Source organism: Foetidibacter luteolus (assembly GCF_009650435.1).
In the GTDB taxonomy this organism is placed as follows: domain Bacteria; phylum Bacteroidota; class Bacteroidia; order Chitinophagales; family Chitinophagaceae; genus Foetidibacter; species Foetidibacter luteolus.
This window is the reverse complement of sequence record NZ_VVIP01000079.1, coordinates 1-57,671: the sequence shown is the minus strand read 5'-3', so window position 1 is coordinate 57,671 and position 57,671 is coordinate 1. Positions and strand designations below refer to the sequence as shown.

Genomic DNA, 57,671 nt, shown 5'->3' with positions numbered 1-57,671 from the left:
CCTTTTCAAGAAAATGCCAGCCGTAATTGGTATGTGTAAAAGCATTATCGGGGTCTATGGAAAGTGCTTCTTTGATGGTTTCATAAGCTTCGTCGCTGCTTTTAAGGCGGAACAAAGCCTGGGACCGGGCATTAAGGCAGGTGAGTTCTTCGGGGTCAACATTTAGGCCTTCATTGGCCTTTTCAAGGGCGGCTTTATAATTGTGCTGCTCCATGTAAATGTAAGCGTACAATCCAAAATAACCGGCATGGTAAGGGTTCAACTGAATGGCAATATCCAGTTGCTTAGTTGCCTCTTTAAGGTTATCTTTTTGATAATGGGCAAAACCCAAAAGATAATAAGGCCTGTCGCTGTGCGGGTCAAGAAGAATGGCCTGCTGCAACAGGGAAATGCCCGCATCGTAGTCTTTTGCATCTATTTTACACTCAGCCAGCAGCAGCATAGCTTCATGGTCGTTAGGGTCTTGCTGCAAAGCATAGCCCACTTCTTTTTCCGCATCTTTAAGCCTGCCCTGGCCCAGCAGCAGACGGGCCCTTGCTATGTGCCGGTTTTCGCCAATCATTACTTCTTAATTTTCAGGTATTTCAGTATTTCATCGTACAGGCCTGATTCATTGGCGTACAAAGCATAATTCCTGGCCGTGTTAAACCATTCGGTAGTGGTAGGCCGGTGCTGTTTAACGGCTTTTTGCAAGTCTTTGGAAGTTATTTTTTCCACGGAGCCTTTGGTAAAAGATTCCTCCAGCTTCAACTCCGTTGCAATATCCACAATGGCCTGCAGGTCTGCGCCGGAGTATCCGTCGGTAACTTTGGCAATCGCGTTTATATCAATGGGTTCAACCGGCTTATTTTTCAGGTGCTGTTTTAGTATCTCCACCCTGCCCTGCTCATCTGGCGGCGCCACAAAAATAATACGGTCAAAACGCCCGGGCCTTCTAAAGGCACTGTCAACACTCCAGGGTGCATTGGTAGCAGCCAGCACTAAAACGCCGTCGTTTTTGCCGTGTACACCATCCAGTTCTGCCAAAAACTGGTTAATAACATGGCGCATGCTGCTTTGGCGCAAATCGCTGCGGCTGGCGCCCAGCGCATCCACTTCATCAAAAAACACTACACAGGGGGCATTTTTGCGGGCAAATTCAAAAACAGCGTGCAGGTTTTTCTCGCTGTTGCCCATCCACATATCCAGTATATCGTGCAGACCTATGTTAATAAAACCGGCGTTAATTTCGCCGGCGGTTGCCCTGGCCAGGTAAGTTTTGCCACAGCCGGGCGGGCCGTAAAGCAGTATGCCCCCTCCTATCTTTTTGCCAAACGCCTTGTATAAATCTGGGTTTTTAAGCGGCTGGATAATCTTCATGGCAATTTCACGCTTCACCTGCTCCATGCCGCCCACATCTTCAAATTTCAGGTCAGGTTTTTCCATCAGGAAATTTGGTTTGCCTGCTTCATCGTCAAAAGCGAAGTCGTCATCATCATCAAACTCAAAATCATCATTAAAGGCGCCGGCAGATGGTGTTCTAAGTATGGCATCCAGCTCCACATCAGTAAAAGACGGATTTAAAGCCAGAACTTTTTTATACACTTCCACAGCATCGCTCATAGAGTTTTCTTTAACCAGGCAGCGCACATACTGCACCATTTCATCCCAGGTAAGCTCATCCTGTTTCCACAGTTCTTCAAAAACTATAATAGCGGTAGAGAATTTTTTCTGCCTGAAATATACAGAGGCAAGGCCCTTCCTGGCTTTGGCGTTGCCGTAGTTTCTTTTCAGCACTTCATTAAACTGTCCCGCGGCATCATCCAGCAGGTTTTCCTTCAGCATCATATCTGCCACATGTAACCGCAATGGAATGTTTTCGGGAGAAAAAGACAATGCTTCCTTCAACTGGTCTATAGCTTCACTCATATTATATTCATTTTCAGGGTAAATGGGTACTATATATGCAAAACGCCCTGGTATTATTGTTTTAAATGGGAATATTATTTTGGGGGTGTCCCCAAGCTATAGCAAGGGGCCGGGCTTTCCGCTCATACTCCGGCACAGCAGCCCGGCTGCGATGGCCTCACCGGGGTAACCGCTTCAATCCCTCACCCGCATCCTCATCCCTGCTCATTTGTTACGGGCGACAATCTACCCTCTGTGGCCAACCTGGCAAAGGCTTAGTACAACATACGCACTTTAATGGTTTCCTTTACATCACGTATCAGCTCCAGCGCTTTGTTGGACAGCTTTTTATCAACATCCAACACCACGTAACCTATTTCTTCATTGGTTTTAAGGTATTGGCCAACAATATTGATATTATTTTTTGATAATTCAGTGTTAATAGCACTCAGCACACCAGGCACGTTGTTGTGTATGTGCAGTATACGGTGGGCGCCTTCTACCGGGGGCAGGCTTAACGCCGGCACAGTATGAGAACCAAACGTAATACCTTTCTCAAGATAATTAAAAAGCTTGATGCTTACATCTTCGCCAATGTTTTGCTGGGCCTCTTCAGTAGACCCACCAATGTGCGGGGTAAGGATAACGTTGGGTAAACCCTGTAAAGGTGTTTCAAATTTGTCGCCGTTTTTTTCCGGCTCCCAGGGGTACACATCAATGGCCGCACCACCAAGGTCACCAGCAGCTAAACAATTAGCAAGCGCCTGAAGATCAACTACTTCTCCCCTGGCATAGTTAATTAATATAGAACCTTTTTTAAAATTCCGGAGAACGCTTTTATTGATAAGGTTCTTTGTTTGGGCGGTTTCGGGCACGTGCAGGGAAATTACATCGCTAAGGCTTACCACCTCCTTAATACTTTTGCAGGAGTTGGCATTGCCCAGCGGCAGCTTGGTTTCTACATCATAAAATAACACTTTCATACCCAGGGCTTCGGCCAATACGCTCAACTGGCTGCCTATATTTCCATAGCCAATAATGCCCAGCGTTTTACCACGCAGCTCAAAGCTTCCCTTGGCTTCTTTTAGCCAGATGCCCTTATGGGCGGCATTATTTTTATCGGGAATCCTTCTTATCAGCATAATGGCTGCACCTATTACCAGTTCTGCCACGCTGCGGGTATTGCTGTAGGGCGCATTAAAAACAGCCACCCCGTGTGTGGTAGCTTCTTTTAGGTTAACCTGGTTTACGCCAATACAAAAACAACCGATGGCCTGCAGCTTTTTAGCTGCTTCAAGCACCCTTGGGGTAATTTTTGTTTTGGAGCGTATGCCGAGCAGGTGTACATCCTTAATTTCATGCATCAGTTCTTCTTCACCTAATGCGCCGGCCAGCTTTTTTACGTTTTCATAGCCGGATTGCTTAAACCGCTGAACAGCCTTATCACTTATGTTTTCTAAAAAAAGAATGTTGATCTTCTCTTTGGGATAACTGGTAATTGCCTGGGTCATTTCTTTGGTTATTTATAAAAAGTGGACGAAAATAGTGGTTAATAGCAGCAATAAAAAAGCAAAATCCCCCCGAAACTTTTGATACAGTCGGAGGGATTGCTATTCTTTTTACGTAAACAACGGTTATTTCTTCGCGTAACGTTTTTTGAATTTGTCAATACGGCCCGCAGTATCTACCAATACGTTTTTGCCTGTGTAGAAAGGGTGCGAGGTATTCGAAATTTCCAGCTTAACCAGTGGATACTCGTTGCCATCTTCGTGTTGGATGGTTTCTTTGGTAGCTGCGGTAGAGCGGCTCAGGAAAGTTGTGCCGTTACTCATGTCTTTAAAAACAACCAGCCTGTAGCTGTTTGGATGGATACCTTGTTTCATGTAATGAAATTTTTAAGGTGCCACGGATATGGCCGTGTGCTTTATAAAATGGAGCGCAAAGATAGGGGGAACAGGGTTTTTGGCCAAAAAAAGAGAATTAATCCGTTTCGTATCTTTTTTTAAATTTGTACGAAAAGATAGTATGCAGGAAAAATTGACCATATTAATTTCAAGTGAGCGAAAGAAATTCATAAAAAAACATGCCCGCTCACAAAACAAAAGCATTTCCAGGTATATAGATGACTTACTGGCCTCCATACAGCGGGATTCAGGCAAAACACAAGCTGAAACTGATGAATGGATTGATAAAACCGCAGGCACTTATACAACCGGCAGCAAGGATATTCTTGCTGAATTCACATTCTAACTACTCCCCCGAATTCGTATTGATCACAAACACATTGGCCCAGCTTGCCTTATTAGCTTCTATAAAACGCTTGTGTGCAGGGTGGTGAAAATACTTTTCCGAATCTTCTTTCGATTTGATGGTTACAATATGTACATAGTCGTAATCGGCGGTGCTTTCGTAACTCACTTTTTCAGCTTCGCCGCCTTCGTAAGCAACAATTTCAGGTATGCTGTCTTTTAAAGCGGCAAAATATTGAATATGTTTCTGCCTGTCTGCATCAGAAATGCCCTGTTTGAATTTAAAACATACAATGTGCTTGAACATATTGCTTTGACGGTGTTTTATAAAAGCGAATGAGGAAATAGCTACTGTTACAGCGGTAATAAGGATAATACTTTTGGTTAGCTTCATATTGGTTAACTTTTCATGTTATTAAATTGCAGGGGCATGCCCAGATCGGCGCCCTTTAATGCGGCTATTACAGCCTGCAGGTCGTCAATCTTTTTGCCTGTTACCCGCACAATATCGTCCATTATCTGGGCTTGTACTTTAATACCGCTGTCTTTTATCAGCTTCACCACTTTTTTAGCATCTTCCTGCTTAAGGCCGTTTTTAACGGATATTTCCTTCTTTATCACTTTGCCGCTGGGATAAGCGTCTTTGTCAAAATTAAACGCGTTGGCGGCTATACCCTGCTTCATGGCCCTGCTGATGATAACATCTATTACCTGCTTCATCTTCATCTCGCTTTCTACTTCCACATTAAGCAGGTATTCTTTTTTGTTTAGGTCAATGTTAACCGGCGAATCCTTAAAATCAAACCGGTTGCTAATTTCTTTTTTAACAACGTTAACCGTATTATCAAGTGTTTGGAGGTCAACGGCGCTGGCTACATCAAAAGATGGCATAACAATACTTTTTGATTGGGAAAATAAGCTCAAATGTAAGGCGATTTAGGTTTACTGCAGCTACTTACCCAGCCCGGTAAACAGCAGTATATCAAGAAAGCCCGTCTTTTCGTCAAAGCAATTACCTGCCCTGCAGGTTATAAAGTTCCTTTGACATGAAAACACAATTCATCAACTAAAAATTATTTGTTATGAAACAGTTTATTGCAAAGCCGTTGGCCTTTACCGCTTTTTGCCTGGTAACTTTTGCGGTTACCGCTTTTGCCGGCGCCGATAGCTATACCATTTACCTGAACAACAAACTTATTTTAAAACAGTATGTTCACCAGGCAGGCTTAAAGCTTGATGACCTGCAGCTAAGCGAAGCGAAGGCCGGCGATAACCTGGTTGTTTTTTACAGCCATTGCGGGGAAGTGGGCAAAGGCAGAAGTGTTGCCATAAAGGATGCCGCTGGTAATACGATTAAAGAGTGGAAGTTTGCCGATGCGGAAGGCAAAGATGCCGGAATGACCATACCTATAAACGAACTGCTGGCGCTGGAAAAGAAGCATGCAGGAAAAGGAATGCAGATTTTTTACTATTCTTCAAAGTTTTTACCGAAGGGTACAGCCCTTGCAGGCATAAATTTAAACGGCAAAAAAACAGCTTGGCTTAATACTGATGAAGGTGGCCAACGCCTGGCTGAACTGGCCAGGTAAGGCTGTTGCCAAAACACGCAGCATGGCTGCAAAAGAAGCAACAGGCTGCACCTAAGGGTGAGGGATTGAAGCGGAAAGCCCGCAACCACCGTAGCCTTAGCGGAGGTGGTGAGGACTTGTAGCGGAAAGCCCGGCCCGAGGTACGAGGGACACCCCCTGAAAAATCTTCTGCTACTCAATTTACAATCTGCCATCACCCGTAAGCACAAATTGTTTACGGGTGATTTGTTTATCGCTATGTGCTATGGAAAATGTATTTTCAACCCATGCAACTGAATATTTACAAAAACTACCAGGAACTGTCGGAACAGGTGGCAAGGCAAATTCTGCAACAGGTTATTGATAAACCGGAGGCGGTTATTTGCATGGCCTCTGGCGATACGCCCAAATTAACCTGCCAACTGCTGGCAGCCATGGCTGCAAAAGAAGGAACAGATTTTAGCCGCGCTACGTTTATTGGCCTGGATGAATGGCTGGGCATACCGCCTGATAATACAGGTAGCTGCCACTACTTTTTACACCACTACTTATTTGAACCGCTAAGGCTGGCAACCGGCCAGGTATTTGTATTCGACGCCCTTACCGCCAACCCTGCCAAAGCGTGTGCGGACATGGATGCTGTTATTGCAGAAAAGGGCGGTATTGACCTGATGATTGTGGGCATTGGCATGAATGGCCATATAGGATTTAATGAACCCGGCGTTTCTTTTAACCTGCATGCGCATGTTATAGATCTTGACGAAACAACCATTACTGTTGGGCAAAAATATTTTGCAGAACCGGTACCCCTGAGCCAGGGAATAACGCTGGGCCTGCAACATTTGCTGGATGCCCGCAAAGCCATTGTTATTGCCAACGGCGCAAAAAAAGCGGGCATTATTTATAAAACCATACACAACAAAATAGGTAACGATATACCCGCTACTGTTATAAGGCTGCACAACAACGGAGAAATTGCTATTGATGAAGAAGCGGCATCTATGCTAACCCGCTGAACGATTGCTTATATACCCCACACTTGCCAATGAAAATGAATGATGCCAACAGGCTGCGTATTCTTTACTTCCTTGTGTTTTGCTGCACGGCTGCCTGGCTGCCCATATTTGCAGACTACCTGAAAGACCATGGCATAACCGGCCTGAAAAGCGGCATTATTTTAAGTGTTACGCCCTGCATGATGTTTTTGGTGCAGCCTCTTTTCGGCATGGTGGCAGACAGGTATGGCTATAAAAAATGCCTGCTCTGGTCCACAAGCCTGGCTGCTGCCAGCTACCTGCTTTACCTGTATAGTGGTGGTTTTGCATGGCTTTTTATGATTACTATTTTCATGGCTTTTTTTTATAACGGCGTGCAGCCGGTGCTGGACAGCCTATCCCTGCAGCTTGTGCAAAAGAACCCCTCTTTTTCTTACGGAAGCCTGCGCATTGCCGGCGCTGCGGGCTGGGCGGTTACAGGCATAGTTACCGGGTATTTAATTACGCATATCAGCACCACCGTCATCTTTATTATCTCGGCCATAAGCATGTTCCTGGCTTTTTTATTTGCTTTTACGTTAAAGACAGATAAGGCCATTGCAACCAATGGCCAGGGGCAGTCTTTTAAGCATGCAGCAAACGTGTTTAGCAACAAAAACCTGTTGTTCCTGCTGCTTTGTGTGGTGCTTATTTCTGCCGGCGCAACCACTATCTGGAACTTTTATTCGCTGTACATGAAAGAGAACGGCGCAAAGGCCTCGCTGGTTGGTTATGGGCTTTCCTTACAAGGCATTTGCGAGTTGCCCTTGTTTTATTTTTCCGCTGTAATTATACGCAGGCTTGGCCTTAAAACAACACTGCTTATTACCGTTTTTACTACTGCGGCCCGGTTGCTGTTATACAGCGTAACAACCAACCCGCATGCAGCGCTGTTTATAGAGCTGTTGCACGGCATTTCCTGGTCGTTGTTTTGGGTGGCATGTGTGGAATATGTAAACCGGCTGGTGGCTGTGGAATGGAGGGCTACGGGCCAATCGTTGCTGTATGCCGCTTACTACGGCGCAGGCGCTATTGCAGGCAACCTGTGGACAGGCTTTTTGTACGATGCCCACATGAAGATATCCGCCATTTTTTTATTGAACGCTGCAGCCGTTTTTGTAACGGGGCTGGTAATGGCCTTTGTTATGAAAACGAGGGCCACAGAATTACCCTACAGAAAGTAATTTTTATGGTCCCGGCTGGCCCCCGTCCCCTGAAGGGGAGTTATTATGGGCCCGGCTGTAGATTTACTATGAGGCTTTACTTGCGTCGCACTCTTGTACGTTCTGTTCGCTACGCAGCTTTTCCCGCTTTTTGCACCAGGGCATTATCAACCAGGCATCTCTCCTACCCCTTCCCTCCTGTTACCCTGTGTACACAAATATTAAATGGAACACGGATGACACGGATGGAACGGATACTTAGGATTTTTTAATGCTGCGATGCAGCATTAGCCGGCAAATCCATATTTTTTTTAGCGTGTAAGTTTGATTTTTTAATGGATGTTTTCGCAAATGCGAAAACAAGCAGTGAAAATCCATTTTATCCGTGTCATCCGTGTTCCTTTGTTTCTTCTAAAAATGTGTACACACGGTAGCTTCCCGCATGCGGGCAATATACCAGTCCACAAATTTGGCCACATCTAATTCCACGGGAGCATAAGGACCGGGCTGGTAATGGCTTGATTCAATACCGCTGAAATTGTTTTCGCAAAGTTCCCAATCCTGTTCACCGGTTATCTTCCAGAACTCTGTTAAGCGGCTGGTTTCGTAATCTATGCCTTCAACAGCGTTGTTGTCCACAAGCCATGTTAAATCAATAATGGTGCAAGAAGGGCTTACTGCGGTAAGGCGCATCGTCCACATGTAGTCGCTAACGGCATCCATCCAAAAATTAGGGTACACTACCAAGCCCAGTACGCCGGCATCGTAATCCTGGTGTTGGCCCATGGGCTTAGCCACGGGTTTACCGTCAAGGCTGTAGCTGGATACACCCGGCCGTAACGGGTAGCGCACCGCAAAATGGAAAGAGTCTGCTGTAAAATCAATATTGTCTGTAGCCAGTCCTTTGCCTTTCCATGCCACCCGGCGCTCTGTTAAAACTTCTTCTACAGGCTCCCGCAGGTTGGCGCCAATAACGGCGCTGCAATATTCCGGGTGGGCCGGGCCGCAATGGTAACATTCCCTGAAGTTTTCTGCCACCAGTTTCCAGTTGGTGCGTAGTTCGTAGCGTTTTTTAAAGGCCACTTTTGAGCTTTGCAGTTGATATGGCTTTAAAAACGATGCATAATCTTTGGCCACGGCAGCAAAGTCGGGCGGGTTATCGTTCAGCGATATAAAAATAAAACCTTCCACCACCTCCACCTTTACCGGGTGCAGGCTGTGCGTGGCTTTATCAAAATCATCTGGCATCAGCCGCGCTTTTAATAGGCGGCCATCTTTGTCAAATACCCATTGATGGTAAGGGCAAATCAGTTTGGCAGCATGGCCTGCTTCTTCCAGGCAAATGAGTGATCCCCTGTGGCGGCAGGTATTGTAATGCGCAAACACCTCGCCGTTATTACCGCGTATGATGATGATGGAATCTGTATGTACTTTGTAAGTAAAAAAGTCGCCCGGTTTGGGTATGTCCGCAACGGTGCCGGCGAACAACCAGTATTTTCTCCAGATATGTTTCCATTCTGCCTCAAAAACTTCGGTACTGGTATAAAACGGCTGTTCAAGGCTCCACCCGGATTGATAATGGTCAAGAAGACCTGGCAGGCAGGCTTTATTCATAATGGCATGCTTTAAGTGATGATAACCGCGCATAAATGTACAGAGTTATTTTTGAACAGAGGGGCTTACATACCCGGGCTAAAAAGCTGCGTAGCGAACAGAATGTACAAGAGTGCGACGCAAGTAAAGCTTCATAGTAAATCTGCTGCCCGGCCCATAAATTTTTAAAAATTCCACCATTACCGGCTATAACATTGTTTTGATAATAGCTGTAGCTTTAGCCTACTTTCATTGCTATAAAACCAAAATTTACCACTATGCAAAAGTTAGTCTTACTGCTTGCCGTAACATTCTTTTCTGTTTTCGGGATGGGCATAAACGCCCAAACCAACAATGCACAGTTTGCGCTTGAGTACATGCAAAAAACAAAGGACCGCCTGCTGAACGATGTAAAAGGACTTTCTGAACAACAACTTAACTGGAAAGCTACTGACAGCAGTTGGAGCATTGCCAATTGCATTGAACATATTACCGCGTCGGAAAAAGCTTTATTCGATATGGTGCAGGGCGTTCTGCAGCAGCCTGCAGACCCTTCTAAAAAAGGCGAAGTAAAACATACGGATGAAGGCATTATAAAAATTATTACTGACAGGAGTTTTAAAGCCAAGGCCCCTGAAGCGTTAAGGCCCAGCGGCCAGTTTGGAAATGTGGCGGAAACACTGGCTACATACGAAGAGCGAAGGGATAGCCTTATGAACTTCACCAAAACAACCACCGCTGATTTGCGCAGCCATTACCTGGATTTTCCGTTTGGCAAAATTGACGCTTACCAGGGGCTGCTGTTTATAGCCGCCCACAGCGAAAGGCATACGCTGCAGATTGAAGAAGTAAAAGCCAACCCCGCTTTTCCGAAAAGCTGACACATTATTAACCATTCATAAACAAGTACTATGACAACAAGTGAAAACGCTCTAAACTGGTTTGAGATATCCGTAGCCGATATTAACCGTGCACGCAAATTTTATGAAGCCATTTTTGGTATTGAAATGGAGCAGCAAAACATGATGGGTATGGAGATGGCTTTTTTCCCGTACGACCCTGGTAGCGGCAAGGCGTCCGGGGCATTGTGTAAGAGCGGCATGCATAAGCCGGGAACTGACGGGGTTAAACTTTACCTGAACGGCAACCCCGACCTGGCCGATGCCCTTGGGAAAGTTGAAGCGGCTGGCGGCGCTATTGTTATGCCCAAAACCAAAATAAGCGATGACATTGGTTACATGGCTTTCTTTAGCGATACTGAAGGCAATGTGGTGGCCCTGCATTCTCAGAGCTGATTACTGAAGAGGCAATGTCGTTTAGTTAGTAAACCAATGTCAGGTTGAGCTTATCGAAACCGGTTTTTATCCTTTGCTTTTTATGCATACGCCTTCGACAAACTCAGGCTGACATCTATAACTAAACGACATTGACTGAAGGATTATCAAGCTTAGTACAGCGCCTGCAAAACAGCAAACTGGTTTTTGCAGGCGTTTTTACAGAAAGCATTAACTGCACAAATCTTTAAGCCTATGCCATACAACGAACAGTTAGCTGACAGGACAAGAGAACTTATTGCAGCCGCAGCATCTAACGTGGAAGAAAAAAGAATGTTTGGCGGGTTGTGTTTTATGGTAAACGATAAAATGTGTGTTGGCGTAGAGCAGGAACGTTTGATGGTACGCCTGAACCCCGCCATTTACGAAGAGGTTCTGGAAAACGAAGGCTGCCGGCCCATGGATTTTACCGGCAAGGTTATGAAAGGCTATGTGTTTGTGGATATTGATGCCTTACAAACCAAAAAGCAACTGGAATACTGGATTAACCTTGCGCTGGAGTATAATGCAATAGCCAAAGCTTCAAAGAAGAAAAAGAAATAAACCCGGTTACTTAAATATACTGAGCGATTGCCTGAATACCAGTGCGATTGTATCAACAGGTATATCCTCTTCCGGGTTCACCAGCAGTATTTTCATCTTCGCCCTTTTCTCAATCAACAACTGCGGATGCTCTATGTGCGTAGACTGGCAGATACCAATATAAGGCTGTTTGTATTTTTTATGTATCCACAGGTAGCAAAACATTTTACCGTTGTAATAATAAAATGGTAACCCATACTTCCAGTGCTCGGTAATACCTGCATTGTATTGAAGTATAATTTGCCTGAGTGCCTGAAGGCAGCTTTTTTCAGGTTCGTTTTTTTGCAGAAAAAAATTGTCGAGTGCGCTTAACATGGGTATTCCGGTTGTTTTTTATTGATAAATTCCTAAGAAGCCACCCTGTTCATTTCATCGGTAGCGCCGCCGGAACGTCTTGGGGCAGCTTTAAAGGTTTTTCCAAAACGCCAGCTAAAAGTAAGGGTAACTACCCGGCTGTCACGCCACAAAGCAAAAAACTCTTTTGCATACTGAAAAGTGGTAAGCCCCTGCATAACCTGTGTATAAAATACATCCCTCGCCGCCAGTTTAAGGGTAGCTTTGTTTTGAAACAACTGTTTGGCAAATGCCATGGAAACCTGCCCGGTAGGGTCAAGTATTTCCTGTATATCATCCATTGCTTTGGTAATATAGTACCCGGACAACTCAGCCGACCAGCCTTTACCCAGCCGGAACTGGTTATTGATATTGAAATTCGCCTGCCTTATGGATGCCTTGTATTCCTTCCACAATACGGTTTCAATCCTTTTGTAGTTGGCAACCACCTCAGCAGTAAGGTTCCACCACGGCAATGGTGTTAACTGTGTGCTTACGCTTAGCCCAATGTTTTGCATTTTGCCCATGTTGCCATCCGTGTAAACAAGAATGTTGTCGTCTTTGGTAAGAAACAGTTGCGAAGCATAATCTTTTATATAGCTGTAACTGATAGCCGTGGTAAGCAATTCCTTAAATGAATGGGACAGCTCAATATTCCACGAGTATTGTGGCAGCAGCATGGTATTGCCTTGCTGGTAAGTGTATTTGTTGATGATAAAAACAAAGGGGTTAAGTTTCTGAAAAGCCGGCCTGTCAATGCGCCTGCCGGCGGTAAGTGTAAAGCGGTGCAGGCTGTCAGCTTCAAAACTCAGCATTGCCGTAGGGAAAAGGCTGCTGTAATTTCTCGAGAAAGCAGAGTCTTTACCCGCAGCCATGTTTTTCTGCGTGGCTTCGTAGTGGGTGGTTTCATAACGCAGGCCCGCCTGGCCATTCCAGCGCCCCCGCTTGTATTCAAGGCTGCTATAAATGGCATGGATATTTTCTGCGTACACAAAGTGGTTGGTCTTGCCTGCATCCGGCAGCCACTCCTCTCCTTCCCGTAAAAAATAATCTGCCTGGTTATCGGTGTTGATAAAAGATGATTTCCACCCGACCGACAATTTATAATGCTCATCAATGCTTGCGGTATAATCAGCCTTGCCGGAAAAGATTTTTATCTCAGATGGTATATCGCCCCTAACAGCTTCCGTATATCCGTTATTCCCGGTAAGCGTGTTCTCAAAGTGCTGGTTGCTGCTAATGCTGTAGCCCAGCCAGTCTACATCGGCAGATATTTCCTGGGCGGCGCTTATGCTGTGGCGCAGGTTAATATTAATGGCCGCATTACGCAGTTGGTTGCGGTTGTTGCTGCGGGTATCAATAACAGAATCCGGTTGTGCTGATTGCCCCAGCCAGTAAGCACTGGCATTGCCATTACTGCGGCGGGCAACATTGGTGCCGGTAAGCGCTAAGCCCAACGTTGTTTTTTTGCTTAAATAGTAATCAAAGCCGGTACGCAACGTATTGTTATTAGAGCTGAAAGTAATGTAGGTGGGTTGCTCCAGCAACGAGGTAATATCGCCGCTTACCGGGTGATAGTAGGTACGCAGCGCATACAAGTCAGTAAAAGCCCGGTTATAATTATTGCTGTAATTAAGAAAAAAGTTAAACAGCCCGTTGCGGTAGTTAAGCAGCAAACTGTTGTTGCTTTTTGGGTAGCGACCCTGACCGTAAGAAAGGTTAAGGTTGCCGTTAAAACCCTGCTGCCTGTTCTTTTTTGTTTTAATGTTTATAACACCGGCGCTACCGGCGGCATCGTATTTGGCCGGCGGAATATCCATCAGTTCCAGCAATTCAACCTGGCTGCTGTTCATACTATTAAGCAGGCTGGCCAGTTCCGCCGCGCCAAGATAGGTAGGTTTGTCGTCAATCAATACCAATACACCCTGCCTACCCTTTAAGCTAATGTTGCCATCACGGTCAACCGAAATGCCCGGCGATTTTTCCAGTACTTCCATTACCGTAGTGCCGGTGTTGGATATGGCAGCATCTACATTAATTACCGTTTTGCCCGCCAGTTGTTGTACCAGTGGTTTACGTGCCGTAACAGTTACATTGCCCAACAGGTTTTCAGATGGCTGCAAAATTACGTTTACCGGTTGCTGGCTGGCCAGCACATAGCCAATGTTATAACTGGTGCGGCTTACGCGCAGCAGGTAACCGGTGTTACCGGCGTACCTGAATACAGCTTTACCCGCGGTATCCGTTAACTGCACTTTCACCAGCGACGAATCTTTCTGTCGCAACAACTCAACGGTGGCATGCGGCAAAGGTTGGTTTTGCGTATCGGTTACGGTAACCACAATATCGCCTGGCTCCGCGGCTATGGCGGTAAAAAAACAACAGATAAACAGCAGCAGGTATAAACAACGTTTTGGCATAACAGGTACAATATAACAAGCGGTTTGCGCAGTTAAACAGGTTTTTATTTTAATGGCAATTGCAAAAGATGAGCAGTGGAAACAAGTTTTCGGGATCGGGCCCAAAAAGCAAATATGAAGTACTTAAACATGTTAGATGTTTGGTATGGATGGACGATGCGGCCCCTTAATGTCTCTGCCGTCGCCATTAGATATTTTTATATGTCGCATCCCTGTCTTTCATCAGCAGCAGCAACAAAAAAGGTAACCATTCAAAATAGGGAATACGCATGATAAGGTAATCCATAACAAGGAACAGAATGAATATTATAGCAAGCCACCTGTCGAACCTGCGGGTGAAAAAGCCTGCTACAAAACACAGCTCGCATACAAAGGCGGCAAAGTACAACAGGTAGCTGACGGCGGGATGGTTGATGAGCCAGAGATACAAGACACTTTGCCAATAGCCAGGCGACAGGTTGATTAACTGGTTGTGCTGGTATAGCAACACCCCGCTCATTTGCCTAATGTTGAAGATGCCGCCCTGTGCAATTTTCCAAACCGCGGCGGATACCAGCAGGTACAGGAAAAAATAACGCAGGCCCTGAAAAAGCAAGGCAAAACCCCGCGGCTTGCGTAACATAAACAGCACCGGAAAAAGCAGCCATGCTACATGACCCTCAACAGAGTTTGTTGGGTACAGTGTGTAACACTGCACGTAGCACCAGTTGACCAGCAGCATCATAAAAGCTGCGGCAGCACAGAGTTTTTCGCTCTTACGTAAGGCGGCCAGCACCAGCAAAGGCATGCTGTAAAAAAGAACATCTGCAACCAGCCAGCCAGCCGGGTTATTCAGCAGCCATTTGTGCAAGCCGGTTTGCATAAATAACCAGGTCACCAAATCCTGCCGGGTATAAAAAAAAGCGGGCTGCAGTTGGTATAGCAACATGCCATTGGCCCATTTGTACAGCATTAACAAATAGAAAATGGCACAGTACCAGGCAAGCAGCTTGTATCTAAACCGGTTGTTCAATGCGTTATCTTTTTATGGAATGAAGCCCTGCTGAAAATATAAACGTCATCGTAAATTTTAAGGGAATCTATGCTGTAACCCAGCCTGCCGGCAAGGAACTGCCTGTACCATTGCATAAAACCGGTTTCCTGTAAATCATTCACATAATTTGTGGAATCTTTCAAACGCAGCAGTCGGCTTATATCGGCATTCCATTGCAGGCTGTTCCACTCCTGCTGTTTGGCAAAAAGGGTTACCGGTTGTATGACTGCATCCCATTGCTGCGGTGTAAAGTCTGAGGGGGATAAACGTTGGCCGTTAACTTCTACCGAGGGAACAATGTAAATACTCTGCGGCTCCATTTTTTCCGAATACATGCCATAGTGATAAACCGGCGAAACCGATACATCCTGCCGCACATTAAAAGTTACCTGCGCAAGGGCAAAAGCAACAATTACTATAAACCAGCCTTTGTGGTATTGGTAGAGTTTTCTTAAGTACATAAAAAATGTCACGCCCGGTGGCGTGACATAGTTACAACAATTTATCATTAAACCCGCTTACAGGTAACTGAGTTTTGTTTGCGGCGTTAACGTAAGCAGTGTTTCATACATAAGCCTGATGGTGTTATCAATATCAGACTTGTGCAGCATTTCAACCGTGGTGTGCATATAACGCAGCGGAATTGAAATTAGTACAGAAGGGCAGCCATCGTTGGCGTAAGCAAAACTGTCTGTATCAGTGCCGGTGCTGCGGCTAAGGCTGCGGAACTGTACCGCAATGTTGCACTTCTCAGCCACTTCTTCCACCAGTTTGAGCAGCTTGTTGTGAATGGCCGGCCCATAAGCCAGCGAAGGCCCTTTGCCACAGGCTATATCACCTTCCACAATCTTGTTAATCATGGGCGTTTGCGTATCATGCGTAACATCTGTAACAATGGCTATGTCCGGTTTAATGCGCCGGGCAATCATTTCCGCGCCACGCAGGCCTATTTCTTCCTGTACGGCATTAACGATGTACAATGCAAAGGGCAGCTTCTTTTTATTTTCTTTCAGCAACCTTGCCACTTCGGCTATCATAAAGCCCCCTACCCTGTTGTCGAAAGCGCGGCCTATGTAATAATCATAAGCAAGTTCGTCAAAGCCTTCTTCATAAGTTACCACAGAGCCAATATGAATGCCCAACTCTTCCACCTCCTTTTTGCTGCGTGCGCCGCAATCTAAAAACAGGTTGTCTACCTTGGGCTGCTGTTCTTTTTGATCAGGGTTGCCCAAACGGGTATGGATAGCCGGCCAACCAAAAACAGCCTTAACCGGGCCCTTTCTTCCATGTATAAATACACGTTTGGCAGGCGCCACCTGGTGGTCAACACCGCCGTTGCGCTTTAAGTAAATGAGCCCCTGGTCGTTAATATAATTTACAAACCAGCTAATCTCATCCGCATGGGCTTCTATAACTACTTTAAATTGTTCTGTGGGGTTCAAAACGCCTACAGCCGTTCCGTAGGGGTCTGTAAAATGTGTGTCAACATAAGGCTTGATATACTCCAGCCACAGTTTCTGGCCGGCACTTTCAAAACCCACCGGAGAGGGGTTGTTGATATATGTTTTCAGAAACGCAAGCGACTCATCTGTAACTATTGATTTCGCAGGTTTGTCCTTCCCTTGTTTTTTCTTGTCTTTTGCCATAACGTTTTCGTTGAAGCGCAAAAGTAAGGATTGTAGAGACGCAATGCATTGTAGAAACGCAAGGCATGTGGAGACGCAACGCATTGCGTCTCTACCTATGTGCCGCCTTTTATTCTATTACCTCGCCTTCCAGGTCGTAATCGTAGGCTTTGGTAATTTTTACCTGTACAAAATCGCCAATGGGCAGCTTTTTGGCAGAATGTATAACCACTTCATTATCTACCTCAACGCTGTCAAATTCTGTGCGGCCAAGGTAGCGGCCGGCTTCTTTTTTATCAATGATAACCTTGTAGGTATTGCCGATCTTTTCAAGGTTTTTCTCATAGCTTATTTCCTGCTGCACTTCCATTACTTCCTGGGCACGGGCCTGCTTTTCGTCAGCCGGCACATCATCCGTTAACTGGTAACCGGAAGTACCTTCTTCGTGGCTGTAGGTAAAAATGCCCACCCTGTCAAACCGCTGGCGCTGAAGAAAGTCTTTCAGCTCTTCCACATCATCTCTTGTTTCACCGGGAAAACCGGCTATCAGCGTCGTGCGCAGGCAAATACCCGGTACTTTATCCCTTATGGCAGCCACAAGTTCTTCCATTTCCGCACGGGTGCTTTGCCTTTTCATGGCTTTCAGCATATTATCGGCGGCATGTTGTAAAGGCATATCAAGGTAATTGCAAATATTAGGGCGTTCCCGCATTACATCCAGCACTTCCAGCGGAAATTTGTTGGGGTAAGCATAATGCAGGCGTATCCATTCAAGGCCTCTTACATCGCTAAGCCTTTTCAGCAAATCTGCCAGCATCCTTTTTTTGTAAATATCAAGGCCGTAATAAGTAAGCTCCTGCGCAATAAGCATTATCTCTTTCACACCTTTCTGCACAAGGCTTTCCGCCTCTTTCACCAATTCTTCTATGGGGCGGCTTATATGCTGGCCACGCATCAACGGTATGGCGCAAAAAGCGCAGGTGCGGTTGCACCCTTCACTTATTTTAAGGTAGGCATAATGTTTTGGTGTGCTTAACATGCGCTCGCCAAGCAGTTCGGCTTTGTAATCCGCATCAAACTGTTTAAGAATAAGTGGCAGTTCAAGGGTGCCAAACCAGGCATCCACTTCGGGTATTTCCGCTTCCAGGTCGCCACGGTAGCGTTCACTCAGGCAGCCCGTAACATATACTTTATCCAGCCGGCCTTTTTTCTTTAGGTCAACCTGGTTTAAAATAGTATTAATGCTTTCTTCTTTGGCCTTATCAATAAATCCGCAGGTGTTTACCACTACAATGTTATGGTCAAGCTTGCCGCTTTCATGCACCACATCTACCTGGTTGGCCTTTAGTTGTCCGCTAAGCACTTCGCTATCCACCAGGTTTTTGCTGCAACCCAGTGTAATAATGTTCACTTTATCTTTTTGTAATGTTCTCGCTTTCATAACAGGGCGCAAAGGTAGCTGTTAGCCATGAATGCAGGCGCATGTAACTATACATTAGCCTAATTTAATAATGTGGCGATTGTATTTTTTTTATTGAAAACCCCTACATTTGCACCCCGCACAAAAAATTGCGGGCCAAAACGCGGATGTGGCGAAATTGGCAGACGCACTAGACTTAGGATCTAGCGCCGTAAGGCATGTAGGTTCGACCCCTATCATCCGCACTAGAAGAGGAGGCTGTAAAGCTTCCTCTTTTTTTATTCCTGCATCAACAAACCCGCAGGCGCTACGCACCTGGCAAGGTGTTTTTAAATACCAGCGACATATTTTCATGGCGGCCCAGTTGCGTCGCAATCCGTTCATCGGCTGGTCTTTCATGGCGGCTTTTAAGCGAGGCATGTTGACCCAGGTGGTATATAATACTCTCCCGCGATAATTGCTGCATAGCGAATCCAGCCGCACAAGAGTGCGACGCAACGAAAGTTTAATGCATGTTCCTCTGCCGGGCCCATAAAAATTGTTGTTTTTATCTGCTTCAAACTATCCAGCCACCGCAAACCAACAGCCCATTTACTTTTTACCCGGGTATGCTTTTATTAAAGCCTCTGCTTCCTTCGCGGGCAAATGATGGGCGAAAAAAACATACCGGATGCTGTTAAGGCAAAACAGAATGTTTTATTGTAGCCATGTAAAAAATCTTATCGCAACGCACATAAAAAAGCCCGGCAAAACTGCCGGGCTGTTCTATTCAAAACATCTATACACCCTAATGAATGGTTTTGGCAACCTTTTTTACCTGCACATCAGTAAAGACTGCTTTGCCGTTTTCACTAAACAATTCCACGCCGCCATCCTGTTGTTTGGGAAAAACAAGGTCTGTTAATACATAAACCCCATCATTCACAAAAAGCTCTACCACGCTCTTATCAATCAACAACCTGAATTTCACTTTTCCATCACCGGCATTCACCTTTACCGTATCCACACTGGCGAACACCTTGCTAAAGCTGGTATCGCCGCTTTTTGTGCGGTCTATAGCCACGGTTTGTGTAGCGCTGTTGTAATACACGGCTGTTTCTTCATCGCCGCTTTTAAATACTTTTATGCCCGCTGTGCCGCCTGTGCCGGGCTGGAGTGTAAAAGAAATATCCAGCGATGTGCCTTTTGCGGAATCAAGCACCTTAACGCCATTCTCAACTTCAACACCGGCAACAGCATAAAGCAACTCTTCGTGCTTTTCTATTTCCTTTACGGGCTGCTGTACCAATCTTATACCCTCAGCGGTTTTGCGCAGACTTAAAACCCTGGGCACACCGTACAAGCCCCTGAAACCTTTGGTGGGTATATCGTTGGCATAGTTCCAGCAGTTGGCCCAGCCAATCATAATCTTTCGGCCATCCGCCGCGGGTATATCTTTATAGGTAATACCGGCGTAATAGTCTTTGCCATAGTCCAGGTACAACGGGTAGTTAACCTGGTCGGCAATAAACTTCTCTCCGTCAAAACTGCCGGTAAAATATTGCATGGCTAAAAAGTCCTTTTGCGGGTGCCCGGCTGATAAGGTAATCACCCATTTCTTTTCGCCGGTGCCTTCTACAGGTAATTCGAACAGGTCCGGGCATTCCCATATTTTGGATGTATTGCCTATGCCGCCAAACTCACTCAATTTTTTCCAGTCTTTTAAGTTGGAAGATGAGTAGAAGTAAACCTTGTATTCATCGGGTTTGCACACAATCATTATCCAGGCTTTTTTAGGCGCATACCAGAATACCTGCGGGTCGCGGAAATCTTTGGCTTTAATATCCAGTACCGGGTTGTTCCTGTATTTCGTCCATGTAACGCCTTCATCCAGGCTGTAGGCAAGGCTTTGGTGCTGTGCAATACCAGTACCCTTATTATCAACGTGCGAAGTATAGATGGCTACCAGCGGTACCTGGCCCTGCTTTTCAGCAAAGCCGGAAGTGTTGAAGCTATCCACTACAGCGCACCCGCTGAATATCATGGTAGCAGTACTGTCTGCATGTATATCTTCCTGTATAGCTACGGGCAATTGCTGCCAGTTAAACAAATCTGTACTGGTGGCATGTGCCCAGCTCATGTGCCCCCACCTGTTGCCAAATGGGTTGTATTGCGCAAACAGGTGAAATTTGCCGTTGGCATACACTAATCCGTTAGGATCATTAATCCAGTTGGAGTCTGTGGTGAAATGAAACAGTGGCCGGTATGTTACGGTACTGTCGGCTGATGCTGCCGCAGTTTCCTTCACGGTATTATCACATGCGGTTGTTGATAGCATAAGGAAGAGGATAGTTGAGATGGATAGATATTTCATGAAGATTTTTTTTGAAATAGTGACCCTTGAATTAATTACTAATTTATTTCAGACAGCGCTTCTTTTTTAGCTGCAATGCTCAAGCCGCATGGCTTCGTACTTGCAACGGCACTATATCGGCTTCTTTGCTCCGATAACGCTGCGCTATCGGAGCAATTCCACCTTACGGTGGAACCGAACCCGATAAGGTGCCTTATGCAAGTACTGGTGAAAACGTACGAGGTAATGAACCCCTAAAAACTTTCCAATTTATTTTCAACTTTATATCCTGAAGAAAGCACAATAGTTATGCATATTGTCCCTGTAATGTTTCATAATCCAGGAAAGCAGCTCGAAACTCAAGGCTCAAAGCTCTCAGCTTCCCTCCTACCAAATACTCTTCAGCGCATACACATCCAGGTTGTTCACTTTTACGGTGCCGCCGGTTGCAGTTAGCGAATAGCTCTGGTTGGCGGCTTCCAGGTTTTTGTTGATAGGCATAAACATCAGGCCGTCGTTGGCAAAAAGCTCCACACCGGTGCGGTCAACATAAATGATGAGTTTAAGCTTACCATCCTGCAAAGCTGCAGGCGCGGTAACGCCATCTATAGTTAGCTGCTGTTTGGCAACATCATACACAACCGGTAACCCACGTAATGTAAAGGTTATTGTTGCCGCCTTGCCCGGCTCCAGTTCTGTGCGTATTTCTGCGAGTTCTGAATTGATACTTTCCAGCGGATTTTTGCCGCCTTCTTTCAGCTTCAGCTTGCCCAGGTTGTAGGTTTTGTCGCGTAGTTGTTCCAGTTCTTTTATGGGCAGGCGGGTAAGCCTTATGCCTTCCGGCGTGGTTACCAGTTTATGTTCCAGCGGTATGCTCATGCCCTGGTTAAAAGTCATATCATCTTTATCTGTATGGGTACGCCACCAGCCTATTTCAATACGACGGCCCTCAGGCTGGTTGTTGAATGTTTGCGCTGCATAAAAATCACGGCCCCGCTGGTTACTTAATCTTTCCGCTTCGGGTGTAAAGGTTTTTCCGTCAAAGCTGCCGATGGCGTAATCACTGTTGGCAGCCGTAAGCAACCATTTTTTGTTAGCCGGGTTACCATCTACGGGCAATTCATAAAATTCGGGACATTCGAACAGGTAACGGTCATCACCAATGCCGCCGTTCAGGCTGCTGGTTTTTGTCCAGTTCTTCAAGTCTGGCGATGTAAGAAACTGCATACTGTGCTGGCCTCCATCCCTTTCTACATACAATACCATTACCCATTGTTTGGTGGGTGCGTGCCATATCACTTTAGGGTCGCGGTTATCTTTGTTAATACGTGGTACGGCAGCTTTATCCAGTTTGTGAAAGGTGCGGCCATCGGTAGTGTAAGCCATTGCCTGCGCCCAGCTACGTGCCCCGGTAAAGAACATTATCATAGCGGGCTTACCCGGCTCTCCCAACCCACTGGTGTTAAAAGAATCAACAATGGCGCTGCCGCTAAACATAGGCCCAAACTTATCCGGGTGCAGTGCATCGCCAACTTCCGTCCAGTGTATCATGTCTTTGCTCACGGCATGCCCCCAGGTCATGTTGCCCCAGCCACGGCCATACGGGTTATGCTGAAAGAACAAGTGGTATTCGCCATTAAAATATGCCATTCCATTGGGGTCGTTGGTCCAGCCACGCTTGGGCGAAAAATGAAACTGGGCCCTTAGTTTTTCTTTGTACACTTCTCCGGCATTTTTGTCTTCATCGCTTTGTGCAATCGGGGCAAATGCCTTCGAGTCAACGGGCAGTTTATCCACCCGCAGTTCCACCGGTTTTCCCTTCCATTCACTTATGTCCAGGTAAGCATACCAGTCAGGCTTATCGTCTGCCAGTTCCATATCAAAAAAACGAACGTTGTCCCCATCCGCCCAAAGTTCAATATTGCGTTTAGGCGCTCCATTCTTTACGGGCAGCACCAGGTACTTTTTTTCCGGTGTAAAATAGGTAGCCAGGTTGCGTAGCTTTTGTTCGCCACTTTGCGCAACAGCGGCTGTAATAACAGATGCACTCAATAAAATGGTTAGCAATCTTTTCTTCATGGTTATATTATTAACGGTTCAAGATAAGCCTTACCCTGCAAACCGGCAGCGGTGGAGCGCCGGTTTTACGACGCTTCCTTTTTCAGCCTACGGGTATGGCGAATATTTTTTTGGATACGGGCTTTTGTTTTTCATGGAATCGTCCCTTGCGTCGCAATCACTTCATCGTTCGGTTCATTGGGCAGCTTTTCAGACCCGGATAGATATGTTTCCGGCACCTTCGGTGGCAGAAACAAAAGCAGCTTTTCAGACCCCCTTATCCCCCATCGCCGGAGGCGATAGAATAGCTATGCGAAGCGAAGACGCTTCGCATAGCCGTTCACTACTAAAAACCCGGGTTTTGCTCATACAATCCTTTTGTAAAATCAATTTCACGTTGCGGAATCGGCAGGTATTCATCCCTTCCTTTGGTAAAGAACGCGTTTTGCAAATAGGCCCTTCTTGTTTTTTCTTTGGCCAGGTAAGCGTTCAGTGTTTCCGCTGCTACGCCCCAGCGTACCAAATCGAAGAAGCGGGGGCTTTCGGTAGCAAATTCCAACCTCCTCTCCCATTGCAGGGCGGTTAATGCATTGGCCTGGTTCCAGGTAATATTTACGCCATCCTGGTATTCTGAAATGCGGTAGTTGGATGGGTCTGTGCCATCTTTCTTTTTGGTGCGGCCGGTACTGTTTTTGGCCCTTGTTCTTACCTGGTTAATCAGTGGCAAGGCTTCATTTTGCCTGCCCAGTTGTATCAGTGCCTCTGCCTTCCACAGCAGCACATCGGCATAGCGTATAATGTCAATATTTTTAGAAGAACCATAGAACGGGCCCACTTTTACAAAGCAGGCGCAGGTGGCAGCCTGCTGCTCTTTCATATTACCAAAACCGCCATACAGTGCAGGTACACGCTCCCAGCTATGATCATAAGGTATGTCAGGCTGGTATTTAAAAGGGTGACCTTCTACACCTACGGTATGGTCAAGCCTTGGGTCAACGCCGTTGGTAAAGAAATCATTGGGATTTACCATCGGCACGTCGTTAAAGCTGGTGAACATGGGCACGCCTTTCGCATCTGTTTTAAAAGCATTTACCATATTTTGAGAAGGCAGGTGAAACCAGCAGCAACCGTATTGAGGCGCCAGGCTGTAGTTAAGGCTGGTAGCCATGCTCAACCTGCCTATGGAAGTACCGTCGTTTACAGAAAACTGTACGGCAAATACAGATTCAGGGCCATTGTCATAGCCATCCAGGAAATTTTCGGCAAAATCAGGCTGCAGTGCATATTTGCCGGAATTAATTACTTCGGTGGTAAGGTTTACCACTTCGTTCAGTTTGGCGGCGTCTATGCCTGTTACGTTGTGGTTTTCATCCTGCGGGTATGCCTGGTACAGTTTTACCTTGGCCAGGTATGCCTTGGCGGAAAGTTTGTTGGCCCTGCCGACTTCCGGCTGTGTTTCTGGCAGATTATCGGCCGCAAACTGAAAATCGCCGGCAATCTTCTCCCACAATTCGGCGTTGGTTAATGCCCTGTTGGATACTTCCTTTATCTGGTCGTCGGTAAGGGTTTCATCAATATAAGGCGGGTAGTTGAACAGTACTTTCAATATAAAATACATGTGGCCACGCAGAAAACGCATTTCGCCCTGGCGGATGGCCTTGTTGGGAAAGTCTGACTCATTCAGGCTATTGAGCACTTTTAAGGCAAAGTTGGCCCGGGATATAGCCTGGAAGGCATTTTGCCAGGTAGCGGGGGCAAGGTCATTATTAGACGCCTGTGTAAGGTTATATTGTTCGTAAGTGTTAAGGGCGCCTACATCATCCACGCTGCCGCCACCTTTGTAGGCGTCATCGGAGCGTACGCTTCCGTACATCCACATGCTGGTGATGGGGTTCCACCAAAAATCGTTGCCAATGGCGGCATAGGCTGCCGTTACCAGCCCGTCAACACTGCCCGGGGTGGAGACATCTGCTTCTGTCAAGGTTCCGTTGGGCTGAACCTCCAGGAAATTTTTGCTGCAGGAAAAGAGCAGCACCGCAGCGAATAAAGTGAAGAAAATATTTTTCATAAAGAAAGTTTTTAGAATTGGTGTGATGATTTGGCAGGTTAAGTATTTATGAGACCGGCGGCCCAATGCTGCATAGCGGACAAAGCGTACAAGTGAGTGACACAACGAAAGCCTGATAGTAGCAATCCTGCCGGGCCCATAAACATTCTTTGCATTAACCTGTATAATCATACTGTTTAGTTGAATGTGATGTTTACACCGAAAGTGAAAGATGTGGGCACCGGCACAAAGTCAAGGTTAGACACTTCGGGGTCTTTGCCCTGGTATTTTTTGCTCTTTATCCAGAACAGGTTTTCGCCCATAAAGAACAACCTTAGCTGGCTCATATGCAGGCGGCTGATGGCGCTTGCCGGAGCGTTGTAACCCAACTGCATGTTCCTGAGTTTGAAATAGGAAGTGTTGATGAAAAAGTAGTCGGAAGTTTTGCCTTCTGTATTGGCATCTACCTGTGTAAGCATCGGTATGGTAGAACTGGTGTTTTGCGGCGTCCAGGCATCAAACACACCGGGACCAACATTCTCTCTAACCCTGATAAAATTGTTGAAAAGGATGTATGGGTCTAAGCCATACCTGCCTGTAACACCGGAGCCAAAAATGGAGAAGTCAAAATTTTTGTAAGAAAGGTCAACACGCAGGCCATACTCGTAGGCTGGCAAAATAGTACCGAGCCAATCCTGGTCAAAAGAGTTTATTTCGCCATCGTTGTTCAGGTCAACATACCGTATGCGGCCCACGCCTTTGCCCACCTGGTTGGCATGTGCGTCCACCTCTGCCTGCGACTGGAAAATACCCGCAGTACGATAGCCAAAGATGGAAAGCTCTGAATGGCCGAGTATGTTCTTTTCTGCATTGCCGGGGTAGGCCGTACGTACTTCTTCGGGCAGTTCGGTAATCTTATCGCGGAAACGGGCCAGGTTAGCCTGTATGGTATAGGAAAAACCGGTAGGCCTGCTTTGGCGGTACCCGAGGATGAATTCAAAACCTTTGTTTTGTTTGGTAGCGCCGTTCACCCATTTAAGCCTGCCCTCTCCCACTGCTGAAGCCAGCGGCGGCTGAATAAGTATGTCGGTTGTTTTGCGGCTGAAGTAATCGAAAGAACCAAACAGTTTTTCGTTCATAAAGCCAAAGTCAACACCGAGATTTATTTCTTCCGTTGTTTCCCACTTAAGCGCCGGGTTGGCAGCCTGTATGGATACAAAGCCGGAAGGCAGGCTGCCCGTATTTACACCGGCAAGGTCGTAGGCCGTACCAACATTAAGCCACTGGCCGGGAAAGCCAACGCCGTTATTATACAGTGTACCATACCGTGGCTGAAAAAGGCCGAAAGAAGCGAAGTCGCCAATATCCTGGTTGCCCACTCTTCCCACGCCGGCCCTTAGTTTAAGGCTGGAGAACGCTTTGGCGTTGCGCATAAAACTTTCATTGATAATGTTCCAGCCCAGGTTGGCGGCCGGGAAGAAACCATACCTGTTATCTGCACCAAAACGCGATGAACCATCCCTTCTTAATGTTACAGAAGCCAGGTATTTATTGGCATAAGAATAACCTATTTTACCAAACTGAGAATACAGCCTGCTGCTGCTGGCACGGCCAAAATTGGTGCTGCGGCCAGAGCCTGCATCCAGGTTAAAAAAGTCTTCTGTTTGCTGGGCAAAATTTTCGCGGTAGGCGCCAAAAGCTTCTGTTTTTTGCCGTACAGCTTCCACACCTGCCAGCATGGTAATTCTGTGCTGGCCGAGTTCCAGCAGGTAGTTTAATGTGTTTGACCACGTGAGGCTGAGGAAATTATCTGTGCTGCGGGAGAGGCTGTTAACAGAGCGGCCCAAAAAGCCTTCCTGGAATGAAAGCTGTATGTCTTTTGCCAGCGAAGTAGCGTATTCTACACCAAAAGTGGTGCGGAAGTTCAGGTGTTTAATGATTTCGAAATCTGCATATACATTACCAAAAGCAAAAGTGCGGTTGCGGTTATCCCACCTGTTCAGCCACTGCATGTTCACGGGGTTATTACGGTCGGAATAACCTGCGCCTGCCGGGCCTGCATATTTGCCATCTTTGGTAAACACCGGTATGGTGGGTGCCAGCGTAATAGCCAGTGATGGTGTGGGGGCGCCGCCGAGGTCTGTTGTCGGCAGGCGCTCGTCTGAGCTGGCAAACTGGCTGTTCATACCAAACTTGAGCCTGCCGTTGTAAAACTGCGTGGCGGCATTAAGGCGGGCACTGTAGCGCCTGTAACCAGTATATTTCATTACGCCTGCATTGTTAAAATAACCGAGGCTCATCAGCAAAGAGCTGGCTTTTGTGCCGCCGCTGATGGTTACTTCATTATTGCTTACCATGGCGGCATCGTACACTTCATCCTGCCAGTCGGTATTGCCTACCGGCACATTTTGATCGCCGCCAACAAAAGGTTGAATATTTACCTTACTCAAAACGGGTTTATCATAATCTCCATTCCAGTCATACTGGTAAATACTTGAAAGAGCGGTATTGGGGTCTGTGCGGTCGTTAACAGCAGCCTGCCATAAAGCCCTGCCCCTGTCTTCGGCGTTAAGCATGGTTAGTTTTTGAGGGGTAACACTCTGGCGGGTAAGGCTTGAGTTTACCTGTACGTTTAGTTTACCGCCGGGGTTATTGCTGCCATTGCGGGTGGTTACAATGATAACGCCGTTGGATGCCCGGGAGCCATAGATAGAGGCTGCGGAAGCGTCTTTCAATATCTGTACAGATTCTATTGCGCCGCCCGTCAGCGACTGGAATACCTGCGGCCTTTTGGTAGGTACGCCATCTATTATGTAAAGGGGGTCTGTATTGCCCAGGGTGTTTACGCCGCGAATTACAATCCGGCTGTTTTCGCCGCTGGGAGTACCGTTCTTTTCTATATAAAGCCCCGGCACCCTGCCCTGCAAAGCCTGCATGGGGTTGCCGGATGAATTATTCTTAACCGGTTTCATATCCACCACCGCAACGGCCCCTATAACATCTACTTTACGTTGCGTTTGGTAGCCGGTAACTACAATCTGGGTAAGGTCGTTAGCGCCTGCTTCCAGCGCTATGGTTATTTGCCCTGAAGCGGGTACGGTGGCTGTGAACGGCTGCATGCCAACGTAGGAAAAATTAAGCGTCTCTCCTACATCGGCGGTAATGCTGAAACGCCCGCTGCTGTCCGTGGTAACAATCTCCTTTTTCGATTGCACGCTTACACCGGAGAGCGGCGCAGAAGAGCTTTTATCTGTAACCCTGCCGGTTACTCTTCTTTGCTGGGCAAACCCTGCTGTTACGAGAAGTACAGCAAGCATGGTAAACAATCTTCGCATGGCTGTTGATTTAATTGTTATGGTTGTTTGTTTCGGTTATGAAAACTTGTGAAAGGTTAGAAAGGGAGTACTCAGGACAGCCGCCCCTGCACGAAGCCACGTAGGCACCCATGCGGCTGGCAAAATCAAGCGCATCATCAGGTAAGGCGCCATCTATAACTGAGGAAAGAAAACCGGCCAGGAAGGCGTCGCCGCTGCCAACAGTATCTACCACCTCTACTTTGTAGCCTGGATGGTTGTAGAAAGAACCGTTGTACAACAGCACTGCACCATCGCCGCCTTTGGTTACCAGCAGGGTATCCAGTGCAAACCTTTCGGCCAGCAGGCTTATGCGTTCTTCATCGTTTTTGTAGTTGCTGAACCAGCCTGTGATGAGGTGCAGTTCGGCAAGGTTCATTTTAAGTATGTCAGCTCTTTTCAGCAGCTCTTCCACAATTTTTTTGTTGTAGTGCGGTGGCCGCAGGTTAATGTCCAGCACTTTTACAGGCGCTTCATCAAGGCATTGCAGCAGCGTTTGGCGAGATTGTTTGCAACGTGTTGCCAGGCTGCCAAAAACAAAGTACCGGGCGCCGGAAAGCAGGCTGGTAAAGCTGTCGTCCCAGGCAATAAAATCCCAGGCAACGGGTTTTACAATATCGTAATGCACTTCATTGTTTTCACGGATTTCAGCGTACACTTTGCCGGTGCTTTTTTCATCATCCGCCTGAAAATAGTCTGTGTTCATGCCCCGGTTTTCAAATGCCTGCACCAGTTCTTTGCCCAGGTCATCCAGGCCAATGCGGGAAATAATGGCTGGGTTTTTACCCAGTTTATTCAGGTGGTACGCCACATTCATAGGGGCGCCGCCGGGCATTTTTCCGGCAGGGAGTATGTCCCATAAGGTTTCGCCGAAGCAAACCACAGGGTGTTGATGTTCATTTTCCTGCATAATCAGGTTAGTTTGATGGTTAAATATTTGTGCGTGTATAATGTTAGTTCTTTTCCCTCCCGCCATTTACCACTACCCACCCGCCTTTTTATGGTACCAGCGATAGCCTTTCATGGTATCATCGTTGCGTCGCAATCCGTTCATCGTCCGGTTCTTTGGGCGACTTTTCAGCCCCAGGTTGAGAATATCGAACAAGGAACAAGGAATTTTGAATGAAGAATGAAAAGCCCCCACTCACGAAAAAAATATCGAGCAAGGAACAAGGAATGATGAATGTAGAATGCCCCCACTCACTACTCACTATTCACCACTCACCCTAATGCATTACCAGCGCCGTTTCTATCTGTTCCAGCGACTGGCCCTTTGTTTCAGGCATCATCTTCCACACAAACAGCAACTGCAGCAACATCATAATGGAAAAGAAAAGGAAGGTGATACCGCCGCCCAGCTTTTCAGCCAGAGCGGGAAAAATGAAAGCAATAGCCGCGGCCATTACCCAATGCGTTACACTGCCCAGCGTTTGGCCCTTGGCCCGTATCTGGTTGGGGAAAATTTCAGAGATAAATACCCAGATGACAGCACCCTGGGAGAAAGCAAAAAAAGCGATGTACACCAGCAGGCATACCACCACTGTATAGCTGCCAAAATCTTCTATAAAAAACGCCCTTGCAACAAGGCCCAGGGAAACGATGAGCCCTACGGAGCCGATAAGCATCAGGGTTTTTCTCCCCACCTTATCTATAAAATTGATAGCGAGGAGCGTAAAGGAAAAATTTACCAGCCCAATGCCCGCTGTTGAAAGCAACGATGCTTTGGCGCCCAGGCCAGTCATTTCGAAAATGCGGGGAGCATAATAAATGATGGCGTTGATGCCAGACACCTGGTTAAACACGGCAAACAATACCGCCAGCATTACAGGAAACCGGTATTTGCGCTGGAACAGGCTTTCCTTCACATGCCTTTCGGCGTCTTTTTCATGCCCGCTGATGATGGTAGCGTAATCTTTCTCGTACTCCTCCGGGTTTATGATTTTCAGTATGGCTTTGGCTTCTTCAAACCTGCCCTGTTTTAAAATAAGCCAGCGGGGCGTTTCCGGCACCAGCCTTACCAATACCAGGAAAATAAGAGAAGGTATGGCCTGTACACCTAACATCAGCCGCCAGGATGCTTCAGCCACGCTGCCGATAATGTAATTGGAGAGATAAGAAACCAATATGCCGAACACCACGTTAAACTGGAAGAGCGCTACGAGGCTGCCCCGTTTGCCGGCAGGTGCAATCTCTGATATGTAAACTGGCGCTGTAACCGATGAAGCCCCCACGCCAATACCGCCTGCAAAACGAAAGAAGAGGAAAATATACCAGTTGGTGGACATTGCCGTTCCTATAGAAGACAGCAGGTACAGAACAGCAATAAGCAGGAGTGTTTTTTTACGGCCCAACGCATCGGAAGGTATGCTTCCCGTTAAGGCGCCGATGATGGTACCGATCAGCGCAATGGAAATAGTAAGCCCGTGTTCAAAGGCGTTTAATTGCCAATACTGCTGAATAGATCTTTCTGCCCCGGATATAACAGCGGTATCAAAGCCGAACAAGAAACCGCCCATTGCAACCGTAAGAGACCAGGTGATTACCTTTTTATTTTTCATATCGCAAGCTTTCGGAGAGCAATTTAGCAGCGGTGGCAGGCGAAAGCCTTTTGTAATTGTATCAATTGCTTTTGAACGGGTCTCTTTGGTTAAAAAAATCCTAAACGGTTGTTTTTCAGTTAATTATTTTTTAAGAACCTTTCACTAATCCATGCCTTATTTAGATTTTGTACCAGCATTTTTTGAAATAAGGCATGCTCTTTTGATAAATAATACTGCCGTGGTATGGTTTTGAAAGGCCTTTTGAAAGTATTTGTTCTATATATAAAGTGATGTTGTTGGTAGCCGGGTAGATAATTGATCGTCGTGAGGGGTGAATGGGCAATGGTGAATGGTGAATGGTGAATGGTCAATGGTGAGTGGTGAGTGGGGGCATTCATTCAAAATTCCTTGTTCCTTGTTCGATATTCGTTTGGTGAATGGTCAATGGTGAGTGGTGAGTGGGGCATTCATTATAAGATTAGAAAGACACAAGCGTAATGCCTTATTATGTCCCAGAGGGACATATTGTGGGTAGAATAGCCATTTACGTTCTACTATGTTCCGCAGGAACATTTTGTGCTTATTCCCGCTGACACAAGCACAAAGCGTTCCCCTGGAACGCAGGCTAACACCCTGTACTGTTCTACCCACAAAGTGTTCCGCTGGAACACAGGTTGCTTCTGGGAACAAAGCTGGCAGACATTGTACCAAAACCTGCTGCACCCGCTTCTGCCACCTGCAGGTGCCAGAAGCACAAAACAGCCCTTGCAGGTTAAAGTTTTATGTAATGGATATAGCTTGGGAGACCCTGATTGGCTACGTGTCTGGCAGCAAAGCTGGCAGACACTTCCCTGGTGCGTTTCTCCACGCACCAGTCATACCCGGGCTGAAAAGTGGCCCAAAGAACCGGACGATGAAAGGATTGCGACGCAACAGGCGATGCCACGGAGTTATGTCGCTGGTATCATGAAAATACAATGACTAATGGAAAATGGCGAATGGAAGCGCCCAACAGATTTGTTTAATAAAACCAATAACTATCCTGAAACTTGTATGCATCTTTGTGCTGTGAAAGAATTGATTGCTTATTACAACAACCGTATGAAAAACATCATACCGATACTAACCTGCCTGTTACTGCTTACAGGCTGTGCCCGGGATAAAGAAAAGCGGCCCATCACCATTGGGTTTTCGCAATGCGTGGGCAGCGACAAATGGCGGCAGAGCATGCTGGACGGCATACACCGTGAACTTTCTTTTTACCCCAACGCCAAGCTGATATACAAAGACGCAGACAACAGCAGCGAAAAACAGATTGAACAGATTAAAGAACTTACCGCTGAAGGCATTGACATTTTAATTGTAAGCCCGAATGAAGCCAAACCGTTAAATACCATTGTAGAAGACATTTACAATAAAGGCACACCGGTAATTGTAATTGACAGGAAAACATCATCATCCCTTTACACCGCTTATATAGGGGCCGACAACTACGAAATAGGAAAACGGGCCGGCGAATACACTGCCAACCTGCTGCAGGGCAAAGGCAACATTATTGAAGTAATGGGGCTGCCGGGCTCAACACCAGCCATAGAAAGGGCAAGAGGATTTTATGATGGCGTAAAAGCGCATAAAGACATACATATAATAGCGGAAGTTTATGGCAACTGGCGCATAGAAAAAGTGGAAGAAGCGCTGAACCAGGTATCGCCCGAACTGCAACAAAAAGCTAACCTGGTATTTGCCCATAACGACATGATGGCATTGGGCTCTTACGAATATTTTAAGCGAAAGGGTGACAACAACAACCTGATGTTTATAGGTGTGGATGGATTGCCCAACACCGGGCTTCAACTGGTGAGCAATAAAATTCTTACAGCTACCGCACTTTACCCTACCGGCGGTGAAGAAGCGATACGTACTGCCATGGCGGTGCTTAACCAACAGCCTTTTCAAAAAGACAATGTGCTGCAAACGGTTATTATAGACTCTACCAACATTACCCTGATGAAGCTGCAGGCAGACAAAATAAGCAGCCAGCAGGCCGACATAGAACGCCAGCAGCAAATGATTGATGAACAGCGTAAAATATACCGTAACCAGAGCACGGTATTGTTTGTAATTGCGGGCAGCCTGGTTATTGCATTGATTTTGGGCGGCGTTGCATTTTATTACCTGCGGGAAAACAAGAAAATAACCCGCAGCCTGGAACAAAAAAACAAAGCCATAACAGAGCAGCAGCAACAGATTATTGAAATGAGCGAAAAAGCCCGGGCGGCACATGAAGCCAAGGTTAAGTTCTTTACCAATATATCCCACGAGTTTAGGACACCTCTTACACTGATACTCGCCCCGCTGGAGGACATTTTGCACAACGGTAAATTTAGTTTTACCATACAGCAGCACCTTAAGCTGGTACAGAAAAATGTAATACGCCTGCTGCGGCTGGTAAACCAGTTGATGGACTTTAGAAAAATTGAACTGGATAAACTAAAGCTGCGGGCAACAGAAAACAACCTGAACGACTTTATTACCGAGATAATGGAACCTTTTAACTGGCTGGCACATAAGCGAAATATTGATTTCAGGCTTATCAGCAGAGAAAAAAACATTATGCTGTGGTTTGATGCCAATATGATGGACAAAGTGATTTTTAACCTGCTTTCCAACGCTTTTAAGTTTACGGCGGACAACGGTTACATACATATAACCACTGAGAAAAATACAGCAGGCAATACCGTAATTATTAAAGTGGAAGATAATGGCAGCGGTATGCTGCCTGATGCTGCGGACCATGCTTTTGAACTTTTTTACCAGAACGAAATTACCAGCCAGCATGGTGCCGGGTTAGGACTTTCACTTTCCAAAGAACTGATTAACCTGCATAAAGGAACCATTAAGGTAAACAGCGAAAAATGGAAAGGCACCTGTTTTGAAATTACCCTGCACAGCGGTACCGGCCACCTTGCCAAAGAGGAGATGCTTACGGGAAAAGAAACGGAACACCACGCTTACCAGGATGAAAAGATATTTATCACTGAACTGCAGCAAACACAAATACAACCCGACATATCCAGCCTGGCAACATTTGGCAATGGTACTACACGCTCTGTGCTGATTGTAGAGGACAATACAGACCTGAAGAACTTTATACAGGGAAAACTACAGCCTGAATATGAAGTGTTTACCGCGGAGAATGCCACGACCGCCCTGCAACAGGCTTTTGACAATATTCCGGATATAGTTATCTGCGATATCGTTTTGCCCGGCAAGGAAGATGGTATGGCTGTAACCAATACGTTGAAAAATGACATGCGCACATCGCACATACCGGTTATTCTGCTTACCGCCAAAACTACCATTGAGCAACAGATTGAAGGCATGAAGAATATGGCAGACGCTTACATTGTAAAACCTTTTAACATTGACTTTTTACTGGAAACTATTAAAAGCGTAATGCGCAACCGGGAACTGTTGCGGGAGCACTATACCAGTGAGCTGAGCGTGGAAACCAAAAACCAGGCACCCAAAAAGCTTGACCGAAAATTTATTAACGAGTTTACCGCCATTATTGAAAACAATATTGCCAATGAAAACTTTACCATTGATGAATTGTGTAGTAATATGGGTATATCGAGGGTGCAGTTGTACCGTAAAGTAAAGGCTTTGTTAGGTTACAATGTGAATGACTACATTTTAAATGCCCGGCTGCAAAAAGCCAAACACTACCTTAGCCAGGGCGAATATTCCGTGTCGGAAGTGGCTTACAAAACAGGCTTTAGTTCGCCGGCTTATTTTTCTACGGTGTTTAAATCTAAGTGCGGGGTAACGCCAAGGGAGTTTAAGGAGAAATGAGGTTACAAAAACCAATACTCTTCCGCGTCTTTAGGGGCGGTTTTTTCTACCAGTGTTTTGGTTATCTTATTCAGCTCGTTTACTTTATGGCTAAAATCGCCTTTCAGCTCTTCACGAATTTGCTGCAGGTTGTCCAGCACTTCTTCCAGTTCGCCGGGCAGCAGCTCGTTAAAAACCTCTTTTAACCTTTTGGCAACGGTGGGAGATTTGCCGTTGGTGGAAATAGCCAATTTAAGGCTGCCTTTGGTTACAATGGAACCCAGGTAAAAATCGCAGAGTCCGGGTTTGTCGGCTACGTTAATAAGCTTGCCCCTTTGTTTGGCGTCATTCCTTATAACAGCGCTTAGCCCGTGATCATTAATAGCGGAAATAACAATATCGGCAGCATCCATAAACGATGCATCATACGGTGCCTGGATAACGGTAACAGTGCTGTCAAAATTTTTGGCAAGTTCTGCAAAGGCTGGTGTAATCTCCTTGGCCACTACCGTTACTTTGGCAGCAGGGGCATTGTTTACAATAGCCGTTAATTTTTCAAGCCCCACATTGCCTGCGCCAATCAACAGCACTTTCATCTGCTCCAGCTTTAAAAAAACCGGGAACAGTGTGTTCACGTTGCTGTTGGTATGGTTTATTTCGTTTTGCATTACTTCTTCACTCATTGTATTAATAACTACTGCACGCAAGTGAACGTGATACGTGAAGCGCAAGTGGCCTTTCATTCAGCGTTCATCATTTGTTGTTGAGTATTCTACACTATGCCTTCACGAACTACAAAATCACCAAAAGATTCTTTCTTCTTCCTTCCGGAACTATACCTGCCAAACAAGCCATCCAGTTCAGCCAGTATCTGCTCTTCATCCAGGTTTTCCTTGTAGAACTTGTTCAGCCTTGTACCTATCACGTCCGAGCCCAGGTGCAGGTTGTAACGGCCATAGTTGGTGCCCACAAAGCCTATCTCTGAAATATAAGGCCTTGCGCAACCATTCGGGCATCCCGTCATGCGGATGCTGATGCCTTCCTGCTGAATTTTGTGCTTACCCATCAGTTCTTCCACTTTGGTGATGAGCGAAGGCAGGTAACGTTGCGCCTCGGCCAAAGCCAGCGGGCAGGTATTAAATGCCACGCAGGCCAATGCATTCCGGCGTACCGGTGAAGCTTTTTCCGTATTGGCTATTACGCCATACGTGGACAGTATGTTTTCTACAAATGCCTTGTCTTCTTCTTTAATATCGGCTACAATCAAATTCTGGTTACAGGTAAACCTGAAGTTGGCTTTTTCCGCCTGCGCAATTTCCAAAAATGCCTGCTTCAATTGTACCTCTTCCGTATCCAGCACACGCCCACTTTCAACAAATGCGGTATAGTACCACAAGCCCTGGTGGTTTTTATGCCAGCCATACTCATCATGCCTGAATTTCAAATCTGCTTTACGCGGCGTTTCAAAATCAAACCCCAGCCTTTTTTCCACTTCGGCTTTAAAGGCAGGCAGCCCCATTTTATCAATGGTGTATTTCAGCCGCGATAGTTTCCTGTCGCTCCTGTTGCCATAATCACGTTGTACAGTAGCTATAGCGTACAAAGCTTTAATCGCATCCTCTTTGCTTACGTATCCCAGCACATCTGCCAGCCTGGGGTAAGTATCAGGGTTACCATGTGTAGTGCCCAGGCCGCCGCCTGCAGTTACATTAAACCCTGTAAGTTTCCCTTTTTCAACAACAGCAATTAAGCCGGCATCGTTGGTAAAAATGTCCACATCATTATAAGGCGGCACGGCTACCGCTATTTTAAATTTCCTTGGCAGGTAGCGGTCCTGGTACAGCGGGTCTTCTTCGTTTACTTCAGCCAGTTTTTCTTCGTCCAGCCACACTTCATAATACGCCCTTGTTTTTGGCAACAGCTCGTAACTTATTTTATCTGCGTACTCAAATATCTCCTGGAATATCGGCGAGTAAGATGGATGTGCGCTGCAGGTAACATTCCTGTTCACATCTCCACATGCGGCAATAGAATCAAGGCGCATCTGGTCAAACGCCTTAATGGTGGGTTTTATGTGAGATTTCAATATGCCGTGCAACTGCACTGTTTGCCGGGTAGTAATTTTAATAACGCCGGTTGTATGTTCGCCGGCAATATGATGCAACCCAACCCATTCGTTTGGTTTTAACAGGCCGCCAGGCAGGCGCAGGCGTATCATAAAAGAATATAAACGTTCCAGCTTTTTGGCGGCACGTTCTTCCCTCCTGTCACGGTCGTCCTGCATATACATACCGTGAAATTTTATCAGCGACTGGTCATCTTCTCTTATGGCGCCGGTATGCTCATCCTTCAGGCTTTCTTTTAAAGTGCCCCGCAAACCATGACTGTTCTTTTTTATCCTTTCTACCGGAGATTCGTTTTGAGACATATCTGTTGTTGTTGGATTGTTCAATGTTTAATGTTCCATGTTAACGGAACTATACAATATATTTTTGTCCGGGCTGGATTGCTGCTATCGGGCATCGTTGTGTCACTCACTTGTACGCCTTGTTCTCTATTCAGCACGTGCAGCCCTGGTCAATAGAGCTCCGGACGTACAAGAGTGCGACCCAAGGGACGCCTCATAGTAGTTCCTCCTGCCGGGCCCATAAAAAAAGTCATTAAGACAGAAAGTCAAAGGGGTCAAAAAGTAAAATAAATACAGTTACTTTATCAAAATCCGGTATTCACCATTGACCATTCACGAAAAAATATCGAACAAGGAGCAAGGAATTTTGAATGTAGATGGAAAGCTCCCACTCACTACTCACTACTAGTACACATCCTTATGATACCTTCCGTTTTCATGCATCGCATGCAGGTATTCCGCAGCGGCAACTTTGCTGATGTTTCCTTTCTCAGAGATAATATCAATCAACGCGTACTCTACATCTACACTCATGGGGTCTTTGCTTCCGCAAACATAAATATGGGCGCCGCTTTCAATCCATGCATACAGTTCATCAGCTTTTTCCAGCATGCGGTGCTGCACATATATCTTTTCCTGCTGGTCACGTGAAAAGGCTGTGTTCAGTTTGGTTAACACACCCGTTTCAAACAAGGCCTGCAGATCAGTTTGATAGAGGAAGTCAGTTACAAAATGTTGCTCGCCAAAGAACAGCCAGTTACGGCCACCGGCGCCCTGCGCATCACGCTCTGACAGAAAGGAGCGGAACGGCGCAATACCTGTACCCGGGCCAATCATAATCATGTCTGCTTCGGCGGCAGGCAGGCGGAAAGCATTGTTTTTCTGAACGTAAAATTTAATATTGTCGCCTTCGTTTAATGTAGAAAGATAATCGCTGCACAAACCGAAACGTTCATGTCCATCAACATTAAAGCGGCTGCGGCTAACGGTAATATGCACCTCGTTTTCACCATGCGCACCAGGGGCAGATGATACCGAATACAACCTCGGGGCAATTGGCTCAAGGATAGCAACAAGGCGTTGTACATCCAGGTTATTGTCGCAGTTATCACAAGGATAAATGCGTAATAAGTCCACCAGGTCCATTTTGATGTTAGGTATCTCTTTGCCCACCAGTTTGGCATAAGCCTGCACCACACGCTCAGGCATGTGCTGAATATTTATTTTGCTGCCAAGCAGTTCCTGCAATGTGGCGGACTGTTCCCGGAAAAGATACTCCTGCTGCGGGTTGGCGCCCAGCAACTCAATTACTTTGGAAACAACAGACAGTTTATTAAAAGCGATGATGCCAACGGAATCGCCCGGCTCGTACTCAATAACTTCTTCCGCAGCCAATTCTATGTGATAAGTTTCTTTGGCAGAACCCCTGTCGTTAAGGTTAACAGTGGTAACCACGGTTCCATCGTATATTTTTTTACCGGTTTTGGCAGGCTTGGCTTTAACCGGCGCTGAAGCAGTTGTGCCTGAAGACTTACTTAAAGAAGTGTTGATTAATTCATCAATCCACTGGTTGGCTTCATCTTCAAAATCGGTATCACATTTTCTCAGCGGTATGATGCGCTGTGCGCCCAATTCATTAAGCCGTACATCTACATCTTCACCGGCTTTACAAAACAGCGGGTAGGCAGAATCGCCCAATGCCAACACACCATATTTTACATTACTCAAAGAAGGGGTATTCTGCAACAGGTAATCGTAAAATTTCTTAGCGGCGGCTGGCGGTTCCCCATCGCCCTGCGTGCTCATTACTACCAACAGGCAGGATTCTTTCTGCAAATCGTTAACGCGGTATTGGTCAAGGCTTTTCAGTTTAACCGGCACACCTTGCTTTTTAAGCCTGGTACTAAAATCGGTAGCCACTTTCTTGGAATTACCGGTTTCTGTGCCGTAAAGCACAGTGCAATTTTCCAGCGCCGGCGCTGCTGCCTGTGCAACAATGGCGGGTGCGGTTTCCGGCTGTACGCCGGCTGTTAATGCACTCAGGTAGCCGCTCATCCAAATGAGCTCATCACGTGATGCATTCTTAACCAGTTCACGAAAAGTTTGTAGTTTAAGCTCTGCTAACATTTGCCTCTTTTTGAAAATCATTTATTAATTCAATCAGTTCAGGGTGCCGCTCCAGCGGTTTGAAATAATTGCCTTGTTTGTTGTTATTGGGTAGCCATGCAAACTGCTCGTACAGTGCAGCCACCTTACCGATAATAACCAGCGAAGGGCTTGCAAACTCCCGTTCAAATCCATCCTGGTAAAAATCATGCAATGTACACTGGTACACCTGCTGGTTAGGTGTGGTAGCCTGCTCCACCACTATAAAGGGTATAGAAGAATCTGCACCTGCCTGTAACAAGTTGCTTACTATTTCGTACAACGACTTCCCGCTCATATAGAATAACAAAGTGTCGTTGAAGCCTGCCATCTGTTTCCACTCAGACGATGCTATTACTGTATTCTTGTAATAGGTAAGAATTCTTACACCAGTAGAGAACCCCCTTGCTGTTAACGGAACACCAGTATACGCCGAAGCGCCGGATGCAGCAGTTATGCCAGGTATGATTTGGTAAGGTATATTCTCGTTGTTAAGCGCTATCAGCTCGTCCAGTATGTTGGAGAAGATGGCTGTATCGCCACCCTTTAAGCGAACTACTGTTTTGTATTCTTTGGCATACTGCACCAGCAACTCGTTAATCTCGTACTGGGGCACAGAAGCTGTAGAGCCGCCCTGCTTGCCTGCTTCTACCACAATAGCGGAAGGGGAAACATATTCATCGATAATTTCCCTGCTTACCAGCCTGTCTGTAATAACCACATCCGCCAAAGCCAGCGCCTTGGCTGCTTTAACGGTAATCAGTGAGGGATCGCCGGGGCCGGCGCCTATAAGGTATACACCACCATCCTTCAGCAATGAAGCCGGTGCGCTAAACTTTCTATTTTTTCCGTTATGTAACACGTTTTACTCTAAACCCTTTTTAAGATTAAACTGCTTTTGCTATATCTGCCTCTTCGCCTATTGTAGCGGTGGCATGTTCCGCCGTAGTGGAATGCAGGCCGCATTCTTTAGAATTCCTGTCTTCCCACCACCAGCGGCCGGCACGAAAATCTTCTCCCGGTTTAACGGCCCTGGTACAAGGTGCGCAGCCAATGCTTACGAAACCTTTGTTATGAAGTGTATTGTAAGGGATATTGTTTTTATAGATATAGCTGGTTAGCTGTTCTGTTGTCCAGTACAGCAAAGGATGAAATTTGATGATTTTGTTGGCTTCATCCCACTCTACCTGGCTTAATTGCTTACGTTCAGGGGAGTGTTCTGCACGAAGGCCTGTTACCCAGATTTCATTACCAGCCAGCGCCCTCTTCAATGGTTCCACCTTCCTGATATGGCAGCAGCCTTTACGCAGGTCAACAGATTCATAAAACGCGTTGGGCCCGTTTTGCTGCAGGTATTTTTCCAGGTCTTCGTTATTGGGATAGTACGCTTTTATTTTGGTATGATACTTTTCATTGGTCCTGCTCCATACGTAATAAGTTTCGTCGAACATGCGGCCGGTATCAATGGTAAAAATTTCTATAGGCAACTGGTTAGTAAGTATCATGTGGGATATGGCTTGGTCCTCCCAGCTAAAACTGCTGGAAAAAACGGCCTTACCGGCATAATCTTCCGCTACAACTTTTAATGCATCCTCTTCATTTAGTCCACTTAATTTGTAGGATAAATCGTATGTAATCTTAAAATTGTTGTCGGTCATATTGCTAAATTTCTTTGTTGGATTGTTGAATGGTAGTAGTTCTATGGGAATGGCCGCATCAGCAACGGCATGATTTTGAGAAACAACAACAGCAGTAAGTAGAAGTGTTAAAGCAGGAATTGAACATTATGGCTACCATTTTGATGGGTAAAATTAACCCAGCGTTACTACTCTACCAAATAAATGGACAATTTTGTAAAACTTTAATAAACTAACGGGTGTTACCTTGCAGGATAATACTCTGAAACCTTTGCTGGTAAAGGGATACAAGGTTTTATAACTCTACTAAATTAGTAGGAATTGTAGTTTTAAATCATTCATTCGAAGTCAAATTCGATCTATCATTTGCCCGTTTTGTTGCGCCAATGCAGAGGTGCAAATAGTCATATTTTGCTGGTTAAACCCGCCTGCTGTATTTACCCGGGCCAGAAGCATGACGTGGAGTTAATTGTATCCCGAATGTGCGGGGATGTGCAGTTTGCAGTTGCACATAGCGATGGCGTACAAGTGAGTGACACAACGATGCTCAATCATAGTTCCTGCAGCCGGCACCACAAAAATTTAAACCTGGCGTTAATAGTAACCTAAGCACGCAGAAGCTTATTTTAGCAGTCCATCTTTTATGACATAAAAACCCACAGATATCTTATGCCTTCCTTAAACATCCTGAAAGAACATTTTCCGTTCCTGAATATTGCACTTTACCTTAACAGCATACCGCTTATTAGTGAACTGACGATTGAAAACGCCGGCGATACGGATATAGCCGGTGTACAGGTAAATATCAACGCAGACCAGCCCTGCTTTTTACCTTTTAGCTATGCCATAGAATCCATACCGGCGGGAAAAGATGTAAAGATTGCGCTGGAAGGCTTAAAGATAAACCGGGGATATCTTGCACAGCTTTCCGAAACCGAGAAAGCGGTTATTGGCATTGAGGTTTTACAAAACGGCCGGGCTGTATGCAAGGATGAATTTTCTGTTGGTGTACACCCGCTGGAATACTTTGGCGGCTTTGAAACTTTGCCTGAACTGATAGCTGCTTACGTTACGCCCAATCACCCCTACATTTACCACCTTAAGCGCAGGGCGGCTGAATTGCTGGAACGAAACGGACAAAAAGCCGCTTTTGATGGCTATCAGCTCAATAGCCAGGAAAGGGTACTTCAGGTGATGGCTGCCTTGTATGCAGCCATACAGGCAGAAGAAATTATTTACAGCTCACTGCCACCCGGCTACGAGGAAACGGGGCAGCGGCTGCGCTTGCTGCATACCATTAAGCAGGAGCGTTTTGCCAATTGTATTGACCTGAGCCTGCTATTTGCCGCCTGCCTGGAAGCTGCGGATTTAAACCCCGTAATTGTTATTATAAAAGGCCATGCCTTTGTTGGTTGCTGGCTGCAGGACGACAAGTTTGCCGAAATCATCAACGACGATAAAACCGCCATAACCAAGCGCCTCTACAAAGGTATTCGTGAGATGTCGGTACTGGAAACCACCAGTTTGTGCAAAGGCAATAACATACGTTTTGCCGATGCTTTAAATATGGGCGAAAGGCAACTGGCTGAACAGGAGAATTTTATTTTGTCAATAGATATTAAGCGTGCCAGAGCGGCACACATACGCCCCCTGCCATTGCTGCATGACGATGCCGGCGTTCAATTGGATGAAGCCGCTATGCAACGGGCAGAAGGTGCAGGAATGGATGGCGATTTCAGCATCGGCGCCATTTATACTGATGAACTGCTGCAGGGCAAACAACCCGCTACCAAACAAAAGGTGTGGGAGCGTAAACTGCTGGACCTATCCCTGCGCAATAACCTGCTGAACCTGCGCATGACACGCAATATGCTGCAACTGGTGGATATTGACATCAGCCACCTGGAAGATACGCTGAGCGATGGCAAAAGCTTTTCCATACTGCCGGATGCCCGGGCCACGGTATTGCGCAAATACAACCTGTTTTTGCCTCCGCTGCACCACTCATCTCCGTTGTATCAAACCGCCAACGACGAACTGAAATACAGCCGACTGCTTACGTATTACCATCAGCAGGACCTTGATAATATTCTTTCCTATATACATAAAAACGCCAAAGCCGCTGTAGAAGAAAACGGCTCCAGCACTTTATACCTGGCCGTGGGTTTATTGAAATGGTATGACAGTAACAGTCCGCAGCAGCCCCGCCATGCCCCCATATTACTGTTACCTGTTGAATTAAGCCGCCGCTCGGTAAACAGCAAATTCACCCTTAAAAGCCGCGAAGAAGAAACCATGGTGAACATTACCCTGCTGGAGTTTTTACGGCAGGAATATGAGTTGGACCTGGGTGGGCTGGAACAGCTACCCGCAGATGAAAAAGGGGCCGATGTGGCCAAAATAATGGGCACCCTGCGCCGGGCCATTATGCAAATGAAAGGTTGGGATGTGGAAGAACAACTGGTGCTGGGTAATTTTTCTTTCAGCAAGTTGATTTTATGGAAAGACATTGTGATGCACCAGCAGGAACTGCTGAAGAGCCCGATGGTACGCAGCCTGGTAGATGGTAAACTAAGCCTTACGGGCATTGATGAAACACCAGCGGATATTGATTTCAACAATGTGCCATCCCACACTGTTGCCCTGCCCATCGCCACCGATGTATCGCAGATGGAAGCGGTGATGGCAGCGCAGAAAGGGCAAAGCTTTATACTCCACGGCCCGCCGGGCACGGGTAAATCGCAAACCATTACCAACATTATAGCGGATGCTTTGTACCGCGGCAAGCGGGTATTGTTTGTGGCTGCCAAGAAAGCGGCTTTGGACGTGGTGCACAAACGCCTGGAGCAGGTGGGGCTGGCGCCTTTTTCCCTGGAACTGCACTCTAACAAGTCAAAAAAATCGGATGTACTGGAGCAACTGGCAAAATCACTGGAAGTAACCAAACTTAAAAGTACGATAGATTATGAGCAGGAAGGCCGCCGGCTGGATGCCGCGAAAAAATCTATCAGTGACTACGTTAACCTGCTGCACCAGCGTTTGCCTGCCGAGTGGAGCCTGTACCATAGCATTACCACACTGGAAGAGTACAAGGATAAGAATTTTAAAAGCAACTATATACCTGAAAGCATTTTGCAGCAGTTGGATGCCCGCCGCTGGCTGCAATGGACAGACTGGCTGCCTGCTTTTCAATCTATAACAGCGCTGGTTGTACATCCGGGGGAAAACCCGTTGACTGCTTTGCAGTTAACCCAATATACGCCGGCGTTACAGGAAAACATCGGCACGCAAACACAACAACTGCTGCAGTTGCTGCCCGTATTTAAACAGCAGGCCACCGCGTTGGCAGCGGCTATTCATTTTCCTTACAGCTTTAAAAACCGTGGCCATTGGGAGCAGTTTGCTACACTGGTGCAGGCTGTTAAAAGCCTGCCGGATATGCCGCTATACCTGCTGGAATATTTGGCTGACAAAGACAACTACGCCGTTTACGACGAATGGAGCAGGCATTTTGACGAATACAAGACTGTTCAGAAAAATATCCTGAGCCAGTATAGCAGCAACATACTAACGGCCGATGTGGCGGCGATGGAAATGGAATGGAAACAGGCCCTGCAAAGCTGGTTTTTGCCTAAATGGTTAAAGAAAAAGAAAATAAGAAAACAACTTTCCTTATACAAAAACACACCTGTAGCCAATGATGAAGAAATAACATGGTTGTTCCGGGAACACCGGCGGTACAGGCAACTGCTGGAAATACTGCGGCAACAACGCTTTGTAACAGTGCAACAATCTTTAAAAAATTTGTTTAAAGAAGAGCAAACGGATGTTAGCGCCCTTAACCTGCAGGCCACAATTATACAACGCCTCAGCGCCATGACGGCCCCATTTGAGCGCAACGCTTTAACCAGGTGGGCGCATTTGCTGCAACAAAAACAACTGGCTTATACAGATGACATAAAAACACTTGACAGCAATTTATGGCCCAGTGCGCTTTCTACCCTTGCCGAAACTGAAAAAGCCCTGGCTGCTTATCGCCAGCTAACCGGCATTAACCTGCCGGATACCGCCGACTGGACAGAACAAACCGTTGTTCAGTTGCAACAGGTACAGGCGCATTTGCCCAGGCTGAAAGATTGGATAAACTACGTACAGCTTGCCGCCCAGGGCAAAGAGATAGGGCTGCAATGGCTGATAGAAGCGTATGAAACCCGCCAGTGTGAAGTGGCCGGGCTTACCGGTTATTTTCATTACACCGTGCACCTGTCTGTAACCCGCAGTGTTATTACGGCGCATGAACCACTGAATATGTTCAATGCCGGTTTGTTTGAAAGTAAAATTGAACAGTACAAAACCATTGCAGCGCAATTCAGGCATTTAACCATGCAGGAATTGCGAGTAAAGCTGGCAGCGCGGTTGCCTAATACCACAGTTGAAGCCATGCAAAGCTCTGAGATTGGCATATTGCAGAAAGCCATCAGGAACCGTGGCCGTGGTATGAGTATCCGTCGCCTGTTCGACCAGGTGCCTACCCTGCTGCCCCGCATTGCACCCTGCATGCTGATGAGCCCCATTTCAGTAGCGCAGTATTTTACGGTGGATGCCAACCATTTTGACCTGGTGATTTTCGACGAGGCTTCGCAACTGCCCACCTGCGAGGCCGTAAGTGCATTGGCACGGGCCAGGCAGGCCATTGTAGTGGGCGACCCAAGGCAAATGCCGCCCACATCCTTTTTCTCCACCAATAAAACCGATGAAGAAAATATGGAAGTGGAAGACCTGGAAAGCATACTGGACGACTGCCTTTCCCTCTCCGTTCCGTCACGCTACCTGCTGCGCCATTACCGCAGCAGGCACGAAAGCCTCATCGCTTTCAGCAATAGCAATTATTATGAAAACAAGCTCCTCTCCTTCCCTTCTGCCGACGACCTTAACCGCAAGGTGAAATACCAGCATGTGCCCGGTTATTACGACAAAGGCAAAACCCGCACCAACCGCTTTGAGGCCGATGCCATCGTACAATACATCCGCCAACATTATAGCGATGCCAACAAAAGAAAACTAAGCCTTGGCGTAGTTACGTTCAGCCAAACGCAGCAAAACCTGGTGGAAGATAAGTTACAGGAACTGTTCATGGCCGATGCAGCCTTAGAGCAGGTTGCCAACGAAGCCGCTGAGCCATTGTTTATCAAAAACCTGGAAAATGTACAGGGCGATGAGCGGGATATCATCCTGTTTTCCGTAGGGTATGCGCCGGATGAAGAAGGCAAGATGTCCATGAACTTCGGCCCCCTTAACCGCAATGGGGGTTGGCGGCGTCTTAATGTGGCTGTTACCCGTGCCCGCTATGAAATGCATGTGTTTGCCACCCTAAGGGCAGACCAGGTTGACCTTAGCCGCACCGCCGCCGAAGGTGTGGCCGGGCTTAAAGGCTTTTTGCAATTTGCCGAGAAAGGTCACCTGGCATTGCGCCAGCAGGATGTGCAGGCTGCACTCCATACCCGGCATTTGTCAGACGCTATTGGGCTGCGCCTGGAGGCAAAAGGGCTGCAACTAAAAAAACACATAGGCACATCCGGCTTTAAAATAGATATCGGTATTATTCACCCGCACAAGCCCGATGAATACATACTCGGCATTGTGGTTGACGGGCATTATTACTATCATGCCCGCACTGCCAATGACCGTGAAATGGTAATGCCCACTGTTCTGAAAGCCCTTGGCTGGAATATTTGCCGTGTGTGGAGCATAGATTGGCACGAGCATGCGGATACCATTATCAACAGCATAGAAGAGAGAGTAAGGGAATTGCTGTTGCAACCCGCAGCAACAGAAGAAACACCTAAGCCGGAACCCGCACCGGCGCCAGTTTTCAGTCCTGTAAAAGATGACATTGCGGTAGCAACAGAAATTACCATTATCAGCAGGCAGCGGCCCTATATACCGCACGCCCTTACACCGGTAGCCTATGCCAGCAGCGAAACCATGTACGACATCCGGCACCGCGACCGCATCAAACAGCAGATACAGATGCTGGTAGATGCGGAAGAACCCATCAGCAAAAGCTGGCTGTACAAAAAGCTGTTGCAAGCCTGGAACACCTCCCGTGCTGGCGCCAGGCTTGACAGGCACCTGGAGGAAATCATCAGCGAAATGCCACTGCACCAAACTATTCACCACCAGCCCTTTTACTGGTCTGCCCAAAGCGGCCCCGCAACGCTGGCCCACTACCGGAGCAACGATACCGAGCGGCGCAACATAGAAGACATTGCACCCGAGGAAATAATGGTGGCCCTGCTGGAGCTGGTGCAACACAACCTGAGCATTGAGGAAGATGAGTTACTGCGCTGGCTGGCCCGCAGCTTCAGCTTTGCCAAGGTAGGCAAGCAGATAGATGTACAACTGCGCTATACCATAGAACTTGCAGAAAAGCATGGCAAAGTGCGGAGAGAGGGAGGAAGGGTGAAGCTGGCAGGATAACTTCCCGGCGTTTTTTGGTGGCCGGCGACATAGCCCTGTAGCATCTTTGTTGCGCAATTTGCGTGGCAAAGCAGCAAATTGGAAACTACTTTCATCGTTCGGTTCATTGGGCGGCTTTTTAGACCCGGGTAGATTAGACTGCCCTGACGATGAAACTAAGTAAATACAATAATGGGCAACTATCAATCTAGGTAAGTATTTGCAAAAATGGTTTAATGCTATAAATTTATGAGGGTGATACTTAATTGACATACTCATCTTCTAAAACAATACAACTAAAATGGGACTTGATTGGCGGCCAATGGGAAAGCCAAAACCTGGCTTTGAGGAAAGGCATAAGCAAATCTTTAGAATAATTAAAGGTGAAGAGAAGCTAAAAGAACTCAGCTTTATTGACAAATTATTAGGTAAAAGACAAATAACTAAAGAACAATTGATTGAAGAGTTTGTAGATAACATTATTGAATCTTATGAAACAATAAAAGCACCACGAGTTGGGTATGACGAAGTAGCAAATGAATGGATTAAAACAAAATACCAGGAAAGCGACAAAACATTATCCCAGGAAGATTTTTTCAAAGAATACTTAGGTTATTATGTAATTGAGTTAGCTCAAGAACGGGATGGAGTTCCTGTTTATATTCCATTTATGCAAGATAAAAATGTATTTAGGGCACAATTTTTAGACTGCTGTAAAGAGTTAATTGGTGAGAAATTATACAACGAAGCCTGGGTCTCAAAATTAGCAGAAGACACACTGAAATATGGGCAAGCACTTATGGCAATCACGGACAAAATTTCTGTTGAAAATAATTTGCAATATTTAAAGGAACAATACATACCTCCAGAAACAGACGAGGATAGTTTAGAAAGCAAATTGCATATTTTATTTTCGGCTTCAAAATGGTTAATATTTTATGGTAAAAATGGACACGGTTTTGAAGCAGACTTTTAATGCCAGGTGAGAAAAATCAACATAAACCCAAGTCCTCATCCATCACGCCATGAAAACCCAAACATCATCTTCAACACCAGCAAAACAATGAGAAAGATTTCTTTATTAACCTCCAGCCTTTTAATGGGCTTATTTATTCTAAGCGGTTGCGGCAACACCGGCAATCCTAAAGCAACAATATGGTGCAACAAATGAAAAACTGCTACAGCCACTTAGAAAAAATATTAACCCACTATGGCTATACTTACGATGATGTTGTTGCAGAAGATATTTATACAACCCATATGGAGGACTTTATTAAAGTTTCCGGCTTCAGGAATTCAATTTACAAGAAGCAATTTCCAACAGGAACATGGCTTGAAGTGAAAGGTCTTGCCGTGAAAGGGCAATTAATCGAAATTGATATGGAGGCCCACAAAGCGAAATAAGAAGCCAATCAGGCAAAAAGAAATATCCAAAAAATGTCAATTACTCTAACATATCAGCCAGGCAAAAGCATTTCCCTCAATAATTTATTACTTATATGGGATATGGACAGATGCCAAACAAGACAACTGCTCAATGATGTTTTTGAAATCAGTGACACTGAAATTGACCTAAGCCAGTATAATAATGGTGATACGTCTCAGAATATAATCCAGCGGCGGGACATTTATAGAAACTACCAAGGGCTGCACAACTTCTTTTTTTTAAACTTTGACAAAGAAGACAAACTTCGAGATATAGAAATACATTATGGAGTTGATGTCAGAATAAATGGAGAAGTTATCAATTTTTCGATGGACATTGAAGAAGTAGCTCAGTTGCTTGATCGTGTTTCAGGTGAAAAAACAATACTTTCAGAAGGAGAATATTTTTTCAAGAACTTAAAATTAACAATTGCAAGTAGAAACGCTATCGGCGGCGAGGGAAGTGAATTATCTTATTTTTATTGCAGCAAAAATGTGATGCATTTATCAAATATCAAATAGGTAAAGTTTGCATTAGCTGAGCCCTCATTATTTTGCAGCTTATGGGCCACATTTATCTTAGAGATACAAGTAACTTGCCTTAAAATCTGCTTATCATGTATCGCTATTTCCTTACCCTGGTACTGCTTGCACTTACTGTAACAGCTAACGTCTCGGCATCTCCCCAGGCTGATACAATACCGGACTTACCCATTATTCGCTTTAAAAAAAATAGCAGCCATTTAACAACCAAAGCAAAAGCAATGCTGGATAGTATTGCACAATTAATTGCCGCTCACCCGGAATGGAATATTGGTTTGGGAGGAATGGCGGCTGATACAACTGCCCGGAGTATTGAACTGTCCTGGAATAGGGTTGCTGCTGTAGTAGATTACCTGCTGATTAAAGGCATAAGTGCCGAAAGGCTACTTTTTGTTTTTGATATATGTCACGACCCTTTAACAGTTGAATTACAAATAATGTGTGAGATTCCCCCAAATGTTCCGAGGCCACATCCCCAGAGATACAAAAAACAATAAACGCAAGTACCCGCTGCAAGTTTAAGAATTTTTAAGCCGAAACTCCTGCACAAACCTACCCTGCGGGCAAAGCCGCGTAGTGTATCCAGCAGTACAAGAGTGCGACGCAAGTAAAGCCTCATAGTAATTCTCCTGCCGGGCCCATAAAAATTCCCCTTTAGGGAATGGGGGCTACCCCATTCACACAACTGCACATGCAACCTGCTAACAGAAACCGCCTGTTACTTAGTTTACCTTTACCTGCAAAGCTGTACAGGGTAATTTGGCTGCCTCATTCCAAATCTTTATAAACTTAACCTATGTACAGATTCAAAATGTTTCGCGACAGGATTGAGCTGAACCAGCAACTAAGGGACTTTATTGCTGAAACGCTCTCCAGAGACAACGCTTCAACCTATGCCGGCAGAAAACTATTACTTGCCGCCCGTGAGATTACCATTACCCCCAACTTTACGTTTGAACTGGATGACTGCGACATTACGTTTGTGGCAGATTACTTTAACACCAGGGATGGCAAAATTAAACTGAACGTTACACAGTCCGTTGCAGACAACCTGCCTGGCCTGCCGGGCAGAAATATTACCATACTTACCAAAAAATGGGAAGTGGGCAGCGGCTTTTTACTAAAAGGCGGCAAAGGTGGCAAGGGCCTGCGTGGCGCTACGGGAACCAAGGGGGCGGATGGCACTTATTCAGCCACCAACAACAACGGTAAAGACGGTGGCAAAGGTGGTAAAGGCAAAACCGGCGCTACAGGCGGCAAGGGTGGCAACCTTTCTGTTTTGTATGTTGAAAAAAGCCCCAGGGGCATTATTATGCCGGAGCTAATGGTACCCGGCGGCGATGGCGGTACCGGTGGCCCGGGCGGTTACGGCGGTGAAGGCGGCGCAGGGGTAGAATGGTGTAAACCCGGCGGCACTTACTGCGTAGATGGTAAAGACGGCAAAACAGGCCCCGTGGGAGACCCAGGCAATACCGGCGCACAAGGCCCGGCGGGTACTTACACAGCCAGCAAGATTAATACTGCCTTTAATTACGGCATGCTGCTGCAGCTACTCTCTGTGCCCGTTACAGAATGGGCGGCCTACCGCTTAAAGGTGGGCGAGTATTTCTACCGTGCCTTTAGCGCACAAAACCACCAATACCATACACTGGCACTGGGTGAGTTTGATGCTGCCCTTGCCATGAACCCGCAGCTAAGCCAGGCTGCCACTTACCGCAACCAGTTTTTAAACAACCAGAACATACTGGGCATACCCAGGTATGTGGACATAATTCCAGACTTTGCCAAATACGAGCAGGTGTACACCAGCTACTACCCTATTGTAGGCCCGGTTTTTCAGGCGGCAAGCAAAATGCTGATGGAAGTAGTTAGCCTTAACAATGCAAAGGCCGATTTGCAACGGGAAATAAACAATGCTGCCGGCATGGTTAACGTGTTAACCGATGAAAGAAATGCGGCGCTGGTGGCAAAAGATATTGCCGATAAAGAATACATAAGGGCACAGCAAAGAGTGGTGGAGATAACTGATAAAATAAATGCCCGCAAAGAAGAACTGGAAAATGCCGACGTGGATATACTGGGCGCCATTATTGGCACCGTGGCCCTTGTGGCCAGCCTGGTAGCCGCTATACCCAGCATGGGCACCAGCCTTGTTGGCGCGGCTACTGCCATTGGCGTAATGGCCAGTACTGTTAACGGCGTGGGCGTAGGCAGCATTATTGAGCAGGCTACCAACCCAGACCTTCCGCAAACAGAGCTTGACAAACTGAAAAAAGAAGCACAAGGCTTAAAAGGCTTTGTTGAAAAAGCAAGCCAGGGGCTGGATACCATCATTAGCTTTCCCTCTATGCTGGATGAGCTGTGGAACGCTAATATTGACGACGCCGAGTACAAAAAACTAATAGCGGAATCCATACAGTTGGTACACGAAGAACTGATTGCCAAGCTGGGGGTAGGCGAATCTGCTTACCTGGTGCAGGCAGCGGAAAAAAGGCTGCAACTGGCTAAAGACAATAAAGCCGCTGCCGAGCTGCAACTGGCAGGCCTTACTACCGATACCAGCAAGCTGGAGTCCGCTGCGCACAACCTTATAAAAATGTCTCAGCACTACATGACTACGCTGGGCAAGTACGCTTTCTTCGCGGCCCGTGCACTGGAAATATATACACTGGCAGATAAGTCAACCAGCATACGCTTTGATTACGGCTTTATACACCCCGATAAGGAAGCAGACTATAAAATGGGGCTGCTAAGGTTATCGGCACTTATTACCATGTACCAGCAATCGTGGAGCCAGTTTGCCAACATTATTACCTATAAGGAACAATACGATAATTACTTTAATACAGGCAACTGGGTTAATGATTACCACCGTATTTCCATAACAGACAGCGCCGCACTGGCGGAATTCAGGAACACCAAAAAACTCAACCTCAACATACGCCTGGCAGACCTGCCGCCCACCCGTTACGAGGCAAAAGTTGACTCAGTGTACATAGCCTTCATAGGCGCCACTTCCGTATCGGGCACCGTAACCACAATTGTAGAGCATGCGGGCAGCTTCCAGCAAAAGAAACGCAATGGCACACTATACCAGGCCAACCTTAACCCACGCTCCGGCGTGGCCCTGGCCAAAACAACGCCGCTGCAAAGCAATGGCGGCATACCCGGCAATGCAGGCTCCGAAGCCGATTTCCGCGGCCGTGGCCTTGCCGCACACTGGCACCTTACCGTTGAACAAAGCGAAATACAAACCGGCAACGTAAACTTTAACAACCTTACCGAAATACAGGTTTGGTTTGGCTACGAATCATTCCTGGTAAGCCAGGCAGCAAGCCAGCTTGTTAAAGACGGGTTGCTGATAGAAGATGCCTCATCCGGCAAAACCTATGTTACTTATGGCGGCGCCAAACTGCTGATACCCGGTAAAGAATCGTTGCCATCACTTGGCCTTACCGCAGCGGTGGTGGATAGTGACACCAATAAAGACTACGCCGCGGCATTAACCACCATACCCAGGGATAGAACGCTGCTGCGGTCTAAACAGTCTGGCAAAATGTACATGGTTAGCAAAGGCCTTAAGCTGGAAATAAACAACGAAGCGGCTTTAGATAAACTGGGCTACGATTCCGCCGAAGCAAAACTGGTGCCCGAATCGGCGCTGGAGCTACTGCCCTACGGCGGCACTGCCAACTAAACTTTTGGTTAAACAAGGGTAGGTGTTTTGCAAGGCCACTCCCGGTGCGGGGGTGGCTTTTTGTTTGCGCCGCAAACAGGCAAGCATTTTTATGGGCCCGGCAGCAGGAACTATTTTGGGGCTTTACTTGCGTCGCACTCTTTTACGTTCTGTCCGCTACGCAGCTTTTCCCACCGGGTAGAGTTTTGTCGCAGCCGCCGTTGGCGTCAGAATTTTTCTCGGAGTAATGCCACGGAAGCACGGAAAAAGCCACTGTTTTTGCCGTCTTTGGCGTTAGAAACATACAGCAGAAACGGTTAACCCAGCGTTGGTTGATAACCCACCTACCCATATTTTTTTGTGGATTTGCGCAACGGCGCTTTGCGAACTGGTAAACGGTTAAAGTATTGAAAACCAGAAAGGAGAATACCGTACTTTTGGAATATCCGGACGGAAAGAGGTGCGGATATTAAATGTTATGCACAAGCGTATGGCAACACCCTACTTCAATTCAACATTTTAAGACCTTTAACCATTTTTTGGACAAATGGGCTTGCTTTTTCGACTGAACTACCCTAATTTTGATAAAAACTAAACAAAATGTGCCATGTTGCTTGAATTTAGAGTGTGCAACTACCGTTCAATCGGAGAAGAGCAAGTACTAAGCCTAATACCGGCTAGTAAGCAAAAAGACCATCTACAGAACATTTTGACAAAGGGAAAATACCAGGCTTTAAATGCCATCTCTCTTTATGGTCAAAACGGTAGTGGAAAAAGTAATCTTTTGCTTGCAATGAGTTTTCTTGACAAGCTGATTCATATTTCTGCAAGAACATCATCTACTACCAAACTCCCATATGACCCTTTTTTATTAAGAGAAGGTTGGGAAGGCAAACCTACAAGATTTGAAATCACATTTATCATTGAAGAAAATCGTTACAGATATGGTTTAGAGTTTACTGAAAAGGAAGTATTAAAAGAGTGGTTATTCCGAAAATCTCAAAGTAGAGAAGTTTCTTTATTTGAGAGAGAAGAAAGTACTATTGAAGTAAGTAGCGGTTTTAATGGCTCAAAAAAAATTATTGATGCAGCGATAGAAGCCACAAGGGACAACGCATTGTTTCTATCAACTTGTGATATGCTAAATGTAGAGGAAGCAAAGATTATATTCAATTGGTTCCGATATTTTGGAATGATAGATGGTTTAAATACAGAAGATTTACACACTGTTGATTTATGGGATAAGGAAGATTACAAAGACAAAATAAAAAAGTATTTGGAATCACTTAGCCTAAACATCGCAGATGTTGATATAACAACTAAAGACTTTGATGAATCCGAGTTGCCAGATGATATGCCAAAAGCTATGAAGAACAGATTGGCAAAATCGCTTAAAGGCAAACAAAGTTATACTGTAATTGCAAAGCATACTTTATATGACAGCAATGCAAAACCAACTCCTAATTTAGTATCATGGGAATGGTGGGAAAAGGAATCCGCCGGCTCTAAAAAAGCTTTTGAACTTAGTGGACCAATTCTTTGGACATTAGCTAATGGGGGTGTATTAATAATTGATGAAATTGAGGCGAAGATGCATCCTGTAATGACACTTAATACTATTGATATTTTCTTAGACCCAGCTAGTAATCCCAATAAAGCACAACTAATCTTTGCAACTCATGACACAAATCTTCTAACTTATTCAACACTCAGGAGAGACCAAATTTATTTCGTTGAAAAAAATAAATGGGAAAGTTCTGAATTATATTCTCTTTCTGATTTTGTTTATTTCGAAAATAAAAATGGGGAGTTTAAAAGCGAAAAAGAAAGACCAGACACTGATAAGGAGAAAAGATATTTTGAAGGTCGGTATAAAGCAATACCTGTATTGGGTGATTTCAGAACATTTATTAGAAACACCAAATGGCAAAAAGAGGTATTGTAAAAAAATCAGAAGCACGGGAAACAGACAAGCGACCAACCCGTTGGCGGAGGTACGAACATTTCTTTCTAATTGTTTGTGAAGACGGTAATGTCGAACCCTATTACTTTGACACATTTAAGAATTACTTTCCAGAAGAAACATTTTTTCTTAAAACTGTAGGAACAGGGAGAAGTACTAAAGGTGTGGTTGAACAATCACTTACGGAAAAAGAAGCCTTATCAAGTGAATCAAATAAAAATGTAGATGAGGTTTGGGCGGTATTCGACAAAGATGATGCAGATAAAGTAGCGGCAACTATCGCAAATTTTAATGAAGCGTTTGAAATAGCTCGTTTAGGCGGGGTTCGTATTGCTTATAGCAATGAGGTATTTGAGTTATGGCTGCTGTTACACTATCAAAATGTAAATCATGCAAAGCCAATTCCCCGACAAGAAGTATATCAACTTTTAGAAGCACAAATTAAAAAACATCCAGCTTATACTGAATATGTTTACGAACATGGTAAGACTTCAGTAATTGACGCATTGCTTAAAACAGGCAATGAACAAAAAGCGATTGAAAGAGCTGAAAATTTATTGACAGCACATAATGGAACTGCTCCTATATATGCAAACCCAAGTACGACGGTTCACATTTTAGTTAGACGTTTAAGAGAATTAATTGAGTATTATAACTATGCTCCGTAGAGAGGATACAAAACGCCTGTGCATAACAAGGGTATTGCCAAAATGCAGGCTGACGGAAGCCGTGTTTCAACTTTTGTAATTCTGTTGGGCTGCATATCCAACTTGACCTTATCTATTTAGCTATGTGCATATCATCAACCTTTTTATCTTTACTCAGCAGCAGTTAGCCGGGGCGGACGAAATACTATTTCCTGCACTTCGGCAATACCTGTTCGTTGGCGGTAATTACAAAACGACAATGCAACAAATTGACACAAGTGACATCGGACAAGGTGCATGGCTACATGCAAGTAAAGAACTTGTGGACAGCTCAAACATTATTTGCATAACTAAAGACGAATTCAAAACTTCTGACTATAATCCGTTGATTTGGTTCGGTACAAATTTGACACAGTTTCTTAGTCGACAAGGCGATTCAGAGGTTTGTTCATTGTTTGGCAGACAGATAAACAATATTGACGATTTTGCTTATCAACTTTGCAGGACGATACCTTGGGGTTTTGAAATGGGTAGAAATTTAAATGCAGTTTATGATGTGGTTCTAAATTTTACGACACAACCAAAAAATCGCTATTTTATCTGGCATGACGCCCAACATTTATTTCGTAATGACAAAGAATTGTTTAACGGACTATTTGAAAGTTTAATTGTTGCATCGTATTTAAATTCAAATGGAAAGGCTACACATGACTACCAGGTGAACCAAAAAGTGATTTTACTATTTGACAATACCGGGGAGACTGAAGTTTCGGAGTTGCTGACCACCAATTATTATACACCATCAATTTTTGACAAATTTGACACAGAAGACCAGTACTACGTTTTACATAAGCAGACACTTGTTTTGACTAAATGACTACCGCTAACAAAAGTATTTGCAAAAGCAGGGCTCGACAATGTAACATCAGCTATGTGCAAGCATCAGCTCGGGCTCGACGTTCAATTTTCAGCTTTAGTTCTTAACTTCAGCAACATATTTTCAATTGGGCTTTTGTAGCGGGCTGGACAATCAATGAATTCCCTGCCTTCGCAAATACTCGAACGTTGTTGTAGGCAATCAAATAAAGGCACTATATGAACTGGAAAACTAAAAAGGGCTATTCAGACAAACTCAATCTCTCCCAACAAGAATATTGGGAAATTGTTAGTTCATGGCTTGGACTAAGAGAAAAGCAATACAATAGTTTTATTGCAATGTCTTTCAATAATTTCATTACTGGAAAAGAACTGAAGCCTGGGTTCGTTCGTGAAATGGTAGGTACTCAAAAAAGTATCCTCTACTTAATGTTGGATGAATACAGGTTGGACGAATTTAGGTTTACAGTAAGTATAAGCAAAAACTATTTAGATCATAATACAAAATATTTAGTAATTAAAAACGCTATCACAGTTATTCCAAATGGCTCTCGCTGGAACATAGAAGTATCAGAAAAATCAAAATTTCCTGCATCACTATTTGGGGGACTATCAAAAAATTTGGACAGCCTATTTCACGGACATATCCATTTTGAAGAAATAAATTAAGATATCTGAAGAGAAAAATCATAGCGATAGAATCTCAAGCAGAGTCCGTAACTAATAATGAGACTTTCTGTTCGATTGACTGCCTACAACAGGCGGTTTGGCAATATGGCGGGCGACGAATATATGCTCAGCTTTTTGTTCGCTATCCGGCTTCAGTTCCAGCCGACAAATAACGCCGAGCAACAGAATAAACAATGAACTTTTATTTATAAATTTAGCAGCGGTTACGGGCTGACGATTTTCAAATACCGCAACATCGCCAATGCGTCAACGTTGGCAGTCATACGCTTCTTCCAGTTTATAGGTTTAAATTTATGAAAAGACTCTTTGAGTTGACGACAATGTATAATCCGAAATGAAATTCAAAAATATACTAGTGTCATGTCACACATTGATTGACGGATACAGTCGTAATAACTTTATCCGTGCATTGTCGCAGGTAAATTGCCAGTTGATTTTGGCATCTCTGTTGTTTCTATGGTTTTGCCATGCTTCTACTTCTTTTTTCATTGTTTCGATATCGCTTACCCTGCGATTTAGACATTGCCCCATTAGAACGTTTAACTTGATTCAGCCATATTTAACCAACTGCCATGTTTGGGTGTGTAAACAAACTCAAATCTATCCCAAATTCTTTTTGCTTCCCGGGGTTCATATACTTCACACAGAGCGCCTGGCTTGTGTGTTCCCAGGTTGTCCATTACCCAGTATAATTCTGGGTGCGTCTTTATACGATTCATCTGTTATACGTTTAATATGCTTTGCCCAATCCGATTTCGTTTTTTGCGCTGTAACCTCTACATATCTTTTTCCTGTCAG

Annotated in this window: 42 protein-coding genes, 1 tRNA gene and 1 pseudogene (1 of these 44 running past the window's edge); 19 read left to right on the top strand and 25 right to left on the bottom strand. The window is 45.6% G+C overall.

The window, feature by feature from the left end:
* The 4 genes from F0364_RS24685 to F0364_RS24670 form a co-directional block, all read right to left on the bottom strand.
* Positions 1-562, bottom strand: the 5' portion of a protein-coding gene (locus F0364_RS24685; protein WP_153800489.1) for a tetratricopeptide repeat protein. It extends 695 nt beyond the left edge of the window; the window shows 562 of its 1,257 coding nt (coding positions 1-562); it begins with the start codon at positions 560-562; its stop codon lies beyond the left edge, outside the window.
* On the bottom strand, positions 562-1,908 hold the full coding sequence (locus F0364_RS24680) for an ATP-binding protein (RefSeq protein WP_153800488.1): 1,347 nt from the start codon (positions 1,906-1,908) through the stop codon (positions 562-564). The genes F0364_RS24685 and F0364_RS24680 overlap by 1 nt, the downstream gene beginning before the upstream one ends.
* A gap of 254 nt (positions 1,909-2,162) precedes the next feature.
* Positions 2,163-3,398, bottom strand: coding sequence for a phosphoglycerate dehydrogenase (gene serA / locus F0364_RS24675; protein ID WP_153800487.1), 1,236 nt, complete (start codon positions 3,396-3,398; stop codon positions 2,163-2,165).
* Between the two features lie 123 nt (positions 3,399-3,521).
* Positions 3,522-3,770 (bottom strand): type B 50S ribosomal protein L31, encoded by a 249-nt coding sequence (locus tag F0364_RS24670; protein ID WP_153800486.1) that lies wholly within the window; start codon positions 3,768-3,770, stop codon positions 3,522-3,524.
* Positions 3,771-3,912: 142 nt separating this feature from the next.
* Here F0364_RS24670 and F0364_RS24665 point away from each other — a divergent pair, with 142 nt between their 5' ends.
* Positions 3,913-4,137 carry a DUF6364 family protein gene (locus tag F0364_RS24665; RefSeq protein ID WP_153800485.1) on the top strand — a complete coding sequence of 75 codons (225 nt, stop codon included), beginning with the start codon at positions 3,913-3,915 and terminating at the stop codon, positions 4,135-4,137.
* On the opposite strand, the gene F0364_RS24660 is transcribed toward F0364_RS24665, so the two are convergent.
* Both F0364_RS24660 and F0364_RS24655 read right to left on the bottom strand, forming a co-directional pair.
* On the bottom strand, positions 4,138-4,530 hold the full coding sequence (locus F0364_RS24660) for a Dabb family protein (protein WP_153800484.1): 393 nt from the start codon (positions 4,528-4,530) through the stop codon (positions 4,138-4,140).
* A gap of 5 nt (positions 4,531-4,535) precedes the next feature.
* The gene (locus tag F0364_RS24655) at positions 4,536-5,027 is read right to left on the bottom strand and encodes a YajQ family cyclic di-GMP-binding protein (protein ID WP_153800483.1); all 492 of its coding nucleotides are present in this window, start codon (positions 5,025-5,027) and stop codon (positions 4,536-4,538) included.
* Positions 5,028-5,218: 191 nt separating this feature from the next.
* Between F0364_RS24655 and F0364_RS24650 the strand changes: the two genes are divergently transcribed.
* From F0364_RS24650 to F0364_RS24640, 3 genes are all read left to right on the top strand, one after another.
* Positions 5,219-5,725 carry a hypothetical protein gene (locus F0364_RS24650; protein ID WP_153800482.1) on the top strand — a complete coding sequence of 169 codons (507 nt, stop codon included), beginning with the start codon at positions 5,219-5,221 and terminating at the stop codon, positions 5,723-5,725.
* A gap of 266 nt (positions 5,726-5,991) precedes the next feature.
* The gene (locus F0364_RS24645; RefSeq protein WP_207632865.1) at positions 5,992-6,720 is read left to right on the top strand and encodes a 6-phosphogluconolactonase; all 729 of its coding nucleotides are present in this window, start codon (positions 5,992-5,994) and stop codon (positions 6,718-6,720) included.
* 29 nt (positions 6,721-6,749) lie between these two features.
* On the top strand, positions 6,750-7,922 hold the full coding sequence (locus F0364_RS24640) for an MFS transporter (protein ID WP_153800480.1): 1,173 nt from the start codon (positions 6,750-6,752) through the stop codon (positions 7,920-7,922).
* 390 nt (positions 7,923-8,312) lie between these two features.
* Here the strand turns inward: F0364_RS24640 and F0364_RS24635 are convergent, their stop codons facing one another.
* Positions 8,313-9,515 (bottom strand): aromatic ring-hydroxylating oxygenase subunit alpha, encoded by a 1,203-nt coding sequence (locus tag F0364_RS24635; protein WP_207632864.1) that lies wholly within the window; start codon positions 9,513-9,515, stop codon positions 8,313-8,315.
* Between the two features lie 257 nt (positions 9,516-9,772).
* Between F0364_RS24635 and F0364_RS24630 the strand changes: the two genes are divergently transcribed.
* From F0364_RS24630 to F0364_RS24620, 3 genes are all read left to right on the top strand, one after another.
* Positions 9,773-10,375, top strand: coding sequence for a DinB family protein (locus F0364_RS24630; protein ID WP_153800478.1), 603 nt, complete (start codon positions 9,773-9,775; stop codon positions 10,373-10,375).
* Positions 10,376-10,405: 30 nt separating this feature from the next.
* Positions 10,406-10,789 carry a VOC family protein gene (locus F0364_RS24625; RefSeq protein ID WP_153800477.1) on the top strand — a complete coding sequence of 128 codons (384 nt, stop codon included), beginning with the start codon at positions 10,406-10,408 and terminating at the stop codon, positions 10,787-10,789.
* A gap of 234 nt (positions 10,790-11,023) precedes the next feature.
* Positions 11,024-11,371: a TfoX/Sxy family protein gene (locus F0364_RS24620; protein ID WP_153800476.1), complete on the top strand. Its 348-nt coding sequence runs from the start codon at positions 11,024-11,026 to the stop codon at positions 11,369-11,371.
* A gap of 6 nt (positions 11,372-11,377) precedes the next feature.
* Here F0364_RS24620 and F0364_RS24615 read toward each other — a convergent pair whose 3' ends face one another.
* The 6 genes from F0364_RS24615 to rimO form a co-directional block, all read right to left on the bottom strand.
* On the bottom strand, positions 11,378-11,725 hold the full coding sequence (locus tag F0364_RS24615) for a DUF1801 domain-containing protein (RefSeq protein WP_153800475.1): 348 nt from the start codon (positions 11,723-11,725) through the stop codon (positions 11,378-11,380).
* Positions 11,726-11,757: 32 nt separating this feature from the next.
* The gene (locus tag F0364_RS24610) at positions 11,758-14,163 is read right to left on the bottom strand and encodes an outer membrane beta-barrel protein (RefSeq protein ID WP_153800474.1); all 2,406 of its coding nucleotides are present in this window, start codon (positions 14,161-14,163) and stop codon (positions 11,758-11,760) included.
* 187 nt (positions 14,164-14,350) lie between these two features.
* Positions 14,351-15,175: a hypothetical protein gene (locus tag F0364_RS24605; RefSeq protein ID WP_153800473.1), complete on the bottom strand. Its 825-nt coding sequence runs from the start codon at positions 15,173-15,175 to the stop codon at positions 14,351-14,353.
* The gene (locus F0364_RS24600) at positions 15,172-15,657 is read right to left on the bottom strand and encodes a hypothetical protein (protein ID WP_153800472.1); all 486 of its coding nucleotides are present in this window, start codon (positions 15,655-15,657) and stop codon (positions 15,172-15,174) included. Before F0364_RS24600 ends, F0364_RS24605 begins: the two co-directional genes overlap by 4 nt.
* 57 nt (positions 15,658-15,714) lie before the next feature.
* Complete coding sequence (locus F0364_RS24595) at positions 15,715-16,842, bottom strand: M42 family metallopeptidase (protein ID WP_153800471.1); 1,128 nt, start codon at positions 16,840-16,842, stop codon at positions 15,715-15,717.
* A gap of 109 nt (positions 16,843-16,951) precedes the next feature.
* Positions 16,952-18,262: a 30S ribosomal protein S12 methylthiotransferase RimO gene (gene rimO, locus F0364_RS24590; protein WP_153800470.1), complete on the bottom strand. Its 1,311-nt coding sequence runs from the start codon at positions 18,260-18,262 to the stop codon at positions 16,952-16,954.
* A 142-nt stretch (positions 18,263-18,404) separates the two neighbouring features.
* On the opposite strand from rimO, the gene F0364_RS24585 reads away from it, so the two are divergent.
* Positions 18,405-18,486, top strand: a tRNA-Leu gene (locus F0364_RS24585).
* Positions 18,487-19,028: 542 nt separating this feature from the next.
* On the opposite strand, the gene F0364_RS24580 is transcribed toward F0364_RS24585, so the two are convergent.
* The 6 genes from F0364_RS24580 to F0364_RS24555 form a co-directional block, all read right to left on the bottom strand.
* Positions 19,029-20,594 carry a glycoside hydrolase family 32 protein gene (locus F0364_RS24580; protein WP_153800469.1) on the bottom strand — a complete coding sequence of 522 codons (1,566 nt, stop codon included), beginning with the start codon at positions 20,592-20,594 and terminating at the stop codon, positions 19,029-19,031.
* A 366-nt stretch (positions 20,595-20,960) separates the two neighbouring features.
* On the bottom strand, positions 20,961-22,652 hold the full coding sequence (locus F0364_RS24575) for a glycoside hydrolase family 32 protein (RefSeq protein WP_153800468.1): 1,692 nt from the start codon (positions 22,650-22,652) through the stop codon (positions 20,961-20,963).
* Positions 22,653-22,977: 325 nt separating this feature from the next.
* The gene (locus F0364_RS24570; protein ID WP_153800467.1) at positions 22,978-24,699 is read right to left on the bottom strand and encodes a RagB/SusD family nutrient uptake outer membrane protein; all 1,722 of its coding nucleotides are present in this window, start codon (positions 24,697-24,699) and stop codon (positions 22,978-22,980) included.
* A gap of 176 nt (positions 24,700-24,875) precedes the next feature.
* Entirely contained in the window at positions 24,876-28,013 is a 3,138-nt protein-coding gene (locus tag F0364_RS24565) for a SusC/RagA family TonB-linked outer membrane protein (protein WP_153800466.1), read from the bottom strand.
* 10 nt (positions 28,014-28,023) lie between these two features.
* Positions 28,024-28,941 (bottom strand): carbohydrate kinase family protein, encoded by a 918-nt coding sequence (locus tag F0364_RS24560; protein WP_153800465.1) that lies wholly within the window; start codon positions 28,939-28,941, stop codon positions 28,024-28,026.
* Between the two features lie 316 nt (positions 28,942-29,257).
* On the bottom strand, positions 29,258-30,589 hold the full coding sequence (locus F0364_RS24555) for a sugar porter family MFS transporter (protein ID WP_153800464.1): 1,332 nt from the start codon (positions 30,587-30,589) through the stop codon (positions 29,258-29,260).
* Between the two features lie 966 nt (positions 30,590-31,555).
* Here F0364_RS24555 and F0364_RS24550 point away from each other — a divergent pair.
* Positions 31,556-34,426 carry a hybrid sensor histidine kinase/response regulator transcription factor gene (locus F0364_RS24550; protein ID WP_235921249.1) on the top strand — a complete coding sequence of 957 codons (2,871 nt, stop codon included), beginning with the start codon at positions 31,556-31,558 and terminating at the stop codon, positions 34,424-34,426.
* A gap of 2 nt (positions 34,427-34,428) precedes the next feature.
* Here the strand turns inward: F0364_RS24550 and F0364_RS24545 are convergent, their stop codons facing one another.
* The 5 genes from F0364_RS24545 to F0364_RS24525 all read right to left on the bottom strand — a co-directional run bounded on the left by F0364_RS24545 (position 34,429) and on the right by F0364_RS24525 (position 40,615).
* Entirely contained in the window at positions 34,429-35,088 is a 660-nt protein-coding gene (locus tag F0364_RS24545) for a precorrin-2 dehydrogenase/sirohydrochlorin ferrochelatase family protein (RefSeq protein WP_235921248.1), read from the bottom strand.
* Positions 35,089-35,177: 89 nt separating this feature from the next.
* Positions 35,178-36,833, bottom strand: coding sequence for an NADPH-dependent assimilatory sulfite reductase hemoprotein subunit (locus tag F0364_RS24540; RefSeq protein ID WP_153800463.1), 1,656 nt, complete (start codon positions 36,831-36,833; stop codon positions 35,178-35,180).
* Positions 36,834-37,217: 384 nt separating this feature from the next.
* Positions 37,218-38,939, bottom strand: a complete 1,722-nt coding sequence (locus tag F0364_RS24535; RefSeq protein WP_153800462.1) for a diflavin oxidoreductase — start codon at positions 38,937-38,939, stop codon at positions 37,218-37,220.
* Positions 38,923-39,819 carry a uroporphyrinogen-III C-methyltransferase gene (gene cobA / locus F0364_RS24530; protein ID WP_235921245.1) on the bottom strand — a complete coding sequence of 299 codons (897 nt, stop codon included), beginning with the start codon at positions 39,817-39,819 and terminating at the stop codon, positions 38,923-38,925. The genes F0364_RS24535 and cobA overlap by 17 nt, the downstream gene beginning before the upstream one ends.
* Positions 39,820-39,844: 25 nt before the next feature.
* Entirely contained in the window at positions 39,845-40,615 is a 771-nt protein-coding gene (locus tag F0364_RS24525; RefSeq protein WP_153800461.1) for a phosphoadenylyl-sulfate reductase, read from the bottom strand.
* A gap of 648 nt (positions 40,616-41,263) precedes the next feature.
* Between F0364_RS24525 and proA the strand changes: the two genes are divergently transcribed.
* From proA to F0364_RS24475, 10 genes are all read left to right on the top strand, one after another.
* Positions 41,264-47,074, top strand: a complete 5,811-nt coding sequence (gene proA, locus F0364_RS24520; protein ID WP_153800460.1) for an anti-phage protein ProA — start codon at positions 41,264-41,266, stop codon at positions 47,072-47,074.
* Positions 47,075-47,354: 280 nt separating this feature from the next.
* Positions 47,355-48,029, top strand: coding sequence for a hypothetical protein (locus F0364_RS24515; RefSeq protein ID WP_207632863.1), 675 nt, complete (start codon positions 47,355-47,357; stop codon positions 48,027-48,029).
* Between the two features lie 179 nt (positions 48,030-48,208).
* Positions 48,209-48,457, top strand: coding sequence for a RidA family protein (locus F0364_RS24510; protein ID WP_153800459.1), 249 nt, complete (start codon positions 48,209-48,211; stop codon positions 48,455-48,457).
* A 33-nt stretch (positions 48,458-48,490) separates the two neighbouring features.
* Complete coding sequence (locus F0364_RS24505) at positions 48,491-49,000, top strand: hypothetical protein (RefSeq protein WP_153800458.1); 510 nt, start codon at positions 48,491-48,493, stop codon at positions 48,998-49,000.
* Positions 49,001-49,095: 95 nt separating this feature from the next.
* A complete protein-coding gene (locus F0364_RS24500; RefSeq protein ID WP_153800457.1) occupies positions 49,096-49,518 on the top strand; it encodes an OmpA family protein in 423 nt (140 codons plus the stop codon).
* A 299-nt stretch (positions 49,519-49,817) separates the two neighbouring features.
* On the top strand, positions 49,818-52,718 hold the full coding sequence (locus F0364_RS24495; RefSeq protein WP_153800456.1) for an AAA family ATPase: 2,901 nt from the start codon (positions 49,818-49,820) through the stop codon (positions 52,716-52,718).
* Positions 52,719-53,304: 586 nt separating this feature from the next.
* Positions 53,305-54,642: an AAA family ATPase gene (locus F0364_RS24490; RefSeq protein ID WP_153800455.1), complete on the top strand. Its 1,338-nt coding sequence runs from the start codon at positions 53,305-53,307 to the stop codon at positions 54,640-54,642.
* A complete protein-coding gene (locus F0364_RS24485; RefSeq protein ID WP_153800454.1) occupies positions 54,621-55,328 on the top strand; it encodes an RloB family protein in 708 nt (235 codons plus the stop codon). Before F0364_RS24490 ends, F0364_RS24485 begins: the two co-directional genes overlap by 22 nt.
* Positions 55,329-55,452: 124 nt before the next feature.
* Entirely contained in the window at positions 55,453-56,184 is a 732-nt protein-coding gene (locus F0364_RS24480) for a hypothetical protein (protein ID WP_153800453.1), read from the top strand.
* A 218-nt stretch (positions 56,185-56,402) separates the two neighbouring features.
* Positions 56,403-56,852, top strand: a complete 450-nt coding sequence (locus F0364_RS24475) for a hypothetical protein (RefSeq protein ID WP_153800452.1) — start codon at positions 56,403-56,405, stop codon at positions 56,850-56,852.
* 384 nt (positions 56,853-57,236) lie between these two features.
* Here F0364_RS24475 and F0364_RS29275 read toward each other — a convergent pair.
* Positions 57,237-57,671 (bottom strand): annotated as a pseudogene (locus F0364_RS29275) (transposase); the annotation flags it as partial.

Bases quoted from the DNA above. Each gene is read 5' to 3' on its own strand.
- F0364_RS24565 (WP_153800466.1), bottom strand. From the start codon at position 28,013: ATGCGAAGATTGTTTACCATGCTTGCTGTACTTCTCGTAACAGCAGGG.
- F0364_RS24515 (WP_207632863.1), top strand. From the start codon at position 47,355: ATGGGACTTGATTGGCGGCCAATGGGAAAGCCAAAACCTGGCTTTGAG.
- F0364_RS24650 (WP_153800482.1), top strand. From the start codon at position 5,219: ATGAAACAGTTTATTGCAAAGCCGTTGGCCTTTACCGCTTTTTGCCTG.
- F0364_RS24535 (WP_153800462.1), bottom strand. From the start codon at position 38,939: ATGTTAGCAGAGCTTAAACTACAAACTTTTCGTGAACTGGTTAAGAAT.
- F0364_RS24625 (WP_153800477.1), top strand. From the start codon at position 10,406: ATGACAACAAGTGAAAACGCTCTAAACTGGTTTGAGATATCCGTAGCC.
- F0364_RS24665 (WP_153800485.1), top strand. From the start codon at position 3,913: ATGCAGGAAAAATTGACCATATTAATTTCAAGTGAGCGAAAGAAATTC.
- F0364_RS24660 (WP_153800484.1), bottom strand. From the start codon at position 4,530: ATGAAGCTAACCAAAAGTATTATCCTTATTACCGCTGTAACAGTAGCT.
- F0364_RS24600 (WP_153800472.1), bottom strand. From the start codon at position 15,657: ATGTACTTAAGAAAACTCTACCAATACCACAAAGGCTGGTTTATAGTA.
- proA (WP_153800460.1), top strand. From the start codon at position 41,264: ATGCCTTCCTTAAACATCCTGAAAGAACATTTTCCGTTCCTGAATATT.
- F0364_RS24550 (WP_235921249.1), top strand. From the start codon at position 31,556: ATGGAAAATGGCGAATGGAAGCGCCCAACAGATTTGTTTAATAAAACC.
- F0364_RS24490 (WP_153800455.1), top strand. From the start codon at position 53,305: ATGTTGCTTGAATTTAGAGTGTGCAACTACCGTTCAATCGGAGAAGAG.
- F0364_RS24510 (WP_153800459.1), top strand. From the start codon at position 48,209: ATGGTGCAACAAATGAAAAACTGCTACAGCCACTTAGAAAAAATATTA.
- F0364_RS24545 (WP_235921248.1), bottom strand. From the start codon at position 35,088: ATGAGTGAAGAAGTAATGCAAAACGAAATAAACCATACCAACAGCAAC.
- F0364_RS24620 (WP_153800476.1), top strand. From the start codon at position 11,024: ATGCCATACAACGAACAGTTAGCTGACAGGACAAGAGAACTTATTGCA.
- F0364_RS24540 (WP_153800463.1), bottom strand. From the start codon at position 36,833: ATGTCTCAAAACGAATCTCCGGTAGAAAGGATAAAAAAGAACAGTCAT.
- F0364_RS24595 (WP_153800471.1), bottom strand. From the start codon at position 16,842: ATGGCAAAAGACAAGAAAAAACAAGGGAAGGACAAACCTGCGAAATCA.
- F0364_RS24645 (WP_207632865.1), top strand. From the start codon at position 5,992: ATGCAACTGAATATTTACAAAAACTACCAGGAACTGTCGGAACAGGTG.
- F0364_RS24630 (WP_153800478.1), top strand. From the start codon at position 9,773: ATGCAAAAGTTAGTCTTACTGCTTGCCGTAACATTCTTTTCTGTTTTC.
- F0364_RS24475 (WP_153800452.1), top strand. From the start codon at position 56,403: ATGAACTGGAAAACTAAAAAGGGCTATTCAGACAAACTCAATCTCTCC.
- F0364_RS24525 (WP_153800461.1), bottom strand. From the start codon at position 40,615: ATGACCGACAACAATTTTAAGATTACATACGATTTATCCTACAAATTA.
- F0364_RS24500 (WP_153800457.1), top strand. From the start codon at position 49,096: ATGTATCGCTATTTCCTTACCCTGGTACTGCTTGCACTTACTGTAACA.
- F0364_RS24575 (WP_153800468.1), bottom strand. From the start codon at position 22,652: ATGAAGAAAAGATTGCTAACCATTTTATTGAGTGCATCTGTTATTACA.
- F0364_RS24610 (WP_153800474.1), bottom strand. From the start codon at position 14,163: ATGCCAAAACGTTGTTTATACCTGCTGCTGTTTATCTGTTGTTTTTTT.
- F0364_RS24635 (WP_207632864.1), bottom strand. From the start codon at position 9,515: ATGAATAAAGCCTGCCTGCCAGGTCTTCTTGACCATTATCAATCCGGG.
- F0364_RS24580 (WP_153800469.1), bottom strand. From the start codon at position 20,594: ATGAAATATCTATCCATCTCAACTATCCTCTTCCTTATGCTATCAACA.
- F0364_RS24570 (WP_153800467.1), bottom strand. From the start codon at position 24,699: ATGAAAAATATTTTCTTCACTTTATTCGCTGCGGTGCTGCTCTTTTCC.
- F0364_RS24680 (WP_153800488.1), bottom strand. From the start codon at position 1,908: ATGAGTGAAGCTATAGACCAGTTGAAGGAAGCATTGTCTTTTTCTCCC.
- F0364_RS24505 (WP_153800458.1), top strand. From the start codon at position 48,491: ATGTCAATTACTCTAACATATCAGCCAGGCAAAAGCATTTCCCTCAAT.
- rimO (WP_153800470.1), bottom strand. From the start codon at position 18,262: ATGAAAGCGAGAACATTACAAAAAGATAAAGTGAACATTATTACACTG.
- F0364_RS24670 (WP_153800486.1), bottom strand. From the start codon at position 3,770: ATGAAACAAGGTATCCATCCAAACAGCTACAGGCTGGTTGTTTTTAAA.
- F0364_RS24560 (WP_153800465.1), bottom strand. From the start codon at position 28,941: ATGCAGGAAAATGAACATCAACACCCTGTGGTTTGCTTCGGCGAAACC.
- F0364_RS24555 (WP_153800464.1), bottom strand. From the start codon at position 30,589: ATGAAAAATAAAAAGGTAATCACCTGGTCTCTTACGGTTGCAATGGGC.
- F0364_RS24655 (WP_153800483.1), bottom strand. From the start codon at position 5,027: ATGCCATCTTTTGATGTAGCCAGCGCCGTTGACCTCCAAACACTTGAT.
- F0364_RS24615 (WP_153800475.1), bottom strand. From the start codon at position 11,725: ATGTTAAGCGCACTCGACAATTTTTTTCTGCAAAAAAACGAACCTGAA.
- F0364_RS24640 (WP_153800480.1), top strand. From the start codon at position 6,750: ATGAAAATGAATGATGCCAACAGGCTGCGTATTCTTTACTTCCTTGTG.
- F0364_RS24485 (WP_153800454.1), top strand. From the start codon at position 54,621: ATGGCAAAAAGAGGTATTGTAAAAAAATCAGAAGCACGGGAAACAGAC.
- serA (WP_153800487.1), bottom strand. From the start codon at position 3,398: ATGACCCAGGCAATTACCAGTTATCCCAAAGAGAAGATCAACATTCTT.
- F0364_RS24495 (WP_153800456.1), top strand. From the start codon at position 49,818: ATGTACAGATTCAAAATGTTTCGCGACAGGATTGAGCTGAACCAGCAA.